This window comes from Candidatus Binataceae bacterium (assembly GCA_035508495.1).
Taxonomy (GTDB): Bacteria; Desulfobacterota; Binatia; order Binatales; family Binataceae; genus JASHPB01.
Window position 1 is genome coordinate 114,004 of the sequence record DATJMX010000040.1, and the last position, 57,671, is coordinate 171,674.

Annotated in this window: 52 protein-coding genes (2 of these 52 only partly in view); 40 read left to right on the forward strand and 12 right to left on the reverse strand. The window is 60.3% G+C overall.

Annotated features, from left to right (window positions below; genetic code table 11):
- A protein-coding gene (locus VMA09_13645) for a DUF374 domain-containing protein (GenBank protein HUA34645.1) crosses the window boundary here: on the reverse strand, positions 1-524 show its 5' portion. It extends 115 nt beyond the left edge of the window; 524 of the gene's 639 nt are visible here — the first part of the coding sequence; the start codon lies at positions 522-524; its stop codon lies beyond the left edge, outside the window.
- A 140-nt stretch (positions 525-664) separates the two neighbouring features.
- On the opposite strand from VMA09_13645, the gene lptF reads away from it, so the two are divergent.
- From lptF to VMA09_13665, 4 genes are read left to right on the forward strand one after another with little or no spacing between them, the layout of a single operon-like run.
- A complete protein-coding gene (lptF, locus tag VMA09_13650; GenBank protein ID HUA34646.1) occupies positions 665-1,849 on the forward strand; it encodes an LPS export ABC transporter permease LptF in 1,185 nt (394 codons plus the stop codon).
- Positions 1,849-2,940 (forward strand): LptF/LptG family permease, encoded by a 1,092-nt coding sequence (locus VMA09_13655; protein ID HUA34647.1) that lies wholly within the window; start codon positions 1,849-1,851, stop codon positions 2,938-2,940. The genes lptF and VMA09_13655 overlap by 1 nt, the downstream gene beginning before the upstream one ends.
- A gap of 7 nt (positions 2,941-2,947) precedes the next feature.
- Positions 2,948-3,865: a Kdo hydroxylase family protein gene (locus VMA09_13660; GenBank protein HUA34648.1), complete on the forward strand. Its 918-nt coding sequence runs from the start codon at positions 2,948-2,950 to the stop codon at positions 3,863-3,865.
- Between the two features lie 33 nt (positions 3,866-3,898).
- Positions 3,899-6,169 carry an ABC transporter transmembrane domain-containing protein gene (locus tag VMA09_13665; GenBank protein ID HUA34649.1) on the forward strand — a complete coding sequence of 757 codons (2,271 nt, stop codon included), beginning with the start codon at positions 3,899-3,901 and terminating at the stop codon, positions 6,167-6,169.
- 4 nt (positions 6,170-6,173) lie between these two features.
- On the opposite strand, the gene VMA09_13670 is transcribed toward VMA09_13665, so the two are convergent.
- A complete protein-coding gene (locus VMA09_13670) occupies positions 6,174-7,289 on the reverse strand; it encodes a glycosyltransferase family 4 protein (protein ID HUA34650.1) in 1,116 nt (371 codons plus the stop codon).
- Between the two features lie 437 nt (positions 7,290-7,726).
- Here VMA09_13670 and VMA09_13675 point away from each other — a divergent pair, with 437 nt between their 5' ends.
- The 3 genes from VMA09_13675 to rfbB are packed head-to-tail and all read left to right on the forward strand — an operon-like array spanning position 7,727 to position 11,105.
- Positions 7,727-9,487 (forward strand): DUF2079 domain-containing protein, encoded by a 1,761-nt coding sequence (locus VMA09_13675; protein HUA34651.1) that lies wholly within the window; start codon positions 7,727-7,729, stop codon positions 9,485-9,487.
- Positions 9,488-9,516: 29 nt separating this feature from the next.
- The gene (locus tag VMA09_13680) at positions 9,517-10,047 is read left to right on the forward strand and encodes a methyltransferase domain-containing protein (protein ID HUA34652.1); all 531 of its coding nucleotides are present in this window, start codon (positions 9,517-9,519) and stop codon (positions 10,045-10,047) included.
- Between the two features lie 8 nt (positions 10,048-10,055).
- A complete protein-coding gene (gene rfbB, locus VMA09_13685; GenBank protein HUA34653.1) occupies positions 10,056-11,105 on the forward strand; it encodes a dTDP-glucose 4,6-dehydratase in 1,050 nt (349 codons plus the stop codon).
- A gap of 5 nt (positions 11,106-11,110) precedes the next feature.
- On the opposite strand, the gene VMA09_13690 is transcribed toward rfbB, so the two are convergent.
- Together VMA09_13690 and VMA09_13695 are read right to left on the reverse strand one after the other, a co-directional pair.
- Positions 11,111-12,619 carry an NAD(P)/FAD-dependent oxidoreductase gene (locus tag VMA09_13690; protein HUA34654.1) on the reverse strand — a complete coding sequence of 503 codons (1,509 nt, stop codon included), beginning with the start codon at positions 12,617-12,619 and terminating at the stop codon, positions 11,111-11,113.
- 51 nt (positions 12,620-12,670) lie between these two features.
- A complete protein-coding gene (locus VMA09_13695; GenBank protein HUA34655.1) occupies positions 12,671-13,918 on the reverse strand; it encodes an MFS transporter in 1,248 nt (415 codons plus the stop codon).
- A 113-nt stretch (positions 13,919-14,031) separates the two neighbouring features.
- Between VMA09_13695 and VMA09_13700 the strand changes: the two genes are divergently transcribed.
- Genes VMA09_13700 through VMA09_13715 form a run of 4 tightly spaced genes read left to right on the forward strand, consistent with a single transcriptional unit; the run spans position 14,032 to position 18,801 of the window.
- Positions 14,032-15,030, forward strand: a complete 999-nt coding sequence (locus VMA09_13700) for a glycosyltransferase family 2 protein (GenBank protein ID HUA34656.1) — start codon at positions 14,032-14,034, stop codon at positions 15,028-15,030.
- A gap of 12 nt (positions 15,031-15,042) precedes the next feature.
- The gene (locus VMA09_13705) at positions 15,043-16,269 is read left to right on the forward strand and encodes a glycosyltransferase family 1 protein (GenBank protein HUA34657.1); all 1,227 of its coding nucleotides are present in this window, start codon (positions 15,043-15,045) and stop codon (positions 16,267-16,269) included.
- Complete coding sequence (locus VMA09_13710; GenBank protein ID HUA34658.1) at positions 16,266-17,528, forward strand: glycosyltransferase family 4 protein; 1,263 nt, start codon at positions 16,266-16,268, stop codon at positions 17,526-17,528. The genes VMA09_13705 and VMA09_13710 overlap by 4 nt, the downstream gene beginning before the upstream one ends.
- 28 nt (positions 17,529-17,556) lie before the next feature.
- Positions 17,557-18,801, forward strand: a complete 1,245-nt coding sequence (locus VMA09_13715; protein HUA34659.1) for a glycosyltransferase family 87 protein — start codon at positions 17,557-17,559, stop codon at positions 18,799-18,801.
- Here the strand turns inward: VMA09_13715 and VMA09_13720 are convergent.
- A complete protein-coding gene (locus VMA09_13720) occupies positions 18,734-19,627 on the reverse strand; it encodes a hypothetical protein (protein HUA34660.1) in 894 nt (297 codons plus the stop codon). The genes VMA09_13715 and VMA09_13720 overlap by 68 nt on opposite strands.
- A gap of 56 nt (positions 19,628-19,683) precedes the next feature.
- On the opposite strand from VMA09_13720, the gene VMA09_13725 reads away from it, so the two are divergent.
- The 10 genes from VMA09_13725 to pbpC all read left to right on the forward strand — a co-directional run bounded on the left by VMA09_13725 (position 19,684) and on the right by pbpC (position 35,242).
- Complete coding sequence (locus tag VMA09_13725) at positions 19,684-20,274, forward strand: hypothetical protein (protein HUA34661.1); 591 nt, start codon at positions 19,684-19,686, stop codon at positions 20,272-20,274.
- On the forward strand, positions 20,271-20,696 hold the full coding sequence (locus VMA09_13730; GenBank protein ID HUA34662.1) for a hypothetical protein: 426 nt from the start codon (positions 20,271-20,273) through the stop codon (positions 20,694-20,696). Before VMA09_13725 ends, VMA09_13730 begins: the two co-directional genes overlap by 4 nt.
- 244 nt (positions 20,697-20,940) lie before the next feature.
- The gene (locus VMA09_13735) at positions 20,941-22,344 is read left to right on the forward strand and encodes a globin-coupled sensor protein (protein HUA34663.1); all 1,404 of its coding nucleotides are present in this window, start codon (positions 20,941-20,943) and stop codon (positions 22,342-22,344) included.
- A 101-nt stretch (positions 22,345-22,445) separates the two neighbouring features.
- Positions 22,446-23,477: an LLM class flavin-dependent oxidoreductase gene (locus VMA09_13740; GenBank protein ID HUA34664.1), complete on the forward strand. Its 1,032-nt coding sequence runs from the start codon at positions 22,446-22,448 to the stop codon at positions 23,475-23,477.
- Between the two features lie 148 nt (positions 23,478-23,625).
- The gene (locus tag VMA09_13745) at positions 23,626-24,777 is read left to right on the forward strand and encodes an ABC transporter permease (GenBank protein HUA34665.1); all 1,152 of its coding nucleotides are present in this window, start codon (positions 23,626-23,628) and stop codon (positions 24,775-24,777) included.
- A 6-nt stretch (positions 24,778-24,783) separates the two neighbouring features.
- Positions 24,784-25,614, forward strand: coding sequence for an ATP-binding cassette domain-containing protein (locus tag VMA09_13750; protein ID HUA34666.1), 831 nt, complete (start codon positions 24,784-24,786; stop codon positions 25,612-25,614).
- Complete coding sequence (locus VMA09_13755) at positions 25,607-26,590, forward strand: MlaD family protein (protein HUA34667.1); 984 nt, start codon at positions 25,607-25,609, stop codon at positions 26,588-26,590. Before VMA09_13750 ends, VMA09_13755 begins: the two co-directional genes overlap by 8 nt.
- Positions 26,587-27,225, forward strand: a complete 639-nt coding sequence (locus tag VMA09_13760; GenBank protein ID HUA34668.1) for a PqiC family protein — start codon at positions 26,587-26,589, stop codon at positions 27,223-27,225. The genes VMA09_13755 and VMA09_13760 overlap by 4 nt, the downstream gene beginning before the upstream one ends.
- A 238-nt stretch (positions 27,226-27,463) precedes the next feature.
- Positions 27,464-33,085, forward strand: a complete 5,622-nt coding sequence (locus VMA09_13765) for an MG2 domain-containing protein (protein ID HUA34669.1) — start codon at positions 27,464-27,466, stop codon at positions 33,083-33,085.
- Positions 33,086-35,242 (forward strand): penicillin-binding protein 1C, encoded by a 2,157-nt coding sequence (gene pbpC, locus VMA09_13770; protein ID HUA34670.1) that lies wholly within the window; start codon positions 33,086-33,088, stop codon positions 35,240-35,242.
- 7 nt (positions 35,243-35,249) lie between these two features.
- On the opposite strand, the gene VMA09_13775 is transcribed toward pbpC, so the two are convergent.
- Positions 35,250-35,894 carry a TetR/AcrR family transcriptional regulator gene (locus VMA09_13775; protein HUA34671.1) on the reverse strand — a complete coding sequence of 215 codons (645 nt, stop codon included), beginning with the start codon at positions 35,892-35,894 and terminating at the stop codon, positions 35,250-35,252.
- 133 nt (positions 35,895-36,027) lie between these two features.
- Here VMA09_13775 and VMA09_13780 point away from each other — a divergent pair, with 133 nt between their 5' ends.
- Positions 36,028-36,798, forward strand: coding sequence for a glucose 1-dehydrogenase (locus VMA09_13780; protein HUA34672.1), 771 nt, complete (start codon positions 36,028-36,030; stop codon positions 36,796-36,798).
- The gene (locus VMA09_13785; GenBank protein HUA34673.1) at positions 36,798-37,133 is read left to right on the forward strand and encodes an L-rhamnose mutarotase; all 336 of its coding nucleotides are present in this window, start codon (positions 36,798-36,800) and stop codon (positions 37,131-37,133) included. Before VMA09_13780 ends, VMA09_13785 begins: the two co-directional genes overlap by 1 nt.
- On the opposite strand, the gene VMA09_13790 is transcribed toward VMA09_13785, so the two are convergent.
- Positions 37,134-38,435: an L-fuconate dehydratase gene (locus tag VMA09_13790; GenBank protein ID HUA34674.1), complete on the reverse strand. Its 1,302-nt coding sequence runs from the start codon at positions 38,433-38,435 to the stop codon at positions 37,134-37,136.
- Positions 38,436-38,476: 41 nt separating this feature from the next.
- Between VMA09_13790 and VMA09_13795 the strand changes: the two genes are divergently transcribed.
- From VMA09_13795 to VMA09_13835, 9 genes are all read left to right on the forward strand, one after another.
- A complete protein-coding gene (locus VMA09_13795; protein ID HUA34675.1) occupies positions 38,477-39,559 on the forward strand; it encodes a Gfo/Idh/MocA family oxidoreductase in 1,083 nt (360 codons plus the stop codon).
- Positions 39,560-39,618: 59 nt separating this feature from the next.
- On the forward strand, positions 39,619-40,299 hold the full coding sequence (locus VMA09_13800; protein HUA34676.1) for an HAD family hydrolase: 681 nt from the start codon (positions 39,619-39,621) through the stop codon (positions 40,297-40,299).
- Positions 40,300-40,423: 124 nt separating this feature from the next.
- Positions 40,424-41,740, forward strand: coding sequence for an aromatic ring-hydroxylating dioxygenase subunit alpha (locus tag VMA09_13805; GenBank protein ID HUA34677.1), 1,317 nt, complete (start codon positions 40,424-40,426; stop codon positions 41,738-41,740).
- Positions 41,740-42,297: a 3-phenylpropionate/cinnamic acid dioxygenase subunit beta gene (locus VMA09_13810; GenBank protein ID HUA34678.1), complete on the forward strand. Its 558-nt coding sequence runs from the start codon at positions 41,740-41,742 to the stop codon at positions 42,295-42,297. The genes VMA09_13805 and VMA09_13810 overlap by 1 nt, the downstream gene beginning before the upstream one ends.
- Positions 42,298-42,307: 10 nt before the next feature.
- Positions 42,308-42,616, forward strand: coding sequence for a bifunctional 3-phenylpropionate/cinnamic acid dioxygenase ferredoxin subunit (locus VMA09_13815; protein HUA34679.1), 309 nt, complete (start codon positions 42,308-42,310; stop codon positions 42,614-42,616).
- 2 nt (positions 42,617-42,618) lie between these two features.
- Positions 42,619-43,431 carry a 3-(cis-5,6-dihydroxycyclohexa-1,3-dien-1-yl)propanoate dehydrogenase gene (gene hcaB, locus VMA09_13820; GenBank protein ID HUA34680.1) on the forward strand — a complete coding sequence of 271 codons (813 nt, stop codon included), beginning with the start codon at positions 42,619-42,621 and terminating at the stop codon, positions 43,429-43,431.
- Positions 43,432-43,468: 37 nt separating this feature from the next.
- Positions 43,469-44,356, forward strand: coding sequence for a biphenyl-2,3-diol 1,2-dioxygenase (bphC, locus tag VMA09_13825; protein ID HUA34681.1), 888 nt, complete (start codon positions 43,469-43,471; stop codon positions 44,354-44,356).
- A 27-nt stretch (positions 44,357-44,383) separates the two neighbouring features.
- A complete protein-coding gene (locus VMA09_13830) occupies positions 44,384-45,220 on the forward strand; it encodes an alpha/beta fold hydrolase (GenBank protein ID HUA34682.1) in 837 nt (278 codons plus the stop codon).
- A complete protein-coding gene (locus VMA09_13835; GenBank protein ID HUA34683.1) occupies positions 45,213-46,004 on the forward strand; it encodes a 2-keto-4-pentenoate hydratase in 792 nt (263 codons plus the stop codon). Before VMA09_13830 ends, VMA09_13835 begins: the two co-directional genes overlap by 8 nt.
- Positions 46,005-46,154: 150 nt before the next feature.
- On the opposite strand, the gene VMA09_13840 is transcribed toward VMA09_13835, so the two are convergent.
- The 5 genes from VMA09_13840 to VMA09_13860 all read right to left on the reverse strand — a co-directional run bounded on the left by VMA09_13840 (position 46,155) and on the right by VMA09_13860 (position 50,813).
- Positions 46,155-47,807, reverse strand: a complete 1,653-nt coding sequence (locus tag VMA09_13840) for an MFS transporter (protein HUA34684.1) — start codon at positions 47,805-47,807, stop codon at positions 46,155-46,157.
- Positions 47,807-48,340, reverse strand: coding sequence for a hypothetical protein (locus VMA09_13845; protein ID HUA34685.1), 534 nt, complete (start codon positions 48,338-48,340; stop codon positions 47,807-47,809). The genes VMA09_13840 and VMA09_13845 overlap by 1 nt, the downstream gene beginning before the upstream one ends.
- A 56-nt stretch (positions 48,341-48,396) precedes the next feature.
- Positions 48,397-49,095, reverse strand: a complete 699-nt coding sequence (locus VMA09_13850) for a pirin family protein (GenBank protein HUA34686.1) — start codon at positions 49,093-49,095, stop codon at positions 48,397-48,399.
- Between the two features lie 193 nt (positions 49,096-49,288).
- Entirely contained in the window at positions 49,289-50,545 is a 1,257-nt protein-coding gene (locus tag VMA09_13855) for a cytochrome P450 (GenBank protein HUA34687.1), read from the reverse strand.
- 76 nt (positions 50,546-50,621) lie between these two features.
- Positions 50,622-50,813 carry a ferredoxin gene (locus tag VMA09_13860; protein ID HUA34688.1) on the reverse strand — a complete coding sequence of 64 codons (192 nt, stop codon included), beginning with the start codon at positions 50,811-50,813 and terminating at the stop codon, positions 50,622-50,624.
- A 168-nt stretch (positions 50,814-50,981) separates the two neighbouring features.
- Between VMA09_13860 and VMA09_13865 the strand changes: the two genes are divergently transcribed.
- From VMA09_13865 to VMA09_13900, 8 genes are all read left to right on the forward strand, one after another.
- Positions 50,982-51,824 carry an LLM class F420-dependent oxidoreductase gene (locus tag VMA09_13865; GenBank protein ID HUA34689.1) on the forward strand — a complete coding sequence of 281 codons (843 nt, stop codon included), beginning with the start codon at positions 50,982-50,984 and terminating at the stop codon, positions 51,822-51,824.
- Positions 51,825-51,901: 77 nt separating this feature from the next.
- Positions 51,902-52,360, forward strand: coding sequence for an Rrf2 family transcriptional regulator (locus VMA09_13870; GenBank protein HUA34690.1), 459 nt, complete (start codon positions 51,902-51,904; stop codon positions 52,358-52,360).
- A 55-nt stretch (positions 52,361-52,415) separates the two neighbouring features.
- Positions 52,416-52,607 (forward strand): DUF2292 domain-containing protein, encoded by a 192-nt coding sequence (locus tag VMA09_13875; protein ID HUA34691.1) that lies wholly within the window; start codon positions 52,416-52,418, stop codon positions 52,605-52,607.
- Between the two features lie 120 nt (positions 52,608-52,727).
- Positions 52,728-54,446 carry a hypothetical protein gene (locus VMA09_13880; GenBank protein HUA34692.1) on the forward strand — a complete coding sequence of 573 codons (1,719 nt, stop codon included), beginning with the start codon at positions 52,728-52,730 and terminating at the stop codon, positions 54,444-54,446.
- 29 nt (positions 54,447-54,475) lie between these two features.
- Positions 54,476-55,498 (forward strand): sulfate ABC transporter substrate-binding protein, encoded by a 1,023-nt coding sequence (locus VMA09_13885; protein ID HUA34693.1) that lies wholly within the window; start codon positions 54,476-54,478, stop codon positions 55,496-55,498.
- Positions 55,499-55,822: 324 nt separating this feature from the next.
- Entirely contained in the window at positions 55,823-56,650 is an 828-nt protein-coding gene (gene cysT / locus VMA09_13890) for a sulfate ABC transporter permease subunit CysT (protein HUA34694.1), read from the forward strand.
- Positions 56,650-57,579, forward strand: a complete 930-nt coding sequence (gene cysW, locus VMA09_13895) for a sulfate ABC transporter permease subunit CysW (GenBank protein HUA34695.1) — start codon at positions 56,650-56,652, stop codon at positions 57,577-57,579. The genes cysT and cysW overlap by 1 nt, the downstream gene beginning before the upstream one ends.
- Positions 57,576-57,671, forward strand: partial view of a sulfate/molybdate ABC transporter ATP-binding protein gene (locus tag VMA09_13900; GenBank protein ID HUA34696.1) — the 5' end (the start) only. 975 nt of this gene lie beyond the right edge of the window; only the first 96 of its 1,071 coding nucleotides appear in the window; it begins with the start codon at positions 57,576-57,578; the stop codon falls past the right edge of the window. Before cysW ends, VMA09_13900 begins: the two co-directional genes overlap by 4 nt.

Genomic DNA, 57,671 nt, shown 5'->3' on the forward strand with positions numbered 1-57,671 from the left:
AGCGCCGTCCTGGCGAACGGCAGCGGCAAGTAGGAGCAATCCCAGGAACCGAATCGAATTCCGCGCCCTGCCGAAGTAATCGTCAGGTAGATCTGCGCGTCCGCCGTGCGGGCGAGCTCGAGCGCGCGCGGCTGCGCAACACACGCGGGGCCGCGCGGTCCGTCAACCGCTATCAGACCCAGATCGCCGGCCTCGATACGCCGCGTGAATTCCAGCGCGCCGCGCACATCGCGATCACCCGGCGAGGCCATGACCGAATCGATATCGAAGTGACTCAGCATCGCCGCGAGCAGGCGTCCGTCGAGGCTCGGCGTCAGCATCACCACCAGGCGGCGGCCGGCGTTGTTGACCAGATGCGCGTAGGCGAGAAGCTGCAGAAACATCCCGTGATAGGTGAAAAGCACGACGCGCGGACAGTTGATCACCTCGGCCTGGCTCTCCGTGCTCGGCGGATCGAGCCTCCACGTTCGTACGATCAGGCGCAGCGGCACGATCGCGATCGGCAGCAGAATTTTTTCCAGCACGAAAAAGCGCAATCGCCGTCCTCGATTTGATCGATTCGCCATTGAATTGAAATGAAAGCCCAGCGCTCAGCATTCTGGACCCGATGCCGAGGTTCAAGTAGCCGCGCCCGCCGCATCGACGATCGGCCGCTACAGTTTTCGTGATAGTTCGCTCGAAAATCCTCGATCGCTATGTCGCGCGCGAAGTTGCCGTGCCGATCGCGATAAGCCTCGGCGTCATAACGCTGGTGCTGGTGGTCGCGCGATTGCTCAAGCTGATCGACCTGATCGTCAACCAGGGCGTGGCCGCGACCGAGGTGCTCGCGCTGCTCGGATACCTGATGCCCAGCCTGATCGCGCTGAGCCTGCCGATGGCGGTGCTGCTCGGCACGATGCTCGGTATCGGGCGGCTCTCGGGCGACCAGGAAATCATCGCGGCGCGCGCGTGCGGCGTCAGCTTCGGGCGCATCGCGCTGCCGGTAATCGTGGTCGCCGCGGCGATCTATCCAATCGAGATGCTGACGGCGATGAAGATCGCGCCGGCCGCGAACGTGAAGCTGCGCGGCGAGCTCGTCGACCTGATGCATACGCGGGCGACGGCCGGGCTGCCGGAGAAGGTGTTCAATCGCAACTTCGACGGCATGGTGGTGTACTTCGATCGCGCCGAACCGCCCGGCACCAAGCTGGTCAATGTACTGATCTCCGACAATCGCAATCCTTCCGCGCGCTCGATCATATTCGCCCGCAGCGGTCTGCTTGTGCCGCATCCGGGCGACCTCGCGGTTACGATGCGTTTGCGCGACGGATGGATCTACGGCGGCGACAAGTCGCGCGACGCGCGCCACGTCGTGCAGTTCGATACTTACGATATTGCGATGACGCCCAAGGAAGGCCTCAGGTACGCGCAGCCGCTGCCGCTGGAACTGACGACCGTGGCGTTGTGGCATCAAATCAAGCGCGCGCGCCACGCCGGCCATCCGGACATTCCCGCAGAGATCGAGATGGCGCATCGATGGACGATTCCGATCGCGATCTTTCCGTTTGCGCTTCTCGGCATGACACTCGGACTCACTCCCGTTCGCGGCGGCCGTTCGGAAAGATTCGCTTTCGCCCTGATGCTGTTCTTCGTGTACTACGTGCTGATGCGCGCGGGTGAGGCGTTTGCGCAGGCGCATGTGATCGAGACTTACGTGGGAGCCAGCGTGCCTGACCTGCTCTTCATCGCGATCGCGATTGCTCCATTTCGCCGCACCGTTCTCGATCGCGGTGAGCATGGCGAATCGATCTCCTACCGGCTGCGGCGCTGGATGGATGGGCTGCTGCCGGGCGCCGGAGCCGCGAGTTGATGAGGCGAATCGCACCGCCAACCGCCTTCGGGCTCGTGTTCCGCGGATTGCTCGAGCCGTTTATGCTCGTGGTGGCGGCCTTCACCCTCGTGCATCTGCTCGCCGACGCGGCCGATCAGTTCAATAACATCACCGCGAACTCCGCCGCGCTGGCCGGAATTGAGTATCTCGGCCTGCGCATCCCTTTCATCGTGACCAAGCTCATGCCGGTGTCATTGCTGGCCGGGGTGATGTTCGGCTTTGCGATGATGAATCGGACCGGCGAAGTAATCGCGATGCAGGCCCTCGGCATCAGCCGGCTCCAGATCGCGATCCCGCTCGTACTCATCGCGATCGGCGCGACCATATTCGACTTTGCGGTTTCGGAAACGATCGTGCCGGCGACCAATCGCTGCGCCGAACAGGTCTTGACCAGGAGGATTCGTGCTCACGACCGGCGTCACGTCGGCGGCGAAAGCTGGTTCCGCACCCGCAATGCATTTATCGTGGCCGAGGACTACAATTCGGCGCGCAAGGAACTCAGCGATCTGACTATATTTCGATTTGACGGTTCGTCGGAACTGCGCGCCGTGACCCTCGTTGATAGTGCTACCTGGACCGGCCGGAAATGGCGCTTCGAGAACGTTCACTCCATCGCCATCGGTGATCTCGGTAACCCCGGTTGGCATCGCACCGATCAGGACATGAATTTCGACCTCCTGCCGTCTGACCTTGAAAATCCCCAGAAGGTGAGTCCCGACGACTTCAGTCTCGCGGAGCTGAGTCAATTCATTCGCGGTTTGCGGCGCGTCGGGCTGAACGCGCAGCGCTATGTTGCGGACCGCGACCTGAAATATGCGATGCCGGTATCGTGCCTGATACTGGCGGCCATCGGTTTCGCGCTCAGTCTTGATCCGTTGCCGCGCCAGGCGGGCCTCGCGCGCAATATCGGGTACGCCCTCGCCGCCGGGTTTGGCTATTGGCTGGTGCTCGGGTTCACGATGTCGTTTGGCAAGTCCGGTATCCTGCCGCCCTGGCCCGCGGCATGGTTGCCGAATATCCTGTTCGGCTCGATTGCTATTTCGATATTCCTGATGGGCGAAGAAAAGTAACCTGCCGTTGATCGACGTAACTGACTATTCGGCAGCGGGCTGGGTTCGGACCACGCCGGCGGCAATTCGCTCGCGATGGTATTGCGAGCAGCTCGAGCATGGCGAGATTCTGCTCTTCAGGGATTCGCAGGCGCTCGTCGCCGATTCTGCGCGCGCCTCGCTGTTGGCTGTGCGGGCCGGCGAGGTCGCGCACAAGAACGTTTCTTATTCGCCGGCGTCGCAAAAGCTCCAGGGCTTGCGCGGCGGCTCGGCCGGGGCGATTCGATCGGCGCTCAAAGGATACAGCGCGGCAGCGATTGGCTTCTGCGCCGGCTTGCTCGCGCCCTATGCCGAGAGCTGGCGAATCGAGCTGTGCAGCTTTCGCCCGATCGAGGAGCGTAATCGCGATCTCTCGCCGAACTCGCGCAACGATCTGTTGCACCTCGATGCGTTTCCCGGCAGGCCCGGCAATGGCGCGCGAATTCTCAGGATGTTCACCAACATCCATCCGCAGCGGCCGCGAATCTGGATGACATCCGACCCGATGCCGGTGCTGGAACGCGACCATGAGTTCGCCGCGATGGTTCGCGGCGCGATCGGCCACGCCGAGTCGAGGCCGGCCCGCGCGGCCGCGCGCCTCGTCCATCTTGCGAAACTGGCTGGATTCAAAATTCCTGACCGCTCGCCTTACGATCGCGTGATGCTCGATTTGCATGCCCGTATGAAAAGCAGCGGCTCATTCCAGGCGCGATGCAGAAAGTACCGGCACGAGTTCGAACCCGGCGCGAGCTGGCTGGTTTTTACCGATGCAGTGCCCCACGCGGTTCTGGAAGGTCAGTACGCGCTTGAGCAATCATTTTTCGTGCCTCGCACCGCATTGGTGGCTGCTCAATCGGCGCCGGTATCGATAGTCGAATCGTTCAGCGGTCATCCGATGACGCTTTGAACGCAATAGATAATTCGACTGACTATTCGTAAAGTGTCGAGCACCTTGCAACCATCGACTAATCGCGCCGCGCCGGCCGGCTCCGGGCCGGATTGCTTCGACTCGTCGCTCGCGGAATTCGAGACCAGGGTCTTTCCGATTGATTCGATAATCGATTTGCTGAGCTCGACTCATGCTCCCGAGAAAATCGCCGAGTATCGCGCGGCGATGGACAACGGCGCGAAATTTCCGCCGCTGTCGATCGTCCGCATTGCCGGGCGTTATTTTCTCGCCGACGGCCACAAGCGCCTGGGTGCGTGCAAAGAGCGTGGCATGACGCAGGTCACCGTCGAGCTCTGGCCGCTGCGGCGAATTGTCGCCGACCTGTATCGCCAGACCGGCCGCAGCCTGCGGCGGGTTGCGTCGCTTATCGCCCAAACTCCGCGCGACCCCCAGGCGCGAAAACGCTGGCGGCGCTTTTACTGGGACACGGTACTGCACTGGAAACGTTTTTTTGTGACGCTGCCCTCCTTGATCGGCGGCCGCGATCGCGAAGATTCGCCGCCGTCCTCGTCCGTCTTCTTGCGACTGGTCAGGGAATGCCTGCGCTTTCGCGGCCATATCATTCTGATCGCCCTGACCTTGGGCGCGCTCGGCGGCGCCCAGCTCTATCTGACCTGGATCGCGAAGCTGTGGACCGATGGTCCGTTGAAGACCGGCGATCGCGCGGCGATGGCGCATCTCGTGCGCCAGGCGAGCTTCGCGGCCACGGTGCTGGTAGGTGCGCTCTTCAGCTCGCGCTACGTTCTCCAGAGCCTCGACCAGCACCTGGTGCAGGACTTGCGCGATCGCGCGCAGCGGCGGCTGCTCGAAGTTGAACTTTCGTCGGTGCGCCGCTTTCAAATCGGCGAGCTGATGTCGCGCATGTTCAACGACGCGCTTTCGATGAGCCAGTTCGTGCGCGAGATCCTCCGCCGCTGGATCGGCGAAAGCGTGGTGCTGGTCGGCGCGCTGGTGATGTTGTTCCGACTCGACTGGCAGTTAGCAATGATGATCGCGGTCGCGGGACCGATCGTCGGCGGCGTGCTGAGCTACTTCGGCGGGTTCATCAGGCGCCGCAGCGCCGCCGCGCAGCGCGAAATCGGAGAGCTGAGCGCGACACTCACCGAGCAGCTCGCCGGCTTGAGCACGATCAAAGGTTTTCAAACCGAGTCCGCCGAACGCGAACGATTCGTATCCATCGATACCAGCTATCGGCATCACGTGATGCGCAGTCAGCTCTGGCTGGCCTCGATGACCACGGGCGTGTGGGCGATCACCGCGGCGGCGCTCCTCATTGCGACCTGGTACGGAACCAGCAAGATCGCAAGCGGCCGCTCGACGCCGGGCGCGCTGCTCGCCTTCTGCCTCTACGCGGTGCAAACTGTCGAACCGCTGCGCCGCCTGAGTGAAGTTCACGGCCTCTTGCAGCGCGCGCTGGCATCCGCGGTGCGGGTGTTCGACGTGATCGATATCTCCGCGCCTGAGACGGAAGGCTCGCTCGCGCTGCCCGAGCCGATGCGCGGCGAGCTGGAATTCAGCGACGTAAGTTTCAGCTATGTCGCCGGGCATCCGATATTGCGCGAGTTCCAACTGAGCATCGGCTCGCGCGAGACCGTCGCGATCGTTGGCGCGAGCGGCGGCGGCAAAAGCACGCTTGCCAGTCTCCTGGTGCGCTTCGCAGACCCGCTCGAGGGACGAATCCTGCTTGACGGCACGGACACGCGATCCCTGCGATTGTCGCAACTGCGTCGCGCGATCTGCGTGATCGAGCAGAAACCCTTCATTTTCAGCGGCTCGGTGCTCGAAAATATTCGCTATGGTTCGCCGGGTGCGAGCCTCGAGGCGGTGCGCGTTGCAGTCACGCTCGCAAGCCTCGACCAATTCGTCGCCACGCTGCCCGCCGGCCTGGATACCTATCTCACGGAAAGTGGCCGCAATCTGTCCGGCGGCCAGCAACAACGCATCGCACTCGCCCGCGCGATCGTCCGCAATCCCGCCGTGCTGGTACTAGATGAATCGACCAGCGCAATCGACACCGAAACCGAAAACGCAATTTTTTCGCGGATGGAATCTTGGCTGGCGGACCGCACCGCAATCCTGATGACGCATCGTTTGGCGACGGTGATTCGTTTCCCACGGGTGGTCGTGCTTGCGGATGGCCGCGTAGTCGGAGATGGTCCTGCGGCGCAGTTGCTCGAAAGCTGTCCGGCGTTTGCGCGGCTATTTTCCGAGCAGGTGTCGCTGCTCGATACTCCGCCAAAGATCGCTTCGTCCGTGCTGTGACGGTTTAGTGGCTGGCCGATTCAACAGCCGCAGCCAGGATGCGTTCGTACTCAAGTGCCGCGCGCATCGGATCGAAGTTGTCACGCGCGCGGATCAATCCCGCCGCGCCGATCTCGGATGCTTGGCGTGCGTCCGATAGCAACGCCGCGATCGCTCGGGCAAGGTCGGCCGAATCGTCGGGTTTGGCAACAATGCCGACATCGCCGAGCGCCTCGACCAGCCCGGGCGTTGCATACCCGATTACCGGCGTGCCGCAGGCCAGCGCCTCGAGCGCAGTGAGCGGCAGTCCCTCGCCGAGGCTGCTGCGCGTCGCGACGATCACAGCCTCAACGGAACGCATTGCCGCTGCCACGTCGGGAACGTTCGGATGATAGTGCGCAAGTTCCGAGAGGCCGAACTCCAATAGCCAGTCGGGTACGGTTTTGCTTTTACGCAAGTCGATTCGCCCGCAAATGAGAAGTCTCAAATCGGTGCCGGTGCTCCGCACGCGCCGTGCTGCATCGAGCAGATCTCCGATTCCCTTCTGCGGATCGTTGCCACCGAAGAATCCGATCCATCTTCCATCTCGCCCAAGGCCAAGTGCCTCCCGATTTACGATCCGTTCCTCAGCATCGGGAACTTTGTCGCATACTCGCAGCCGCACTGGATTGTGGACGACATGAATCAGTTGAGCGCGGACTCCCGCCCGCCCGAGCAGAGCCATCCGGATAGCCTCGCTACCCGCGATAACCGCAGTTGCGCGCTGATCGGCAAGCCATCGCACGCCGGCCGACAGACGCAGTGTCATCTGGCGCGTGAAGACTAGGGGCACCTTGATAATCCCGCGGGGAACCAGGGCCGCCCAAACCCATTCGTCCGGCGTGGTCACCAATATCACGTCGGGGCGGAACGCGCGGACACTGCGAGTGATCGCTACAAAGGAACCGATATCCAGCGAACCCTTGAGCGACGCATGGTAAATCGGATGCGCAAAATTTTGGATTTCCTCTACGACCGGGCTTTCGCGGCGCAATAAAGCTGCTATCGAATGCGAGCTCTTGCTCAACAACTCGAGAATCTGGATGCAGACGCGCTCGGCACCGCCAACGATCGACGAGCCGCATATCCAGAGAATCTTCATCGCCGCGGCGAGGTCTATCAGTTTACGCCGCGGATCGAAATTGTTTCGAATAGTGGCGAATGTCCGAATCGGCGCTAAAAGCTGGTGGCGCGGAAGGCGCCGAATTTGCCGCAGCCTGCCTGCTCGCGATCGTCGGGTTGTTTCTCATTTTTGCACCAATCACCCCGCGGCTCGGCGCGGCGATCGGGCTGCCGTACGTCGATCCGCCCCTGCCGATTCTGCTTTGTCTCTTCCTCGGATATCAGCTCGCGCTGCCGTATCTGGCGGCAAAAGGGTATTCGTGGCCGAAGTCTGTCGCCGAAAAAGGACCACTCGCGCTCATCTTGCTCGATGGTGCGATGCTGAGTTGGCTGTCGATTCACAAGCACGACTCGATCAACTCGCATACCGATCTCGCGATCTTCGACAACGTGATGTGGAATACTATCCACGGTCGAATGCTGTACAGTTCGCTGCTTCAGCGAAATTTCCTGGGCGAGCATGTCTCGCCGATTCTCCTTCTGCTGACACCGGTTTACGGGCTCTTTCCAAGTGCAAAAGCCCTGCTCATCGCGCAATCGTTCGCGCTGGCGGCGTCGGCAATCCCAATATACTGGCTCGCGAAGGAGAAGCTCGAATCCCGTGCCGCGCTTGTTTTGCTGGTCGTTTACTTCTTCAACCAGGCGATTCTCGGGGCGGCATTCTTTGATTTTCATGAAATAGCATTTGCGGTTCCGCTGCTGGCATTTGGGCTTTACTATTGTGAGCATGAGCGCGATGTGCCTTTCGTGTTGACGCTGCTCGGGGCGATGCTCTGCAAAGAAGAAGTCGCACTTATTGTCGCCGCATTCGGTGTTTACATCTGGATCCGCCGCGGCAAGTCGTCTCTTGCTGTATCGTTGATTGCGATCGGCCTGCTGGTATTTCTCATTGACTACAACGTTGTCCTGCCCTACTTCAGAGGGCGGCCGGGACCCTATGCCGATCGCTACAGCTACCTGGGCGTGTCGATTCCGGGAATGCTCTGGAATCTGATCCGGCATCCAATCTATGTCGTCGCTCATATATTTACGCTGGCGAAGCTCGGCTACCTGTGCGTTCTGTTTGGCTCGGTGGCTTTCCTGCCGCTGCTCACACCCGTACATCTCATCCCGATATTACCGACCTTTCTGCGGATCCTTCTGAGCGGTCTCGCTCCCGAATTTTCGCTCGAATTCCATTATTCAGCCCTGATGACGCCGTTTCTCTTCGGCGCGTCGATCTACTCCATCGAGAGTCTAACCAAAAATCTTTCGGTCTCAGTCAGTTACGATCAAGTAAACCAGAAACTCTCATACTGGTCGAAAAGGTTTACGCTTCTGCATCGACAGATCCCTTATGTGAGTCTTCAGGATTTACTTGTGACGGTGGTTCTCGTCGCAGGTGGTGCGTTCGGAATGAACCCGCTCCGGTACCTGAAATCTCCAAAGCCGGGAACCGATATCGCATCGTTCGCGGAAATTCGAAACCGGTTGCCCGCCGACGCATCGCTAGCGGGCGATGACACGCTGGTGGCCCATCTGGCGCATCGCCGAAATCTCAGTTTTCTGCCGATCGTCAACAATGCTGATTTCGTCATGATGGACCTGGCTGACGACCGGTACGAATATCCGCTGAATCGCGAGGAACATCGGCGCATGGCTTTGCGACTGGGCCTCGAGCAGGGATACGCCGCCAAATCGAATGAGCATGGCGTGCTGCTGATGCAACGCGGAGGGTCTCAGTCGGCCGCCGAGTTTGCCGCTATCGTAGCGCCGATCTTTTTTCACTACTCGGGAATGGCCGTACAATCGCGACGTTGCCATCGATGCGCTGCCGGCTACGGAAGGATTTTCTTCACCCGGGCGCGTCCGTATCCTCCTGGCAGATACAATGTTGCGATAACCGTTGAAGGTGAATCGGGAAGCAACCCATCGATGTTTGACGTGCACGCGATTGACCATGCCAAGGAGCACGAAGATAGATTCAATGAATCAAAGTCGTTACTTGGAGAGAAACTTACTCTCGCTGCGCGCGATTCAAACGAGTCGACATTCGAATTTAGTTTTGAAAATCCGACATGGAATGAGATCAAGTTCCGGCTCCTGACTCCTGATGGGAGCGATCTCAAGTTAAAAGCAGTCGACGTGCAGCCGGAGCAGCCGACGCTGCGGGTACTGCGAGAGCTCAAAGACTATTAAGCCTGATTCGGACCAAGGACAGAAAAGGAATGCATGAAGAGGTCCTGGATTTTCTAGGGCGCGTAAAAAAGGCGATGCCCGAGCACTTCAAGCGGCGCCGCGTCCTGGAGATCGGCAGCTATATCATCAATGGTTCACCGCGCGCGTTCTTTGAGGGCTGCGAATACGTGGGCTGCGACTGGCGGCCGGGTCCCGGTGTCGACGTGGTGGGATTTGCCCACGAGTTGAACTTCGCCGATTCGTCGTTCGATGTGGTGGTGTCGACTGAATGCCTAGAGCATGATGTCCACTGGTCGCTGACTCTCGATACGATGTACCGCGTTCTCAAACCTGGTGGCCTCCTGATGCTGACGACCGCCGCGTTCGACCGCAAGCCGCATGAACTGGACTGTGCGGTCGATAGTTATTATCGAAACTTGCAGCCGGACGAGCTTTTGCCGCGCCTGACAGGCGTCGCGCTATACGAGGAGAATCGTCTCTTTCAAGGAATACACGTAGCCTGCGTGAAACCTGCCGCGCGGGGTTTCTCGGCAATGCTTGGACGGATCGGCAAGCGTTGAGCCGTCTTATGGACTCGATGCTCATATGCGGTGGCGCCGGGTTTATCGGCTCCAACTTCGCGCGCCTGGCACTTGCGCGCACGAACGCGGAAGTTATTGTTCTCGATAAACTCACATACGCCGGTTCGCTGCTTAACCTTGCCGACTGCGAGCGCAATTCACGATATCAGTTCGTGGCGGGAGACATTGGCGATCGCAGTATCGTCGATAACCTGCTGCACGAACGAAGCCCGCGGTGGATAATCAATTTTGCGGCTGAGACGCATGTCGATCGATCGATCGACGGGCCGCGCTACTTTATCGAGAATAACGCGCTCGCGACTTGTTCGCTGCTCGAATCGATACGGTCATATTTGAGCGGGTCCGGACGGCGCGATTTTCGCCTGCTGCATATTTCGACGGATGAAACCTATGGTTCGCTTGGACCATCGGGCCGCTTCGACGAATCGGCGCCGTATGCGCCCAATTCGCCGTATGCTGCTTCGAAGGCCGCGGCTGATCATTTTGTTCGGGCGTACAATCACACCTACGGTGTGCCGGCGATGATTGCGCATTGTTCGAACAATTACGGCTGCTATCAATATCCAGAAAAGCTGATTCCGAAGACGGTGCTTCATGCGATCGAAGGCCGCCAGATACCAGTATACGGAGACGGCGAAAACGTCCGCGACTGGTTATTCGTGAGCGATAATTGCGAGGCACTGCTCGCGATTCTGACCAAGGGCAAGATCGGTGAGGCCTACAATGTCGGAGGAGGCAACGAGCGCCGAAATATCGACGTAGTGATGATGATTTGCCGAATACTCGAAGAGTGCCTGCCCGCGGGTCTGAACGAGTCTTTGGCCGCGGCGGGAAAGCGCAGTTATCAAGATCTCTGCGCCTTCGTAGAGGATCGGCCGGGGCATGATCGTCGATACGCATTGGATTGCGCCAAGATCGAACGGGAATTGGGTTGGCGCGCATCCACCCCCCTCGAAGACGGCCTCAGAAGAACGATCCGCTGGTATCTCGAAAATCGAGCCTGGTGCGACTCGGTCAGGGCGCGCGCGGCGCAATAGGGCGCTCAGGAGTCTCCGGGCGGTGGAATTTCGTCTGCCGCGACGCTCATGGGGATTAGCCTGGAGCCATCGCCAGGTTCATTATCATCTTCGAGATAGAGCGCGTCGGCATTCACGCGCCATTGATCGTAGTTCGCACCCATGAGATTACGCGCCGCCATGATCCCGGTCATCATCGCGTGGTCCTGGTTATTGTACTTGTGCATTCCATTGCGGCCCGCAAGTTGAAGATTCGGAGCTTCAAGTTCGAGGAACCTTCGAATCGATGCTACATGCCCGCGATAGTCGTGATCATAAATAGGATACGCGGCGACTTCGCGTACGACCGCGGCGTCCACGACTGATGATTCATCCGCGAGCCCGGTTAAGGCCAACTCACGCTTTGCCATTGCGATCAGCTCGGCGTCCGGCGCTCGCCACATCTGATCGGAATCGAAGCAGAAGTATTCGAGTCCCAGCACGGAATAGCGGGAATCGCTGACCATCGCCGGGCTCCAATTCTTGAAGTTCTGAATTCTACCGACCTTTACCTGGGGATCGTGGATATAGATCCATTGATCGGGAAATAGTTCGGGGCGATTCAGAACAAGTGCGACGGTGATAAAATCGCGGTAGCTCAATCCGCGCGCGGCCTGCAATATCTCATGCGGCACCGCGGGTTGGAACGCTTCGATCAGGGCGCGGATCGGCATCGTCGAGATGAAGTGATCGCCGGAGTAGCTATAGCGATTGCCCTGCGGATCTTCGGTCACGATTCGAATAACCCGCCGGTTGTCGCGTTCAATCACGGTTGCGCGCTCCCCCATTTTGATCTTCGCGCCCATGGCGGTTATCCGTGACGCCATTGTTTCCCACATCTCGCCGGGTCCGCGTGCGGGATACCGAAAACGATCGATTAGAGTTTTGATTATGGGTGCGTCTTTGCTGCCCGGCCATCGTATTGCGGCTTTAAACAAGGCCGGAATCGACAGACCGCGAATCCGCTGGGCCGCCCAGTCCGCGCTGATCGACGAGCATGGGATGCCCCAAACTTTCTCAGTATAGGTTTTGAAGAAGATTTCATATAATCGCCTGCCGAATGCGCGAGTTACCCAATCTTCGAAGGTTCTGACATCTTTCGCGGAAGAAAAGTGCGACCGGACGTAGCTGAGAACACAGGCGGCTGATTCGAGCGGGCCCAATTTGCGCAACACGTCCAGCACTTCGAGTGGATATTTGAAAAGCACCCCGCGATAGTAGATTCGCGACAAGCGGTCGCGCTCGAGCATTCGTTCTCCAAGGATATCGGTCCAGATTTCCTCGACCAGCGAGTTCTTGGAGAAAAAGCGATGGCCGCCGATATCGAAACGGAAACCCTTGTATTCGACGGTACGTGACAGTCCGCCAACTTTTTCCGGGTCCGCTTCCAGCACCGTAACGGCAGCGCGCGCTTTGCACAGCTCGTAGGCGGCGGTGAGGCCGCTGGGACCGGCGCCGACAATGACGGTTTCACCCGAAGGCACACTAAGTGGCATGGCTGGGATTGAACTCTCGCTCACGCGCTGGAACTCGTCACGAAGGCATGACTAGATAGCAGCGGTTGCGCTTTCGAGTGCGAGGCCGCGCGACTCGTCGACAAATGCGATGAATAAGATAGAGGTGCCGATCGCGGATAGACCCAGGAGTCCGACGACGAATGACACCCCGCCTATCCGTGCGGCCAGAAGAGCAACCAGCGATTGGCCTGCGACGCGGCCGACAGTGCCGGCGATCGCGATCGCGCCCGCAGCGGTTGCGCGCATTCCAGTGGGAAACAGTTCCGTCGCGGCCGTAGTGCCGCCGACGGTCGTGGCATTCATCGCCAGACCAAACACTGAGAATCCGGCCAATAGCCAGAGAAATGAATGAATATAGTTGCGCGGCGGTCCCCAAAACGAGAAGGCCAGGCTGAGAGCGACGAGAGTTGCGAATATCGCCACGGTTCCGACGCGTCCGATCCGCTCGCAAAGCGAAGCGCCAATCGGGAATCCTGCCAGTGCAATTCCACCCGATAAAATGAGTATCGCGCTGGAGACCCCGGGTGTCAGGCCGACATTCGATACGCAGTGAAAATAACTCCAGCTTTTCGCGGTCGCGATCGCAACTGAGCTGAAGATGTTCGAAATCATGAAGGTCAAAGCGCGCTGCCGATGTGGCGGGCGAATCAGGCTCGCCGCCGATTCACGCGGCATCACGGATCCGTGCTCGATTGGCAGCCAGAACTGGGACTGCCAACTCTCAGTCAGCATCCAGGGGACTGCCACGATCGGTAACGCGGCGAGCCAGAGCAGAAAACGCCATGACAGACCCAGGCGCAGCAGGATCGGCATCGCGAACATGCATGCCCCCGCGCCCGCTCCCAGAGCGATTCCGCCCCACGCTTGCCCGGCCGCGCGCTCGGGTGCCGCAAGGACTTCGGCGATGACGACGGGAGCGCCTGCGACAATCGCACCCGTCGCCGCCAACAGAGCGATCTCGAAAAGTGCGAAGGGCAGGACAGTCCGCGACAGCGCCGCACCGATCGCGCCTGCCGCCGAGACGAATAAACTCCACGACAGCACCCGGCCGCGGCCAACCACGTCGAAGAGCCTGGTGAGGAGCAGTGCCCCGACGCCCGATATTGCGATACAGGCAAAGACGCGCGCGAGTTGCGATGCAGAGAGGTTGAAATCCTTGAGCATCCAGGGCGCGGCGATACCGTTGAGCGTGATTATGAAACCCTGCGGAACCAGCAGCGCCAGAATCTGCAGCAGTCTCAGATTTTTGAGAATGCGAATCTGCGGCGACATCGCCATTGGCAAAGCAGTATGCGCGAAGCGTGGCGATGCTGCCAGAAGGCTCGCGCGCCTTGACGCGGTGCGCGGCGGCTCGCGGCCAACGATCTGAGATGGAGGAGGCGACCCCCAGGTTGAGCGTAGTAATCGCCGCGCGCGACGCGGCGGCCACGCTCAACGCGTGTCTCGATGGCGCTTCGGCGCAGGCCGGTGCGGATTGCGAGATAATCGTGGTCGACGACTGCTCGCGCGATGGAACTGCGGCAATCGCGGAACGAAGCGAAGTGAAGTTGATTCGCCTGCGGGAGCATCGCGGTGTCGCCGCGGCGCGCAACGCGGGCGCCCGGGCCGCGCGCGCACCAGTCCTGCTGTTTCTCGATGCCGACGTTGTTCCTGCTCGCGATTTGTTCAAAGCCGGCCTGGCGACAATGGCAGAGCGCGATGCCGACGCGGTGATCGGGTCGTATGACGACGAACCGGCGGTTGACTCAGTCGTGAGCCGGTTCAAGAATCTTGCGCATCACTACTTTCACCAGAACTCGGATGGAATAACGACGACGTTCTGGGGTGCGTGCGGATTTATTCGCCGCGACGTCTTTCTCGATGCCGGCGGTTTCGACGAGACTCGCTTCGTTCTTCCGTCGATCGAGGACGTGGAGCTCGGAGCGCGCGTCGCGGAGCGGGGGGCAAAAATATTCATTCACCCAGCGCTCCACGTCACGCATCTGAAGCGATGGACGCTCGCCAATCTGCTCGTAGTTGATATTACGCGGCGCGCCATACCCTGGGCGATACTGGGGCTCGAGCACGGCAAGCTTCCCGGCAATTTGAATTTTTCGTGGGAGCAGCGTCTCGCGGGGATGGTCGCGGTCGCAGCGTTTGCGGCATTACTTTGGCTGTTATTCAATCTGGGCTCGGCGCTTTGCTGGATAGCTATGGCTATACTGGTGCTGGTTGCGATTGCGCTGAATCGGGGATTGTATAGTTTATTTCTTGAAAAAGGCGGATTGAAATTAGCGGTCTGCGGTTTTCTGCTGCAACAACTTTATTACCTTTACTCATTGAGCGGGCTCGTTGCCGGTGTGATAATTTACATGGTTCGCCGCAAGCCTACACCTGCCCCTTCGCGCTAATCGTACAATCGAATGTCTCGGGCTGTTGTCGAGCAATATCGCGACGAGTTGGAAGTACGCGCGAATCGATCGAATCGTCCGCTCCGAATAGGAGTTGACGTAACCTGCTGGAATCTACGCCGCGGCTTCGGACGGCATACTCGGGGTCTTATCTCGGCGCTGACTGAACTCGACAATCGCAACCGATATATCTTCTTCGTTGATCGCGATTCAGCACCGGACTTGGCGTCGCAGCATGAGACTCGGATCGTTTCGAGTTCTCGTTCGGTTCGCAACGGTGCACGAAAAATAGCCGACCTCGTTCGCGCATCGTGGACTATTTCGCGCGAGCCGCTCGACGTGATGCTCTTTCCGGCGATCTACAGCTTCGTTCCAGTATTCTCACGCGCCAAAGTGATGATCGTCCTGCATGACGCTACGGCGGAGATGCTGCCTAATCTTGCGCTGCACGATCGCGTGGCGCGCGTGTTGTGGAATACCAAGGTCGCGATCGGTAAGTGGACGGCCGACTCTCTGATCGCCGTATCAGAATATGCTCGCAAGCAGCTGACCGAGTATCTGAATGTTCCACCCGAGCGCATCGCGATAGTCGGCGAAGCACCGGCATCGGTGTTTCGTCATATCCAAGGCTTGCAGGTGAACTATGAAAGGCTCGCCGCGTTGGGAGTCATGCCCGAACGGAAAGTGATAGTACATCTCGGAGGATTCAGTCCGCATAAAAATCTTCTCTATCTGGTCCACGAGTTTGATGGGCTGATTGGAGATTCGGCTTACGCCGATATCGATCTGCTACTGGTCGGAGATACTCACCCGGATGCATTTCACGTCAGCTATGAAGAGCTGGTCGAGGAAGTAAGAAAACGCGCCCTGACCAATCGTGTGCGGTTTACCGGTTTTGTTCCTGATGAAGTGCTGGTCGACTTGCTGAACATCGCCGCAGTGACCGTGATGCCGTCGCTGAATGAAGGCTTTGGCCTGCCGGCGGTCGAAGCCGCGGCCTGCGGATGCCCGGTTATTGCGACACTGGCGAGTCCCTTGCCCGCGATCCTTGGCGCCGGCGCATTGTATATCGATCCTCGACAGGATGGCGCGCTTCGTGAGGCTTTGGCTCGAATGCTCAGTTCGCCCGAGTTGAGAGGCAAAACGGGTGAAGCGGGGCGGGCGGCCGCCACAAAACTCAGTTGGAAAACCGAAGCAAGCAAGCTGATCAACGCCATCGAAGCGCTCGCGAATCAGTGAGACAGTCACCCCTCCGCTTTCTGCATATTACTACATTCTATCCTCCTTACAGCTTCGGAGGCGACGCGATATACGTATCGCGGCTGGCGAATGCACTCGCCCGGGATGGACATCTCGTGGATGTAATCCACTGTATCGATTCATACGAGATGCTGTCCGGCAATCGCGAGGTGAAGCCCGAGCCGTCAGTGCATCCCAATTTGAATGTTTTTGGGCTGCGGAGCGGATTTGGTGCACTGTCGCCGTTGTTGACGCAACAGACTGGCGCACCGTTTTTGAAGCGAGCGCAGATCGACAAGATCGTCCAGGGCAAAAGCTACGACGTAGTCCAGTTCCACAATATTTCCTTGATCGGTCCGGAGATTCTGAATCTCGCGCCGAACGCGGACATGATAAAACTCTACATGGCGCTCGAGTACTGGCTGGTATGTCCGACGCATATGCTCTGGAAGTTCAACGAGCGCCTGTGCGAATCGCCGGAATGTATCACTTGCGTGTTGAAGGCGCGCCGTCCACCGCAGATCTGGCGCTACTTCGGGACGCTGCAGCGGGCTGCGGCCCAGGTCGATCAATTCATCGCGCCGAGCGAGTGTGCGGCGCGGCTGCACGCGGAGCGTGGTTTCTCCGCACCGTTTGAGTATCTGCCACTGTTTACTGAAATCGATGAGGGGCAGGATCCGCGTCAGCTTTCGCGCCCGCATGTGGAACCATACTTCCTGTTTGCAGGGCGGCTCGAGAAGTTGAAAGGAATCGATACGCTGATTTCGGCATGGGAGCGTAATCAGGGCGCGGACCTTTTGATCGCAGGCGACGGAACCGAAGCAACAAGCTTGCGCGCGAGAGCCGCGGGGAATCCGCGAATAGTATTTCTCGGCAGCGTGCCGCAGGCGCGAATGAAAGCGCTCTATGCGCATGCGCTGGCTTGTATAGTGCCGTCGCTTTTCTGGGAACCCTTTGGTCTGGTTGCGATTGAAGCCCTGGCTAATCGAACGCCGGTTATTGCGCATCGGATCGGTGGGCCAGCCGAAATCGTCGAGCAGAGCGGCGGGGGACTGTTGTATGACAGCGGGCAGGAGCTCGTCGATGCGCTGGAAAAAATCGCCAGTGATTCGAGTCTGCGCGAGAACCTTGCGGAGCGCGGCTATGCCGCCTGCCGGGAGCTATGGTCGCGGGAAGCGCATCTGAAAATGTACTATGAGCTGATCGAACGGACTGCGGCGCGAAAATTTTCTGCCCTTGGCGCGGCACAATCAATATAGACTGATATTTGTCGCCGGCTGTGCGGTTGTGATCGTAATTCAAGCGATCGTGATCTGCCATCGCCGCGCGCTTCATCCTGGCGATCTTGATGTCGCGCGCGAGTTTGGCCGCCGGTTCATCGCGCGCGACGATCTATATCGTAATGGGCTGCAGTACCCATACATGCCCATGGCGGCGATGTTCTTTGCGCCGCTGGCGATGGTCCCCGCGTCGGTTGCGTTCGTGGTTCGATACGCGATCGCGATCGCAAGTCTCGTCACCACCTTGATTCTGATTCGTAGAATGGCGGCGCCTGAATTCGCCGAACATGGATTCGCCGCGAGCGCTCTCACGATTGTATTTGCCGGCCACTACATAATCCGAGATCTCGACGATGCGGGATTGCATCTTCTGATACTCGCGCTGATTGTATTCGGGATATACGCGGCGTGGCGCAATCGCACGGTGGTGAGTGGATTCGCCTTCGCGCTCGCGCTCGCGATCAAGGTGACCCCGGGATTGTTCATTCCGTTCATGATGTGGAAGCGCAAGTGGAAGCTGGCGTGCATTTGTATCGCCGCCACGATCTTCTGGGCCGCGCTGCCGATGCTGTGGCTGGGCCCGTCCTTGTGGATGCATTTTCAGCTGCAATGGACGCGAGTTGCGCTGGGGCAGGTGTTTGGAGGCGTCGCGGCGGTCGCGGCCGGCACCGAGCAGGAATACCAGAATCAATCGCTGCGCGCGGCGGTGATCTTTTATCTCACCGGTGGATCGATTCGCTATGCGGCGTCGGCGTTGCAGGAGGCAAATAGATATCGATACGCAGAACCGATTGCGACGCTGATATCACTTGCGTTGTTACTATATTGCGGCTGGCGCGGGCGAGCCCCATATCGCGGCCTGGACGATCGCCAGTGGCTAATCGACAGTAGTGCCGTGCTGGTCTTGATCCTGCTGCTGTCCCCCGTGACGTGGACTCAGCACATGGTATTTCTGATTCCGGCGATTTATCTCATCGTCGCGGAAGCCTTGGGACGCATCAGCGAGCGGACCTCGATCGCCGTTGCGATGTCGATATATGTGATTTTCTCGCTGATACTGACGCGCGAGATCCTCGGGCGCGCGCGGTACATGATCCTGCTCGAATATCATTCGCAGACGCTGTGCATGCTGATCGTTCTTGCGCTGATCGTTCTCGGCTGTCCTACCGCTCGCGAGGCCGCGTTCAACCCGCGGCGGGCGCGGGAAATGGCGGCGCATTCAGGCGGAAGATTAGAATCGGAACTTCCATGACCTTCTCGTGATAGAAGGCATGACCGAAGAGTCCGTTTTCACCGAAACATTCCCCGTGATCGGAACAAACGACGACCGTCGTGGGGCGGCCGCGCGCCCGGAAAAAGTCGATGAGCTCTCCGGTGCGCGCATCCAGGAACTCCGCGCACGCGACCTGCCGCAGGAAGGCGGGCTCGTCGAATTTCCAGTCCGTCTCCAAAACGCCGCGCTGGTTGAAGATTCGGGCCAGGCTGTAACGCGAATCGACCTCCCCGTCGGGCATCGCCATCCCGCGATGGCGAAACGGACTGTGAGTTTCGCCGTAATTAATAAAGGCGAAGCACGCGCGCGACGGAGCGCCGCGCTCGATGCTGCCAAGGAGGCGACGATTCTGCTCTTCGGCGTCGATACCGGTGACCTCGAAATGCTGAAAACCTTCGCGCAAAGCGGCAGTATCGCGAAACCAATCCATCGCGGCGATACCCACGGTGTAATAGCCGCGCCGGCTGAAGCCCGTGACGATGTTGCTGCCCGGCTCGAAGGTGACGAGCGGCTGGTTGTGCACATTGCGATGGCTGATGCGCCACAGCTGCTGGAGATGCCGATTGTAGAACGGAAGCGGCTCGAACACATGAGGCAGGAATCCGTAGAACATCGCGATATGGGCGGGCAGGGTGTACGTGCCCATCGCCCAGCCTCGTTGCGCCGCGCAATGCTGATCGAGGATCGGCGTCTGTGCGCGCAGATAGGCATCTAAGCGACATGAATCCCAGGTCACGAGCAGGAAGTCCTCGTTGTCGTCAAGCACCTGATGCTTGCGGCGCGAGCGGAACGGCAGCCACTTCATGGTGGTATGATCATGGAGTTGAGGCAGCGGCGTTCAAGAGGTTACGGCTGTCGATCATGAAGCAATCGCTGCTCGCAATTCTACTGATTTCTTTACTCGCTGGATGCAGTGCTCAAAAAGTCGATCCGGTTACGCCGCTGCCAAACCCAGCCGTCGCTGCGACCGCCGAAACCCAGCTTGCCGCCGCGCCGGCATCCCCAGTTGCGCCGCTGCCGTTTCGAGTTCAACTCGCCCAGGGCGATCCGAGCGAGCTGCCGCCGGTCGTCGCGGCCTCGCTATCGAACAGGTCACCGATCACTTTTACCTACCGCGAAGAGCTGACTCACGACGACTACCATGTTCCGCGGATGCTGAGCGCGCTCGATCCCGCGACGTATGTTGGCGCGCCACTGGGCGATTATGGCGTGACGGCATTCGCCGCGCTGACAATTTATGACGGCGAGCGAGTGATCGGCGACTACACCGCCAAGCAGCGCGTGTCGAAGTCGTACAATCTCTACAAAGAGCCCACCCACGCCGAGGTCGAACGCGCGGCGCGCGACGCCGTGCGCCAGAAAATCGACGACCAGCTCGAGAAGGACACTACGCGGCTGGCGCAAGCCGCAACCGGCGAGCCGATCACGCAGGCCGGCGCGCTGGATCGATGAAGCGGCTAGGTCTGCTGGGATTCGGTCTGTGCTTTCTCGGATGCGCGGTGCAGGGCGCGCCTTTCCAGCCCGCCGAGGTCCCGCCCAAAAACTCTGTGGTCTATGTCTATCGACCCTATGCCTACGGATCGTCTGCCCTGCGTCCTGCCGTGACCTGCGGTGATGACAGCGCGCGTATCGGACCGGGCGGCTATCACGCGTTCGTCCTCCCATACGGCAAGGTCACATGCACGGTGGAGTCGACCGAGAACCACGACCGGGTCGAGTTGGACCCCGATCCCCGCGTGCATTACGTGAAGGAAGACTTCGAATGGGGATGGCTAACGGGACATCCTCATCTGGATCCTGTCGACAATGACACGGCGCAAGGCGAGATTCAGAAGTGCGTTCTTGAAGGTTCCAAGCAGGAACAGCATTATTAGATTGCGATTTGGCACGGTGTCTAATCGCGACTTGGATTGTTGATTTTTGATGCCCTCAGCCGGAATTTTGCCGTCGAACCGGAAAACTGGCGCTTTGATTTCCTGCGGCTCAGTTCCTGCCCGCTCTGAGTCAACGCAATCCGCAATAGACTAATCGTTTCGTGAGATTGGACGGCGAGCGCGCCTGCGCGCGCGTGGCCTTGACCTTGCACCTGCGGCCCTTACCCCCTGCAGGAGTGCGATGGTGAAGTCTACCAATGATGTGTCACGGAGCAAGCCGATCGGCGGCAATCACGGCGCGAAGTTCGAAAAAGTTCAATTCAACGGTCACGAATTGGCGCAGCGCTTCGGCATCGACGAAGCCAGCGTCGCGCGCCGGCGTGAGTTCATCCGATTGGGATCTGAAGAACGTGACCTGCTGACTCGCATGATTCCCTGGGCGCGCAAGAACGCGCCGCTGATCGCCAAAGAGTTCTACGATTGGCAATTCAATTTTGGACCCACGCTTGCGTTTTTCCAGAAACACTCTCAAAGACGCGGCGTCACGCCCGATGCCTTGCGCCGTGTCCTCGAACAATCGCAGAGCGGATACATCATCAGCGCATTCGAGGGCGCCAAGGCGAACTGGGATGTCGGATATTTGACGCAGCGTCTGCACGTCGGCTTCGTTCACGACCGAATTGACCTGCCGTTCAAGTGGTATATCGGTGCCTACGCCGAAATGGAGCGGCTCATTCGTATCTACCTGCGCAAGACATTGAAGCTGGATGAAGCCCTTGCCGTTGAAGACGCGATCTTCAAGGTCTTCAACCTCGACATGCAGACGGTAGGCGATTCATTCATGCTCACCACGCTCGAAGCGATGGGACTCAATATCGAAGCGGCCGAGGCGGCGCCCGGCACCGATCGCACCGAAGCTATCGACCAGCTCAAACATACGATGGAGGTGCTGCTCGAGCAGGCAAGCGCGCTCGCCGAGTTGCGGCTTTCCGATCAGATCCTCGACGCGGATCTGCCCTGCGCCGGATGGATGGCGAACGCATTCTCAGGATTCCGCAACAAACTGCAGGAATTCGTCGACAACACTTCGCGTCTGACCGAACAACTGAAAACGGCGACCGAGCAGATGACGATCAGTATCCGTGAGATCGCCGAGAGCTCCACCAAGGCCGCCGGCGTCGTAAGCACGGCGGTCAAGATCACCGAAACCGCCAACAAGCAGATTTCCCGGCTCGGCGAATCGAGCGTCGAAATCAGCAAGGTCATCAAGGTCATCACCTCGATCGCCAAGCAGACCAACCTGCTCGCGCTCAACGCCACGATCGAAGCGGCGCGTGCCGGAGAAGCGGGCAAGGGCTTCTCAGTCGTCGCCAACGAGGTCAAGGAGCTGGCCAAGGAAACCGCCAACGCGACCGAAGAAATCGGCCATCGAATCGAAACCACCAACGAGGACGTCAAGAACGCGATCGGCGCGATCGAGCAGCTCACGGCGGTAATCAACCAGGTAAGCGAGTTGTCCAACTCGATTGCGAGCGCAGTCGAGGAGCAGACCGCTGCTACCAACGAGATGACGCGCAATCTCACCGAGGTCGCCTCGTCGGCGGCGCGCGTGATGAACTCCTCCGGAGCGCACGCCTCATCGATGTGATCGGCCCGGCGGCTCTTTAGTCGCGCGCGCGGCTGCGCATAGTATGTGCGGACTACGGCTCGCCTCGAACGAGGGGCGGGCCCGATCGTCCGGACTATGCGGTGAAGCTGTCGGTAGTTGATCAATCTCCCGTGCCCGCCGGATTTACGCCGGCTGACGCGCTGCACAATACGATCGATCTGGCGCGACTTGCAGATCGCCTCGGGTTCGAGCGCTACTGGATCGCCGAGCATCACGCGACCAGCGCCTTTGCGAGTCCCGCGCCGGAGATCATCCTGCCTCTCGTTGGCGCTGCGACCTCGACAATTCGTATCGGCACCGGTGGCATCCTGCTGCCGCACTACAGCCCGATGAAAGTGGCTGAAGTGTTTCGCGTGCTGCACGCGCTCTATCCGGGCCGAATCGACCTCGGTCTGGGGCGCGCGCCCGGTGGCAGTCCGCTTGATTCGTTTGCGCTCCGACGTGACCGCAAGCAGTCCACCTCGATCGATGATTTTCCCCAGCAGCTCATGGAGCTGCTGGCTTTTCTGAGCCGCAGTTTTCGCGAGGACCATCCATTCAGCCGAATCGAGCTTTCGCCTGCCATGCCAGGTGGTCCCGAGGTCTGGCTCCTGGGCTCGTCGCCATGGAGCGCGGCGGCGGCGGCGCAAGTCGGTCTCCCGTACGCTTTTGCGCATTTCATCGATCCGACGCATACGCGGATGGCGATTGAGTACTACCAGAAGAATTTCACTCGCTCCGAGGCGATGCCCGCGCCGCGCACGATTCTCTCGGTCGGCGCGATTTGTGCCGAAACTGAAGAGGAAGCCGATCACCTCGCGATGAGCGGGCGGTTGCTCGTTCGCCGCTTCCGCCAAGGCGGCGCGCGTGGTCCCGTGCCGACGCCCGAGCAGGCAAGCGCCGAGCTGGGGTCCGATCGTTCCGACCCGTGGTTTGGTCAGCACAGCGAGTTTCCGCGCAGCTTCGTCGGCGAACCCGAGCAAGTCTCGACGCGAATTATCGATATGGCGAGCCAGCTCAACGTTGATGAAGTCATGATCGTTACCGTCGTCCACGACCATCAGGCGCGCCGCCGCTCTCACGAGTTGCTTGCCAAAGCCTTCAACCTGACTCCGCGCGCCGCAGCCTCCTGAAGCGGATCCGATCTCCGCTTCGTCCTTTGATCGAGGCGGAACGAGCCCGCGCAAATATAATGGAACTGACTGTTTCGCTCGCTTACGCAGGCTTAATCTTAGGCAGGATCCGTATGATATGCTTGCGACGACGTTAGCGGGCTAAGAGATGGCAACTTCGATCGAAAATCCCCCGACCCCTTCGGCGTCGCTGAGCCGCTCAGATGGCGACCTCGTGGTTCATCTCGCCGGCGATTGGCGCCTTCGCCACAGCTCGCTCAGGACCGAGAACCTCCTCGACGGCATTGCGAGGCCGCCGAAGCCACAGCGCATCGTCTTCGATATCACCGGTCTCGGCTTCTGGGATTCGAGCCTGCTGACGTTTCTGGAACATCTCGGCGAAGTCGCGCGCAAGGCCGGAATCGAGCAGGATCGCAGCGGCCTGCCCGCCGGTGTTCAGCGCTTGCTCAACCTCGCTGAGGCCGTGCCCGAGAAGGAAGGCGCGCGCAGCAGCGAGGCCGCGCGCGTCGGTATTCTCGCGCGCATCGGCACGGCCACAGTCGACATCGCGTCCGCCGCGGGTGAATTTCTCGACTTTTTCGGCCGCGTGACGATTGCCTTCCTGCAATTGCTTCGCGGAAAGGCGCGCTTCCGCACTTCCGATCTGATGCTGGCGATTCAGGAATGCGGCGCGAGTGCGCTCGGGATCGTGAGCCTCATCAGCTACCTGGTCGGCGTCATCCTCGCGTTCATGGGCGCCGTGCAGTTGCAGCAATTCGGCGCGCAGATCTACGTCGCCGATCTGGTCGCGATCGGCGTGACGCGTGACATGGGCGCGATGATGACGGCGATCATCATGGCCGGCCGCACTGGGGCCGCATTTGCCGCCGCGCTCGGCACGATGAAAGTCACGCAGGAGATCGATGCGCTCACGACGATGGGAATCTCGCCGCTCGAGTTCCTGGTGATGCCGCGCGTGATCGCGCTCGTCGTGATGATGCCGATCCTCTGCCTCTACTCAGACTTCGTTGCGATCCTGGGCGGCACAACCATCGGTGTCGGGATGCTCGGAATTGGCTTCGGCGCGTTCATCCGCGAAGCCGCCCGCGCCGTGACGATGACTGACGTGGTCGGTGGCCTCGTTAAAGGCACCGTCTACGGCGCACTGATCGCGATCTCGGGATGCCTGCGCGGTTTCCAATGCGGCAACAGCTCATCGGCGGTCGGCGACGCGGCGACGCAGGCCGTGGTCATGTCGATCGTCTTGATCGTCATCTCATGTGGAACGTTTGCGGTGATCTTCAACATCCTTGGAATTTGATCAGCGGTGAGCAAAGCACACGAGTCGATGCCCGCGCCGCCTGACCCGCACACTTTGCGCGGCAAGCCGCATATCGAGGTGCGCAACCTGACGATGGCGTTTGGCAGCTTCGTGCTGATGCGCGACCTCAACTTCACCGTGCGCCACGGCGACATCTTCATCATCATGGGCGGCAGCGGATGCGGCAAATCCACGCTCCTGCGTCACATGATCGGTCTGCTCGAGCCCGCTCGCGGCGAAATCGCTTATGATGGCAAGACCTTCACCGGCGCCACGCCCGAGCAGCGGGAGATCATGCTGCGCCGCTTCGGAGTGCTGTATCAGAGCGGCGCGTTGTGGAGTTCGATGACACTCGCGGAGAACGTGGGACTGCCGCTCGGCGAGTTCAGCGATCTGAGTCCGCGCGAAATCCGCGAAGTCGCTTCGCTCAAGCTCGCGCTCGTCGGGCTCAAGGGTTTCGAAGACTATTATCCGAACCAGATCAGCGGCGGCATGCAGAAACGCGCCGGGCTGGCGCGCGCGATGGCGCTCGATCCCGAGGTGCTGTTCTTCGACGAGCCGTCGGCGGGTCTCGACCCGATAAGCTCGCGCCTGCTCGACGACCTGATTCTCGAACTGCGTGACAGCCTCGGCGCAACGATCGTCGTCGTTACCCACGAGCTCGCGAGTATCTTTACGATCGGCAACAACAGCGTCTTCCTCGACGCCGGAAGCCGTACCATGATCGCGCACGGGGACCCGCACGATCTGCTCGAGCATTGCGACAATCCCATCGTGCATCGCTTCCTGACTCGCGGCGCCGACGACGGCGAGAAGTCATCGAGGGAACATGGGTAAGAGAGTAAATCCTACTGCGATCGGTGCGTTCGTGATCGGCGCGCTGGTGCTCACGATCATCGCGATCGTGATGATCGGTTCGGGCCGCTTCTTCCAGCGCACCCAAGATTACGTGCTGTTCTTCAAAGGCAGCGTCAATGGACTAGGGGAGGGCGCCGCGGTGAAGTTTCGCGGCGTCCAGATAGGGGTCGTCAAGGAAATCAGGCTGAGCCTCGATATCCCGGAAATCCCCGTTGCCCAGGAAGTCCCGACCGATATCCAGATTCCGGTTGTGATCGAGCTTAACTCCACCATGCTATCCAAGAATGGCGTCCGGAACCTCAACCTCGCCGATCCCGCCGGAATCCGCGCCGCGGTGAAAAACGGATTGCGCGGTCAGCTCGAGATGGAAAGCTTCGTGACCGGGGTCCTCTATGTCGACCTGGATATGCAGCCCGGCAGTCCTGCTAACTTCGTGTTACCGCCCAACACCGGCTGGGTCGAAATCCCGACCTCGCCGACGACTCTCGAACAGGCGCAATCTGTCGCAACGGAACTGCTCGACAAGCTCCGTAAAATCGATTTCGACAAGTTCCTGAACGACTTTAATCGCTCCGTCGATGCGATAACCGCCGTTGTCACCTCGCCCAAATTGCAGGAGACGATGGCCAACCTCGCCAAGGCCTCCGCCGAACTCAGCACGACAGCAGTAAGCTTCCGACAGCTTGCGGATAACCTGAACTCGCGCACCGGGCCGCTCGCCAGGAGCCTGAACGAGACTTCACAAAACGCCAACGTGACGATGGTCAAGGCGCAGGAGGCGCTCGAAAGCGTGCAGGAGACCTTCGATCCTGCATCGCCGTTGACCTACCAGCTTAACCAGACCCTGGTTCAGATTGGTGAAGCCGCGCGCTCGATGCGCGAACTGGCCGACTATCTGCAACGCAACCCAAGCTCCGTTATCAGAGGGAGATCCTACGTCCAGGATTCGCAATGAACCTACGCCTCAACATACTCGCTATCATTGCGGTCGCGCTGAGCAGTGCGGTTATCGGATGCGGCCCGGTGCTTGCGCCGCAACCTGACAGATCGAAGTTCTACACATTGACGCCGGTCGATGCGGCCACGTCGCAGCCGCCGCTGCCGATCGTGCTCGGCCTCGGACCGGTCAACATGCCGTCGTACCTGGACCGGAACGCGGTCGTGATTCGCACCAGCCCCACTGAAATGGACGTATCGGCGGTCGACCGATGGGCCGAGCCGCTTTCCGCGAACTTCACCCGCACGCTTACTGAAGATCTCTCGCGCACGCTGAGCCCCAAACAGATCGTGCAGTTTCCGTGGTTTACAGCCACGCTGCCCGACTACCAGGTTGAGATCTACGTCTATCGCTTCGAGGCCAACTCGGCCGGCACGGCAGTTCTCTCGGGCCGTTGGGCGATCAGGAATCCCGTCACGCACAAGACGCTCTACAGCAGCGACATGAATATAAGCCAGCCCGTAGCAAAAGGTGACGGGGCCGGCGCGGCCGCGCTCAGCAAGGCCGTCGGCCAGCTAAGCACCGAGATCGCGGCTGCCGTTCGCGAGCTCCCACCGCCCCAACAACCCGCCAAAACGAACCAGCAATCCTGACTTGATGCGACAGTGCGCCGCCCATCGCATGACCGAGCGTCGCACGCTGTTCCCACGACAATGGCCTGATTTCGCGGCATCCTCGCCGCGCGGAATTTTCGCGTTTCGATCACGGGGGAGATCTCTCATGGGTATGCGCCTGACCTCACGAACTGTTCGTATACCTTGCGCTTTTATCCTCGCATCGCTGCTGATCTTAATCGCACCGCTGCGCGCGCATGCGGAGGCCGCCTCAGTCGTGCGCTTTTCGCCAACCGGCACGATCAAGGAAGTCCGCCAGGTGACGGCGCGCTTTTCGCAGCCGATGGTTCCGCTGGGCGACCCGCGCGTCAGCGTTTCACCGTTCGCCATCGATTGTCCGCAGAAGGGCGCGGCGCGCTGGATCGACAGTTTCAACTGGTCGTTTGATTTCAAGCAGGATTTGCCGGCCGGCGTGCAATGCACTTTCACGCTGCGGAGCGGGCTTAAGACTCTCGCGGGGCAACCGGTCGCGAGCGCGCCGCCGTTTCAATTCGACACCGGCGGCCCGTCGGTCATCGAGACTCGCCCGTGGATGGACAGCAACGCGATCGACGAGCAGCAGGCGTTCGTGCTGATGCTCGACACCACCGTCGATCAATCGACGATCCCCAGTCATGCCAGCTTCAGCGTATCGGGAATCGCCGAGAACATTGGCGTCACGGTCATGAGCGGAGCGAATTACAACCTCCTCGCCAAGCGCTTCCAGAATGCGATCGCGAAGCGGCCGTTCGTTATCCTCCAGGCGCGCCAGACCTTTCCCGCCGAGGCCACCGTCAAACTGGTGTGGGGTAAAGGGATCAAATCGACCAGCGGAATCGCGACCAGCGACGATCAGGAGCTCAACTACACCGTGCGCAAGGCGTTCAACGCCAAGGTCAGGTGCGAGCGTGAGAACGCCAAGGCCGGATGCATTCCGCTGACGCCGATCACGGTGCACTTCACCGATAACATCACGACGGATCTTGCGCGCAAGATCGCACTCGTTGCGCCCGACGGCGCGCGAATCGCGCCCAAGATCAGCGACGACAACACCAACGAAACCAGCGACGTCGATTTCGAGCCGCCGTTCAAGGAATCGACTGCCTACAAGGTCGTGCTGCCGCCGAATCTCACCGACGAATCGGGCCGTAAGCTGATCGACGCATCGAAGTTTCCCTACGAGGTCACCACCGATCAGTTTCCGCCGCTCGCGAAATTTTCGTCGCGCTTCGGAATTATCGAATCGGTGGATCCCGCCCTGCCAATCACGGTGCGCAATCTCGAAGCGCAGATTCACGGCAGCCAGCTCAAAGTCGCCGATCCGGAAAACAGCACCGGCACGCTCGGCAACTTGATTACGCGCGTCGAGGCGACGATCTGGCGCGTCCCCGGTCCCGATCCCAGGGAGATTCTCGATTGGCTCGGCCGGGTCGCGGCGGCCAAACGCTCGAAGTCGGTTTTCGAAGACGAGAACGCGGGCGAGACTTCGTTCGACATCCCCAAGCCTAACGGCCCCAAGGCTTTCGAAGTCATGGGCATCCCGCTCAAGCGTCGCGGGCTCTACGTGGTCGAGCTGAAAAGCGAGCATCTGGGCGCAGCGCTGCTCGATCCGCCGCGCGCGATGTACGTTCCTGCGGCGGCGCTCGTCACCAACCTCGCGGTTCATTTCAAACAGGGCAAGGCCAATTCGCTGGTTTGGGTGACCGAGCTCGAAAACGCCAAGCCGGTCGAAGGCGCCAGGGTGAAGATCGCCGACTGCCACGGCGCTGAAATCTGGAGCGGACGCACCGACTATCGCGGCCTCGCGCTCGTGCCGCAGCTCGACGCGCTCGACAATCCGCCCACTTGCGATCAATCCAACTCGGACAACGGCTCCGAATTCTACAGCGATCAGAACCTCGCCCTGCAGAATCTCACCAGCGGCGTGCTGGTCGTCGCGCAATATGGCGCGGATTACAGCTTCGTCCATTCGAGCTGGAAGAACGGCATCGAATCGTGGCGCTTCCATCTGCCGAGCTTCTACCAATCGTCGCCATTCAACGCGCACACGGTTTTCGACCGCACGCTGCTGCGCGCCGGCGAGACCGTGCACATGAAGCATTTCATCCGCGCCCAGACGCTCGACGGTTTTGCCCTGCCGCCGCCGGACAAGATGCCCGACACCGTTTCGATCCGTTTCGCGGGCGGCGATCAGCATTACGACCTCGATCTTACGTGGAGCGAAGACGGCACCGCCGCGACCGATTGGGCAATTCCGAAAGATGCCAAGCTCGGCGAGTACCAGGTGGTGCTCGCTCGCACAAAATCGGCGAGTCCGACCGCATCGCCAAATCCGAACGCTGATACTTCGAGCACCGAACTTCAATCGGGATCGTTCCAGGTCCAGGAGTTTCGTATCCCACTCATGAAGGCGGCGATCAAAGTCCCCGCGACACCTGAGGTCAGCGTGACGCAGGTGCCGATCGACGTGAGCGCTAACTATCTGTCAGGCGGTGCGGCCAGGGGGCTGCCGGTGATCTTGCGCAGCCAGGTTTCGAACACCAACCTCGCGAGCTTTGCGGATTTCCAGGACTTCACGTTTGCGAACGGCGCCGTCAAGGAAGGGATCAAGAAAACCGATACCTCGATGGAAGGGCCGCCGGAGGCTCAGCCGGGTGTCCATCAGCGCAAAGACCTGACGCTCGACGCGGCGGGCGGTGCGCGCACGGTGATCACCGATATTCCGCCCGCCAGCGTGCCGCAGGACGTGCGCGCGGAGCTCGAGTTCCGCGATCCCAACGGCGAGACCCAGACGGTCTCTAACACCGTGACGATCTGGCCCGCGAAGCTGCTGGCCGGCGTGCGCGTCGAAGACTGGGCCTCGGAGCCTGGCGTGGTCAGCGCCAAGCTCGCCGCCGTCAATGACAACGGCAAGCCGGCGTCCGGGGTCGCGATCAGCGCCATCGTGCTGACCCGAAAATATTATACTTACCGCAAGCGTCTGATTGGCGGATTTTACGCCTATGAGAATACCGAGGAGGTGAAGCGCGTCGGCCCGTTATGCTCGGGCACGACCGACATCCGCGGGCTTTACACTTGTCAGGCCAAGCCTGGCCTCACCGGCGAGGCGATCGTGCAGGTCTCCGTTACCGACGATAGCGGCCACACCAGCGTCGCCAACACCAGCGCGTATATCGAAGGCTCCCGGATGTGGTTCTCCGGTCAGGAAGACGATCGCATGGACGTGCTCGCCGAGAAGCCCGAGTACCAGCCCGGCGACACGGCGCGCTTCCAGGTGCGGATGCCGTTCAGCGAGGCGACCGCGCTCGTTACCGTCGAGCGTGAAGGAATCCTCGCCGCAACCGTCTTGCGCCTCTCGACCAGCAAACCCGTCGTGACGCTGCCGGTGCGCGATTACGCGCCCAACGTCTTTGTGTCGGTGCTCGCGGTGCGTGGACGAATCGCGGGAATTCAGCCGACCGCAATGGTCGATCTCGGCAAGCCCGCGTTCAAGCTCGGTATCTCGAGTATTCGCGTCGGCTGGCGCGACCATCAACTGAAAGTCAACGTCACGCCGGAGAAGCTCGTCTATCACGTGCGCGACAAGGCTCATGTGAAAGTGGCCGTGCGAAATTTCGACGGCAGCGCTCCGCCGGCGGGCAGCACTATCGCGATCGCGGCCGTGGACGAAGGCCTGCTCGAGTTGATGCCGAATACGAGCTGGAAATTGCTCGAAGCGATGATGGATCAGCGGCCGTACCAGGTCGACACCTCGACCGCGGAGATGCAGGTGGTCGGACGCCGTCACTACGGCCTGAAGGCAATTCCGCCCGGCGGTGGAGGCGGCCGCGCGATCACGCGCGAGCTCTTCGACACGCTGCTGCTGTGGAAAGCAACCGTCGCGCTCGATGCGAATGGCGACGCCGACGTCGAGGTGCCGCTCAACGATTCGTTGACCAGCTTCAAGATCGTCGCGATTGCCGCGGGCGGCACGGGCCAGTTCGGCACGGGCGAATCGTCGATTCGCTCGACCCAGGATCTTCAGCTTTTCTCGGGCGTCTCGCCGATCGCGCGCAACGGCGATTCGTTTGCGGCAGAGTTCACGGTGCGCAATGCCTCGGATGGTCCGCTCGATGTGAATGTTGCCGCGGCTGTCGAAGGCCTCGCCGCGAAGCCGGCGCCGCAGAAGATCACGCTCGGTCCCGGCGACGGCAAGACGATCGACTGGCACGTCGCGGTGCCGTTCGGACCCTCGACGCTGAAGTACAAAGTCGATGCGCTCGCGGCGTCGGGCCCGCAGGACCATTTGCTGATCTCGCAACAGATCATTCCCGCGGTGCCGGTCCGTACCTGGCAGGCCACGCTGACACAACTCGACAAGCCGATTTCACAACCAGTCGCAGTGCCTAGCGATGCGGTGCCGAACCAGGGCGGCGTCGATGTCCGGCTGAGCCCGACGCTCACCGCCGGCCTCGGTTCGATCGAAGCTTGGATGCGCGCCTATCCGTACATCTGCCTCGAGCAGCGCGTCTCGCGAGCGATCGCACTGCATGACGCCGAGATGTGGAAGAACATCATCGCCGACCTGCCGTCGTACACCGACGGCGATGGGTTACTGAAATACTTCCCGACGATGCAGGAAGGCAGCGACGTTCTGACCTCTTATGTGCTCGCGATCGCAAGTGAAGCCGGCCTGATGATTCCTGGTGACGTGTTGTCATCATCGCAATCGGGACTCTCGAATTTCGTCGCAGGAAAACTTGCGCGGCAGGAACCGTTTGCTGTTGTCGATCTGCCGCTGAGAAAGCTCGCTGCGATCGAAGCGCTCTCGCGCTATGGAAAGGCTGACAGCTCGCTCCTCAGCAGCGTCCATATCGAGCCGAACCTGTGGCCCGACTCTGCGGTGATCGACTGGTGGAGCATCCTCGAGCGCACGCAAGGGATTCCCAAACGCGCCGAGCGGCTCGACGAAGCCGAACGCATCATGCGCGCGCGCCTCAACGAGCAGGGCACGGCGATGCATCTGTCGAGCGACCCGCGCAACGACCTGTGGTGGCTGATGGTCTCGCCCGCCGACAACATGGTGCGGATGATGCTCGTCGCCCTCGATGCGAAAACGTGGTCCGACGATCTGCCGAAGATCATGCGAGGTGCACTCGCGATGCAGGACAAGGGCTCGTGGCAGGGAACGGTCACCAACGCCTGGGGCACGCTCGCAATCAACAAGTTCGCACAAGTTTTCGAGTCGACACCGGTCGCGGGCATGACCACGGCGTCGCTCGGAACGGTTTCAAACAAGCTCGACTGGGCTCACGATCCGAAGGGCGGCACGCTCGATTTTCCGTGGCCGCCCGCGCTGGCGAATCTCGATATCACTCACGCTGGCTCTGGGAGCCCATGGGTCGAGATCAGGACCAGCGCCGCGATTCCGCTCAAAGCGCCGTTCACCAGCGGTTTCACGATCACGAAAACGATCAAACCAGTGGACAGCACGCACGCGGGCGGATGGAAGCAGGGCGACCTTGCGCGTGTGCATCTCAAGATTGACGCGCAAACCGACATGACCTGGGTGGTGATCGACGACCCGATTCCAGCGGGCGCGTCGCATCTCGGAATCGGGCTCGCGCGCGAATCGCAAATCGCGACCGCAACCGAAAACCTCAACAACGAAAATTACCTGTGGCCCGACTACACCGAGCGCGCGTTCAGCGGTTTTCGCGCGTATTACTCGTATGTGCCGAAGGGCACGTTCGAGATCGAGTACACGATCCGGCTCAACCAGATCGGCACGTTTCAGCTCCCGCCCACGCATGTCGGGGCGCTGTATGAACCGGAGATGCTCGGTGAGTTGCCCAATAATCCATTCACGGTGGGTCAGTAGATGCGCGCGCGAATAGTAATCGTCGCGATCCTCGCCGCCCTCATCGGATGTGCCTGGTTTGCGAGCGCGCCGGATGCACCGCCCCCGTTCGACGAGGTTCGCGCGCGATGGCGTCCGTCCGACGCGCAGCTTCTCGATCGCAAGGGCGATCCGCTCTACGAGCGCCGGGTTGATTCGCACGGCCGCCGTCTCGCGTGGACGCCGATCGATGAAATATCGCCGGCGCTGTTGCGCGCCGTGATCGCTTCAGAGGATCGCCGCTTCTACGATCATGATGGCGTTGACGCGAGAGCGATTGGCAACGCCGGGATGCACGCTTTACTCGGCGCCCGAACGCGGGGCGCCAGCACGATCACGATGCAAGTCGCGTCAATGATCGATCCGAGCCTCGGTCGCGGCGGCCGTCGCTCGGCGATGCAGAAACTCCAGCAAATCCGCAGCGCGCTCGCACTCGAGCGCACCTGGAGCAAGGCGCAGATCCTCGAGGCCTATCTGAACCTCGTTACCTGGCGCGGCGAGCTCGAAGGTATCAACGCTGCCTCGCGCGTGATGCTGGGCAAAGCTCCACACGGAGTGAACGCGGGAGAGGGAATCGTGATGGCGGCCCTGGTGCGCGCGCCTAACGCCGGGCGCGCAGCAGTTGCGCGCCGCTCGCTCAAGCTGCTAGCCGCGCTGGGCGCCGATGCGCCGTCGCAAGCTGAAGTTGACGCGGCACTCGATCGCGTTTACTCGCATTCGACGCGTGAGTTCGCGCGCGTCACGCTGGCGCCGCACGTCGCGGAGCGGATGCTGACGGCCGGTCAACTCTCGGCGCGATGCACTCTCGACTCCGAGCTACAACGCTTCGCCGCCGAAACTCTGAAGCGGCATGTGTCCGAAGTTCGCGATCGCGGCGTCGATGACGGCGCGGCGCTTGTCGTTGACAACGCCAGCGGCGAAGTCTGGGCCTACGTCGGCAGCGCCGGCGACACTTCCGGCGCGCCGTGGGTCGATGGGGTGCGAGCGTCGCGCCAGCCGGGCTCGGCACTCAAGCCGTTTCTCTACGCGCTCGCTATCGACCGCCATTTTCTGACCGCCGCTTCGCTGGTCGAGGATACTCCGCTCGAATTGCCCGAGGAGCGCGGTCTCTACCGCCCCGCTGACTATGACCATCAGTTTCGCGGACTTGTCTCAATGAGAACAGCGCTGGCCTCTTCGCTCAATCTGCCCGCGGTTCGCACCGCGTCGCTGGTCGGCGTCGACGCGTTCGCCGCGAATCTTAACGATCTTGGAATGGACAGCGTGGTCGAGCCGGGCGATTTCTACGGCGCCTCGCTCGCTCTGGGTTCCGCAGATGTAACGCTATGGGAGCTGGTCGGCGCGTATCGAACGCTCGCTGACGGCGGAACGTGGTCGCCGCTCCGCTTGACCGCCGCTGCGCCGGCGCCGCAGTCGCGGAGGATCTATTCACCCGCGGCAGCTTTCGTCGTCTCAGATGTCCTCGCCGATCGCGCCAGCCGCAGCGTGACATTCGGTCTCGAAAACAGCCTCGCGACTCGCTATTGGAGCGCGGTCAAAACCGGCACCAGCAAGGACATGCGTGACAACTGGTGCGCCGGCTACTCCGATCGGTTCACGGTCGGAGTATGGGTCGGCAATGTCACCGGCGCGCCGATGCGCGACGTGACCGGAATCACCGGTGCCGCGCCGGTCTGGCTCGACGTGATGAACTACCTGCACGACCGCTACGGCAGTGGCGCAATCCACGCGCCCGCCGGCGTCGTCGCGCGGCGAGTTGAATTTGCCGATGCGGTCGAGGCACCCCGCGAGGAATGGTTTCTCGCCGGCACCGAGCCCGTCGCGTCGCGCGCGAAGCTGGATCGCGATCTGCCTCGAATCGAGTCCCCCGCAGATGGATCGATCATCGCGTTCGACCCTGATATTCCACACGATCAACAACGAGTGAGCTTCGAAGCAGGACGCGGTTCCGAGCATGCGCGATGGAAGCTCGATGGCCGGATCGTTTGCGCTACAGCATCTTCATGTATGTGGGAGCCGCGGGCGGGAGCACACAAGCTCGTGCTCGAGAGTGATTCAGGTCACGCACTCGATAAGGTGGAGTTCACGGTCCGCGGAACTGCTTCGCCCGGCGACGAAGAAGTCAGTTCGGAGCGATAGCGGCGGGTTACTTCTTACGCGCGTGATTCGATTGCGCAGCCGGCGTGCCGAGCGAGCCGCGCGCGGCGCCGAGCAGAAAGTCGCTGCACACGCGCTCGATCTCGCGGCGCTTCAGCCGATGTGCCGCCCATCCGCGCGCGAACGTGTCCGAAGCGCTCAGCGTCGCTGCGGCAATCGATTCCGCCACCGGACGTGGCGCGCCGAACTCCTGCTGGATCTGATCCGCCCAGAATCCAATGAAACGGTGCAGCCGCTCGCGGCGGGTGCGGCGTCCCTTGCGGCCGCTGAGCCGCGTCTGGAGGACGGCCAGCAGCACGCCCCGCGTCGCAACGAGATCGAAGTACGTGCGCACCGCCTGTCGCACGCGCTGTTCGTACGAATCGTGGCGCATCGATTCGCGCTCGATGCGTTCATAAACCTCGGAGACTTCGCGATCGTAAAGCGCGAGCGCGAGATCGTCGGCATTCTCGAAGTACGCGTAACCGAGTCCTTTGCTGACCCCCGCGCGCTCCGATACCCCTTCCATCGTAAGCGCCTCGAAGCCCTCATTGAGAATAATCGAAGCTGCCATGTCGAGCAGATGCTCACGGCGGCGCTCGGCGCTCATGCGACGCGGTTGCGGTTGTCCGCTTTGCGATTCGACGATTTCCATTGGCCTTGTCCCCAGTTCGGCCAAAAAAATCTAGTTGACGCTAGTCTCAATTACAATCGCAAAATGAATCGGACCAGTAAGCGTTGTCAGGCTGGCGATCTCTGTCCTAGTGTTTCGCCCGGGAGAACTGATCGTGTTTCGACTCGAAGGTAAGACGGCTGTTGTGACCGGTGCGGGCTCCGGAATCGGCCAGGCGATCGCGAAGACGTTTGCCGCAGCCGGCGCTCACGTCTTCATCTTTGAGCACGACCTGAAGGGCGCCGAGGAGACCGCGAATGCGATCAAGGCCGCGGATGGCGCCGCGACCGTTGTCCAGTGCGATGTCACCAGCGCGGATTCGGTCGCATCGGCATTCGAGCAGGTTGGCCGCGCCGCCTCGCGACTCGACATTCTCGTTAACAACGCCGGTATTGCGCACGTCGGTAACGTTGAGAAAACGACCGAGGCCGACCTCGATCGAGTCTATGCGGTCAACGTCAAAGGCGTCTTCCTCTGCTCGCAGGCTGGCGTGAAGATGATGTCGAAAGCGGGAGCAGGTGTTATTCTCAACCTCGCGTCGATCGCTTCGCTCATCGGTCTGGCTGACCGTTTCGCGTATTCGATGAGTAAAGGCGCAGTGCTCACGATGACGCGCTCGGTGGCGGTCGATTACATCAAGCAGGGCATCCGCTGTAATTGTATTTGCCCGGCTCGGGTACATACTCCGTTCGTCGATGGTTACTTGCGAAGTAGCTATCCAGGCCGCGAGCAGGAAATGTTCAAGACGCTGTCGGAGTATCAGCCGATCGGCAGAATGGGCACGCCTGAGGAAGTGGCGGCACTTGCGCTTTATCTCTGTTCCGACGAAGCCTCATTCATCACCGGACAGGCATATCCAATCGACGGCGGGGTGCTGGTCTTCTGATGAAGCGCTACGGGCAGACGATCAGGCTCAAGGACGATCCGGCGGTGATTGCGCGGTACGTTGAGTATCATGCCGCTGTCTGGCCGGAAGTCGAACACGGGCTGAAATCGATCGGCATCCAGCGAATGCTGATCTTCCTGCTCGGACGCCAGCTCTTCATGTATATGGAAACGAAAGACGAGTTCGAGCCTGAACGCGATTTCCCCCGCTACGAGGCCTCGATCGCGCGCATCAAGGAATGGCAGGACCTGATGGCCTCGATGCAGGAGCCGGTGCCTGACGCACAACCAGGAGAATGGTGGGCGCGAATGAAGTTAGTATTCGCGCTCGAATAGCTATTCCTTCCATTCTTTGCCTGTTGGGTACTCAAACAGGTCGAGCGACTCTGGTTTCATCTCGATGCTGAACCCGGGCTTGTTCGGTGGAAAATACTTTCCGTCCCGCATCGTGACGGGATCGATAAAATGCTCGTGCAAGTGATCGGCGAACTCGATCGCGCGATTATCCAGTCGAGCGCTCACGCAGATATAGTCAATCAACGAAACGTGTTGCGCGTATTCGCACAATCCGATGCCGCCGGCGTGCGGACAAACGGGCACGCCGAACTTCGCTGCCATCAGGAGAACCGCCAGCGCTTCGCTTAGTCCGCCGAGGCGGCAATTGTCGAACTGGCAGAAGTCGATGGCGCCCGCCTGCATCAGTTGTTTGAAGATGACGCGGTTGGCCGCATGCTCTCCGGTCGCGACCCCCACCGGCTTGATCGCGCGGCGAATCGTTGCATGGCCGAGGATATCATCGGGGCTCGTCGGTTCTTCGATCCACAGCGGCCGGTAGCGCTTGAGCGGCTCCATGTATGCGATCGCTTCGCCCACGTCCCACGCCTGGTTGGCGTCCATCATAAGCCACGCGTCGTCGCCGATCTCCGCGCGCACGATCGCGGTGCGACGCACATTCTCTTCGGAATTTCGTCCCACCTTGATCTTGAACCGCGTCCATCCCGCCGCAATCGACTCGCGGCATAGCGCGCGCACCTTGTCATCCGGATAGCCGAGCCATCCCGCCGAAGTGATGTAGGCCGGGTAGCCGTTCTTGCGCATCTCGGCTTCGCGCGCTGAGCGCGTCGGAACGTTGCGGCGCAAAAGTTCGATTGCTTCGCCGGGAGTGATCGCATCGGTGATGTAGCGGAAATCGATGCACCCGACGAATTGCTCGGGCGTGAGATCGGCGACGAGCTTCCACACCGGTTTGCCCTCGGCCTTCGCCCACAGGTCCCAGACTGCGTTGACGATCGCGGCGGTCGCAAGATGAACGGCGCCTTTTTCGGGACCGATCCATCGAAGCTGGCTCTCGAAGGTCAGCCGTTTCCAGAAGGCACCCATTGCTGCGGTTATCGATTCCAGTGTCGCGCCGATGACAAGATGCTGCAGCGCGCGCACCGCCGCCGCGACGACTTCGTTGCCGCGACCCAGAGTGAACGTGATGCCGTGGCCTTCGAGTCCATCGCCCGCATCAGTTTTAAGCACGACGTAGGCCGCCGAGTAGTCGGGATCGACATGCACCGCATCGGAGCCGGCCAGCGTGCGCGAGGTCGGAGTCCTGATGTCGCGGACGGTGAGATTCGTGATGGTGCGCGCCATGATCGCTTCCTCCGCGGCGCATGGTAGCATCGCCGCCATCAATGACGAACGCATCTGAAATCGAGCTGGGCGCGCTGCGCCAGGCTTGGTCGCGGGCATCGGTGCCGCGGGCGATCGTCGTGATCGGCGCGGGCAGTATCGTGCGCGATGCGCATCTGCCGGTTTATGCGCGGCTCGGATTCGATGTCGCCGGTATCTTCGATCTCAATCACGATGCGGCCCGCGAGCGTGCCGCGACGTTCAAGATTCCGCGGGTTTTTGAATCGCTGGCGGAGGCCGCGTCAGCTCGCGATATGATCTTCGACGTCGCCGTTCCGCCGGCTGCGATCGCGTCTGTTCTCGAGCAGATTCCGGCTGGTGCGCCGGTGCTGATCCAGAAGCCGATGGGACGCGACCTCGACGATGCGCGCCGGATTCTTGCGCTCTGCCGCGAGCGCAAGCTGCGCGCCGCGATTAACTTCCAGCTTCGATTCGCGCCCAACATGCTCGCGCTCAAGGACTTGCTGGATCGTGGAGCGCTCGGCGAGCTGCTCGATATCGAGGTGCGCCTCAATCTCTTCACGCCGTGGAACTACTGGGCGTTTCTGAAGGGCGTACCGCGGCTCGAGGTCCTGATGCACTCGATTCACTACCTCGATCTGATTCGGCATCTCGCCGGCGAGCCGCGCGGCGTGTATTGCAAGGGCGTGCGGCATCCTGAGATGCCCGACTACGCCGACACGCGCACGACGATCATTCTGGACTACGGCGACACGGTGCGCGCGAGCCTCGCGACGAATCATGCGCATCGGTTTGGTGCGCGCCATGCAATGTGCGAGCTGAAGCTCGAAGGTACACGCGGTGTCGCGATCGCTAGGATGGGTGTGAACCTGAACTATCCGAAGGGCGAGCCCGACACGCTCGAGGTTGCGTTCACTGGCGGCGAATGGATGAACGTCCCGCTTCGCGGATCGTGGTTTCTCGAAGCGTTCGAAGGGCCGATCTCTAACATGCAGCGCTTCGTGGCGGAAGAAGATCGCGCGCTCGTGTCGAGCGTCGAAGACGCGATTCGCACCATGGCACTGGTCGAGGCGTGTTATGAATCGAGCGCGCATGGCGCCACGCCGATTCCGCGCGTCGCCTGAATCGCGCGGGGCTTGGCACAGCCGCGCCGCACCGGAAAGATCGCATTGGAGGATTCGCCATGGCGTCGGACGTGGTCGTCTATCTCTTTGACGTTGACAACACGCTGCTCGACAACGATCGCGTCGCCGCCGATCTGATGAAGCATCTCGAGCTTTCCATCGGCGCCGAGCGCAAGCAGGAATACTGGAAGTACTTCGAGGGTCTGCGTTCCGAACTGGGATACGCCGATTACCTGGGCGCGCTGCAGCGCTATCGAATTCAGTATCCGCGTGATTTTCATATCGTCGCCGTTTCGTATTTTCTGGTGAACTATCATTTTGCCAACCGTCTCATGCCCGGCTCGCTCGACGTGCTCGAGAAGTTCCGGCGCACTGCCTTAGTGGCGATCCTCAGCGACGGCGACGTGGTTTTTCAACCGCACAAGGTCGAGCGCTCGGGTCTGCGCGAGGCGGTCGATGGCAACGTGTTGATCTATATTCACAAGGAGAAGGAATTCGACGACGTCGAGAATCGCTATCCGGCCGATCACTACATTCTCGTCGATGACAAGATTCGTATTCTCGACGCGGCGAAGAAGTTCTGGGGCAAACGCGTCACCACGGTGTTTCCGCGGCAGGGCCATTACGCGCTCGATCCCGACGAGGTCGGCAAATATCCGACGCCCGACGTCACTATCGACCGGATCGATCAGATGCTCGGGCTCGAGCAGAACGAACTGGTTGCCGCCGCGCGAGACTGAAACATCTAGTCCGTTTGGGCTTTGACAGTCCGGACCTGCTGCGCTACGGGGGTTCTGGCGAATTGGACTTTCCTCAATGAAAGTCGGCGCCAGCGCGAGCCGGTGCTCGCGGCGTGGAGGTCCGATGAAGAACGGCGCGGCTGCGAATGGTCACGGCGCGATGTCGCCGGAGTTCCTGCGTGGATTGGTCGATGATCGCGGCGGCCGTTTCGATCCGCGTATCTATTGCGATCGCGACATTTACGAACTCGAGCTCGAACGCGTCTTCGCGCGCTCGTGGCTTTTCCTCTGTCACGAAAGTCAGCTCAAGAAGCCGGGCGATTTCTTTTCGACCTACATGGCCGAGGATCCCGTGCTCGTGGTGCGGCAGAAGGACGGCTCGATTCGCGCCTTCCTCAACCAATGCCGCCATCGCGGGATGCGCATCTGCCGCGCGGACTGCGGCAACGCGCGCGCGTTTACCTGCTCGTATCACGGCTGGGGCTACGACATCGGCGGCAATCTCGTTTCCGTGCCGCACGAGGAAGACGGCTATCGCAACGAAATCGACAAGAGCCAATGGGGTCCGCTCCAGGTCCCGCGCCTCGAGAGCTACAAGGGCCTCGTGTTCGGAACGTGGAATGAAGAAGCGCCGAGCTTCGTCGATTACCTCGGCGACATGCGCTGGTACTTCGACGGCTACATGGATCGCAGCGCGGGCGGCACTGAGGTAATCGGCGGGATGCATCGCTGGGTGCTGCAGTGCAACTGGAAATTCGCCGCCGAGCAGTTCTGCTCCGACATGTATCATGCGGACTATAGTCATCTGTCGGCGATCATCGCGCAGCTACCGGAAGGAACGGATCCGGCGCTCGGCCATTTGCCGACCATCGGCAGTCAATTCAGCTCGATCAATGGACACGGCACGGGATTTTTTACCGAGAATTCCGACACGGTCGGCGATATCAACGGTCCTGTCGCTGGACGATGGTACGGCGGTCCCGCTCGCGCCGAAGCGACTGAGCGGCTCGGCGAAGTTCGCGGCAAGAAAATCTATGGCGGGCACATGACGGTGTTCCCGACGTTCTCGTTCCTGCCGCAGATCCAGACAATGCGCGTGTGGCATCCGCGCGGTCCGAGCGAAATTGAAGTGTGGGCGTGGGCGCTCGTCGAGCGCGACGCTCCGCCCGAGGTCAAGGATGCCATCCGCACTGGCGTGCTTCGCACCTTCAGCGCGGGCGGAATCTTCGAGCAGGACGACGGCGAGAACTGGCTCGAAATCCAGAAGGTGCTGCGCGGTCACATCGCGCGCCGCCAGAAGCTCAACCTCGGCATGGGCCTCGGCCACGCGCGCACTGACGATCCGATGTTTCCCGGAAAGATCAACAACGTCTATGGCGAAGAAGCGGCGCGCGGGTTCTATCGCAAGTGGGCCGAGCTGATCTCAACGGAGGTCGGTTGATGAGCGCCGCAGTGACGACCGAGGCAAAGCTGGCGCCCGCTGAGCGCGTCACGCCCGAGCTGCAACAGGAAATCGAGCAGTTTCTATATCTCGAGGCGCGCATCCTTGACGATCGTCGTTACGAACAATGGTACGAGCTGCTGGCGGACGATCTGCACTACTACATGCCGACTCGCTACAACCGGCTGAAGCGCGAGGCCGACAAGGAATTTTCCGCGCCCGACGAGGCAGCGTATTTCGACGAAGACAAACGTGCGATCGCCGTGCGTATTCGGCGTCTCAACACCGGGATGGCGTGGGCGGAAGATCCGCCGTCGCGCACGCGGCACATGGTCAGCAATGTAGTAATCCGACCGCGGGGCAGCGGCGAATACGAGGTTGATTCTTACTATATGCTCTATCGTTCGCGGCTCGAGCGCGAGCTCGAGATGTTCGTGGGGATGCGGCAGGACGTGCTGCGCCGCGCGCATTCGGCGGCAGGATTCCAGGTCGCGAAGCGCACGATCATTCTCGATCAGGCCATCTTGATGGCGCGAAATCTCAGTTTCTTCTTTTAGTGAGTAATCGATGGCGTGGATGAAAGTGTGTCAGAAGAACCAGGTCGCCGACCAGTCGGGAATCAAGATCAAGCGCGCCAACCCGATCGCGATCTTTCGCGTCGGCGATAAGTTCTTCGCGACCGACGATACTTGTACGCATGCAAAGTTTTCTCTTTCCGAGGGTTACGTGGAAGAGGAGGAAGTCGTGTGCGCGCTTCACGAAGCGCGCTTCTGCCTGCGTACCGGGCGGGTCTTGTCGCCGCCCGCGACGGTTGCGCTTCGAACTTATCCGGTAAAGGTTGAGGGCGACGACGTGCTCGTCGAACTGGATAACTGACTATGGGATGGCTCGAAAGCAAAATAGTAATTGTCACCGGCGGCGCTTCGGGGCTAGGCCGCGCGATTGTCGAGCGCTTCGTAAATGAGGGCGCGCGTGTCGCCGTCTTCGATAAATCGCGTGAGCGCGGCGAGGAAGTGGCGTCAAAATTGGGCGAGCGCGCCATAGCAATCGTGGGCGACGTGACTTCGCTGCCGGATAATCAACGCGCCGTGGCCGAAACGATCGCGCGATTCGGTCTTCTTGATTGCTTCGTCGGCAACGCCGGGATCTGGGACTTCAATGCATCGATAGTCGATTTGCCTGACGATCGGATCGGCGCGGCTTTCGACGAGCTTTTCAGCGTCAATGTGAAAGGCTACCTGCTCGGCGCGAAGGCTGCGTATCGGGAGCTGGCCAAGACGCGTGGCAATATTATCTTCACTGTCTCCAACGCCGGGTTCTATCCATGCGGCGGCGGGCCGCTTTATACGGCCTCGAAGCATGCGGTCGTCGGGCTCATCAGGCAGCTTGCATACGAGCTGGCACCCAAGATTCGCGTCAACGGCGTCGCACCGGGCGCGATTCCCACCGATCTGCGTGGGCCGCGCTCGCTCGATATGACCGAAAGATCGATCGCGCAGATTCCGCTCAAGGAAGTCGTCGAACGCGGACTGCCGCTCGGCAAGCTGCCGTCGCCGAGTGACTATACGGGATCGTATGTATTGCTGGCGTCGAATGAAAATTCATCGACGGCCACCGGCGGGGTGATTATCTGCGAAGGCGGAATAGGTATTCGCGGTTTTACGGACGCCGCTGGCGGCCGCGACCTCTAATCAGTCTGCAACGTCGTTCTCGAGGGAGGAACGAACGATGAACGCGATCAAGAGCCTCGGTTATGTCGGAATTGGCGTGAAGGATCTCAAAAGCTGGGAGACTTTCGCGACCGAGATCCTCGGTCTGCAGAAGAGCGCTGCCAGCGACGAGAATCGTTTGCTGCTCCGAATGGACGAATACTCATATCGCTTCGCGCTCCATCGCGACGATACTGACGATCTCGCCTACGCGGGATGGGAAGTTGCCGATGCGGCCGGGCTGCGCGAGGTCGCCGAGCGGCTGCGTTCGATCGGCGTCGAATCGCAGACGGCGCCGGAAGACGAAGCTGCGGCACGCCGCGTCACCGAGATGATCCGTTTTACCGATCCCAACGGCATCACCGGTGAAGCTTTCTATGGACCCTCGGTCGAGTTCGAGCATCCCTTCCAGTCGCCGCGGCCGATTGGCGGCTTCGTGACCGGCGAGCAGGGCGTCGGACATATCGTCATCGCCTCGCAAGACGTCGAGAAGAGCCGCCGATTTTATTGCGAAGGGCTGGGCTTCCGAATCAGCGATACGATCGAAATGAAGTTCGGCGACATGAAGTTCTCGATGGTCTTCATGCACTGCAATCCGCGTCATCACACGCTCGCACTGATTCCATTGCCGATGCCGCGGAAGCTGCTGCATTTCATGTTGCAGCTGCGCTCGATCGACGATGTTGGTTCGACAATGTACCTGGTGCAGGATCGCAAGATCGAAATTGCCGCCTCGCTCGGACGTCATACGAATGACCACATGCTGTCATTCTATATGCGTACGCCGTCAGGCTTCGAAGTTGAGTACGGATGGGGCGGGCGCGAAATCAACGACGCGACTTGGCACGTCCAGAAGCATCACGCGCCCAGCATCTGGGGCCATCGCCGCGCCGGGATGCCCGGCTGAACGAAACTATACTCCAGAGGAATTACTATGGTGCTCACTGAAGAAGGTACCAGCAAATTCGTTCAGGCCGGCCCGCTCAAGCTGCATTACCATGAAGCGGGGAAAGGCCCGGTTCTCATAATGATACATGGCGGCGGTCCGGGCGCCGGAGGATGGAGTAACTATCGCCGTAATATCGACTTCTTCGCCGAGCACTTTCGCGTCATTGCGCCGGATCTACCGGGTTTTGCGAAAAGCGACAAGCCGAAAATGGAAGGCGGGATGTTCGCTTTCTTTTCCAAGTCGATTCGCGACCTGATGGACGCGCTGGATATTCCGCGCGCCAGCTTTATCGGCAATTCACTGGGCGGCGGGACGACGGTAAAGCTCGCGCTTGATTCTCCCGATCGCGCCGACAAGCTGGTCATGATGGGCGCGGGCGGCAGCCTGCCGATATTCACTCCCGTGCCAAGCGAGGGCATCAAGCATCTGATTAGCTACTACATGCCGCCGGGGCCATCGATTGAGAAACTCAAGGCCTTTCTCAACGTGATGGTCTATGATTCGTCGCAGTTGACTGACGAGTTGATTAAGGAACGATTCGCGGCAAGCACACAACCTGAAATTCTGGCCAATCCGATCTTCTCGCCGAGCCGGCCCGTCCTGCCCGAGCCCTTGTGGCAGAGTCTCAACAACCTGCGGCAGAAGACGCTGCTGATCTGGGGCCGCGACGATCGAACGATCACGCTCGACAATGCGTTTATCATGCTGAACCAGATTCCCGATGTGCGTTTGCACGTGTTCGGGCGCTGCGGCCATTGGGCGCAGTGGGAGAAGGCGGCGGAGTTCAATCGCCTGGTGCTGGATTTTCTGACTAATGAGTAATGCTGTGGAAGATTCCCGCCTCAAAGAGATCGCCGATCGGCTGGAGCGCGCCGAGTGCGAGCATATCGCCACGGATGCGCCGACGGCGGGGACAAAGCTGTCGCCCGCCGACGCCTATCGCATCCAGATGATCAACGTGGAGAAGGCGGTCGCGCACGGCCGCCGGATCGTCGGGCGCAAGGTGGGTCTGACGAGTATCGCGATGCAGAAGATGTTCGGCGTCAATGAGCCCGATTTCGGACATTTATTCGAGGATATGATGCTTCGCGATGGCGCCGAATGTAGCGTCGCCAGGTTGATGCTGCCGCGGGTCGAGCCGGAAATCGCGTTCGTATTGTCGCGCGAGCTGCGCGGGCCGGGAATTACGCGCGAGGACGTCATTAGTGCGACTGAGTATGTAACGCCGGCGCTCGAAATTATCGACACCCGGCTGCACGATTGGAAAATCACGCTTGCGGATACAATCGCGGACAACGCATCGTCGGCGCGTGTGGTATTGAGTAGTCAGAGGACATCGCCGCGGGCGCATGATCTCGCGGTGATCGCGATGACGCTCGCGAAGAACGGCGCGAAGGTCGAAGAAGGCGTGGGCGCCGCAGTGCTGGGCCATCCGGCGGAGCCAGTCGCCTGGCTTGCGAACAAACTATCCGAGTTCGGCCAGACGCTGGATGCTGGCAGCGTGATCATCCCGGGCGCGCTCTGCCGCGCCGTCGAGGTAGCAGCGGGCGATTCGATAATCGCCCGCTTCGGTGCACTCGGCTCAGTAAGTATTACCTTCGTATAGAATAGTCGGTTCAAGTATCCTCCTTGATTTCTTCACTCTTTCCTTGTTTGTCGGTCCCCTCTCCTAAGATAAGGAGAGGGGACCAGAGGGATAAGGAATGTGCAATCTGCAATTTGGAATTTGCAGAGTATCTTTGCGACTGACTATTCGCTAGCGCATCGGCGGCGCCAGCATGTGAGTTACTACTGGGGGTTCGGTGCCTGTATGGAAGGAGCGGACGTAGAGTTCCGTTTCGCTATCGCTGACGGTCAGGCGATAGTGCTGGCGCATGTGCTCGCCCCAGCTTTCGACGACGAATGTCTCGAGATAGCGGCCGGGGTCGGCGATATCTACAAAAATACTCCAGGCCATCGCGCCGTCGCGGCGGCGGATCGTCGCGAGCGCCTGCATTGCGCGCTCGAACTCGGCGGCTCGGCGCGGATCGATCCGGAACTCGGTCGTGATCGCGACCGGGCCGCGTTGCGGATCGATCTCCTCATGCGTCACCGGCATCTGCCAGTGCACCCATGGTTTCGGATCGAAATGCTCCGCATCGCTGATCGAGAAGCGCCACACGAACGTGAGACAGCAGGCGAGGAAGAGAGCAGAGTAATCGAGTGCGCCGCGAATGCCGATTTGCGATGCCAGAAAGCCCCATCCTACGCTGCCCAGCGCGAGACCGCCCTGGATTACGAGCAGGTACATCGAGAGCGCCCGCGCCCGCACCCATGACGGTAGCGCCATCTGCGCTGCGCTGTTGAATGTTGTCGTGGTGGCGACCCATGCCAAGCCGGCGCCCATCGTCGCGAGCCACACGACGTGAACATCATGGGTCGATGCGATAGTTGCGTTGACGGCGGCGAACAGCACGCCGCCGCTCATCGCGACCAAATCGATTGAGAGTGCGCGCCGAATCATCGGCAGCACGAATCCGCCGATTCCCGCGCCGACGCCGAAAAACGCGACCAGGATTCCGTATCCTGTGGCACTGAGATGGAGCTCGACACGCGCGACGAGCGGCAGCACCGCCCACATCGCGCTGGTGCCGATTGCGAATAGAAACGAGCGCAGCAGGACCGCTCTGAGCGCGGGCGTGAAGCGAACGTAGCGCAGCCCGGCGCGCACCGCGCCTGCGACGCGCTCTGCGGGCAGCATGCTTTTTTTCGGCGTGCGCCGCCACGACATCAGCACGCCAATCACGCCGATGAACGAGGCAGCATTGGCGAGAAACGCGACGCCGGAGCCCCACGCCGAAACGATCAGGCCGCCGATCGCAGGGCCGATACCGCGTGCGACATTGAACTGCATGCTGTTGAGCACGACCGCTTCGCGAATCTCGTCGCGCTCGACCAGCTCGGGCACGATCGCCTGCCATCCGGGACCGTTGAGTGCCGCGCCGAGTCCAAGCGAGAAGCTCAGTCCGAGCAGCATCCACGGCGTGGTCAGATGAAACACCGACAGGACGCCGAGCGTGCCCGCCGACGCGAGCATCCAGAATTGCGCGACGATGAGAAGGCGGCGGCGGTCGGCAATATCGGCGAGCGCGCCCGCCACAAGCGCCAGCAGGAAGTAGGGGAGGTTCACCGCGGTCTGGATCAACGAAACCATCACGGGCGACGGCGCGAGCGAGGTCATCAGCCATGACGCGCCAACGTCCTGGATCCAGGTGCCGACGTTGGACGCGAATGCAGTGGCGAGCAGCGCAAGAAAGATCGTGTGATGCAACGGAGCGAGCGTTCCGCCCGCTCCATGCGAAGGCGATGGCTGTTCCGAAGGTTTGGAGTGAACTTCGGGCGCTATCTGCGGCGACGCGGCAGGCGACACTAGTTAGCGCGACGAGTCCGCGGTTTGCGATTCCTCACACGCGGCGCGCTCACGCGATGCGTGACGACTACCGGTGAACGCCGCACCAGCGGCCGCCGCACCGTGCCGGCAATGCGCCGCGATTTCCAGTCCATCAACGCACGGCGCAGATACGCAGGGTCGATGCCGAGCGTCTCGCACACGGCGACGTATGAGAATGGACCATCGGCGGAATCGTTTTGAATCCACTGGTCGGTTTCGTAAAAGAGCCGGCGCCGCGTAGCGTTGGGTGCGCCGACATTGGCCTGGAAGCATCGCACCGCGTCTTCGAGCACGGCCATCAGCAGCCGCTTATATGGGATGATGCGATCATCCTGCTTCTTCAGCGCGCCGAAGAACTGCACCGGCAATATCGCGCCGGAGTCGAACGGAGAGCTGTCGTAATCGCGATACGAGCTCGGTGTTGAACTCGGCGCGCCGGAGTTATTCGAGCGTGATGCTTCCGCTGGTGATTCAACGGATGCGACTGTGGTTGAAGTTTCGTTGTCGTTCATCGCTATCCTCAGCGGCGGCGGCGCGGCGAAGCACCGCCGTCAAGTTGATGTTCAATTCAACGTAAGTCGAAGAACAGAAGTTCCGCCGGTTCGAGAGCTTTGAGCTCGAGTCCTGATTCATCGCTGATGGCGGCGCCGTCGCCTTCGCCGAGCCTCGAATCGCCGAGCCTGACCGCGCCGCGCGCTACCTGTAGCCATCCGAAGCGTCCCGGCTTGATCTGCTTCGCGACCGATTCTCCAGCGGCGAGCGTCGCAACCGAAATCTCCACATCCTGATGCACCGTGAGCTCGTTGCCGTGAGCATCCCGCGATGCGAGCTCGATAAACTTGCCGCGTGACGAATCGTGATCGAACGAACGCTGCTCGTAGCCCGGCTTGAGCCCTGCTTTTTCCGGCAAGATCCAGATTTGCAGGAAGTGCACCGGCTTATCGCGCGACGGATTGAATTCGCTGTGCATGATTCCCGTGCCCGCCGACATCCTCTGCACTTCGCCCGGACGAATCACCGAGCCGTTACCGAGGCTGTCGCGATGCTGGAGCTCGCCGTCGAGGACGTAGGTAACGATTTCCATGTCGCGGTGGCCGTGGGTTGCGAAACCGCCGGCCGGCGCGACGCGATCGTCGTTAATCACGCGCAGATCGCGGAAGCCCATCTGTTGCGGGTCGTGGTAGTCGCCGAATGAAAACGAGTGGCGGCTGTCGAGCCAATCGAGGTGGGTCCTTCCCCGTTCCGGAGCTTTGCGAATAGCAATCATCGGATTCCGTTCTTTCCGCCGGCGAAATCGTTCTAATTTTTCCGCCGTCGATTCGATGTTGAGAAACCGCGCCAGGTTACGCGGAAGAGACGCTTCGAACAGAAGTTCGTTGCGCAAGCCCGGCGCAAGCGCCAAAAGAAAAGGCCGGAGAGCATCGCGCCCTCCGGCCTTTCAATCTAATCACTCTGTCGAGCTATTGCACGGCGGGCTTCAGCTTGAACTTTATCGGCATATGCTTGATGCCGCCGACGAAGCTCGAGCGTAGCCGCTCGATGGGGCCGTTCAGCTCCGCGTATTCGAGGCGCTCCATGAGCTGGCGATAGATCACCTCGAGCTCGAGGCGCGCGAGGTTGGCGCCGAGGCAGAAGTGCTCGCCGATGCCGAACGCGACATGCGGATTGGGCGTGCGGCCGACGTCGAACTTGAATGAATCTTCGAATACTTCCTCGTCGCGATTCGCTGACGGATAGAAGAGGCAGAGTGATTCGCCGGCACGGATTTTCTGGCCGCGGATCTCGGTGTCTTCGGTGGCAGTGCGGGTGAACTGGATGACCGGCGAAGTCCATCGCACGATCTCTTCGACCGCGGTTTTGATCAGCGACGGATCCTTCTGGAGGCGGCGGAACTGCTCGGGATTTTCGATCAGCGCCTGCAGGCCTCCGGTCGTCGCGTTGCGCGTCGTTTCGTTGCCGGCGACGACGAGCAGCAGGTAGTACGAGAGCATCTCGAATTGCGGCATCGGACCGCCGTTCACCGTGGAGTTGGCGACGATGCTGGTGATGTCGTTGGTCGGATTCTTGATGCGCTTGTTCACCATCTCGGTGAAATAGTTGAAAAGCTCCATCCGCGCCTGGTCGAAGGTCTCGTCCTGCGAGCCGCCCTCCTGGAACTCAGGGTCGCCGCCGCCGATAACCTGGTTGGTCCAGCGGAACAGCCGGTCCCAATCCTGATGCGGAACGCCGAGCAGCTCGGCGATAACTGCCAGTGGAATCTTCGACGAAATATCGATGACGAAATCGCATTCGGTGCGCCCCACCAGCTTGTCGAGGACCTCGCGCGTGACGCGCTCGATCTCGGGCTGAAGCTCGCGCACCGCGCGCGGTGTGAAGCGGCGGCTGACGATCGTGCGATAGTCGCCATGCTCAGGCGGATCCATGTTCAGCAGATGACGAAAGGGCGGCACCGGCTCTTCGTCGGAGGGCTGATCGGGAACGAAGACCAGCAGCCGCTTCGAGTTGATGAAGAGCTTCGGCTGCTTGGAGATCTGCACGATATCGGCGTGCTTGGTGATCGCCCAGAACGGATCGGTGTGCGGCCATTCGCACCAGAAGACCGGCTTGTGCCTGCGGAGATACGCCCACTCCGCGTGCGGGTACCCGTTCTTCGCGTAATGGTCGGGTCCGATGATGTTGATGTTGCTCGGTGAGAACTGATGCTCTTGGGTTTGCATTTACGGCTCGCTCCGGAAACCCGGATTGTCTGCCTGATTGTGCCTTGTCGTTGATCGCGAGGCGACGGCCTGTTGGCTAATTCTCAACGGTGATCGCCTGGCGCGGGCAGAGCCGCGCCGCGAGCTTGACCCGCTCCTGGTTGGCGCCGGACGGGTTCTGGATCAGCACTCGAGCCTTGTCGTCGTCACCAACCTCGAAAACTTCGGGCGCAGATTCCTGGCATCGCATGTTCCCTTCGCAAAGTTTCAAATCCACGATGACTTTCATCGAATGTCTCCTTGCCTCGGTCTCGATCGCGTTGCGATCACATCTGAATCGTCGGCACCTGAATCTTAGTTGACGCATTGCCGACTGCCTAGCGACGGTTCCACCCAGCCCGCGATTGCGCGCGATGAATCGAAAGCGCTAAACGATGACTCGCAGGAGGATCGACCCATGGCCAAGTTTGGAATCTCGATGTTTCCCACCGACTACGCGATCCAGCCCATCGAGCTCGCCGTCGCGGCCGAAGAGCGCGGCTTCGAGTCGATGTTCTTTCCCGAGCACACGCATATTCCGGCGTCGCGCAAGACGCCGTTCCCCGGCGGCACCGAGCTGCCGAAGGAATACTGGCATACGCATGATCCATTCGTGGCGCTGGGCGCCGCCGCAGCGGTGACGAAAAAGCTCCGGCTCGGCACGGGCGTATGCCTCGTTATCGAGCGCGATCCGATCACGCTCGCCAAGGAAGTCGCGTCGCTCGACCTGATCTCGGGCGGGCGCGTCGAGCTCGGAATTGGCGCCGGATGGAACGTCGAGGAGATGGAAAACCACGGCGCGCAGTTCAAGCGCCGTTGGAAAATCGTCAAGGAAAAAGTCCTCGCGATGCGCCAGATCTGGAGCAACGAAGCAGCCGAGTTCCACGGCGAGTTCGTCAACTTCGATCCCATCTGGTCGTATCCCAAGCCAGTGCAGGCAGGCGGGCCGCCGGTCCTGCTCGGCTCGCAATCGCCGAAATCCTTCGAGCGCGTAGCCGAGTATTGCGATGGATGGATGCCGATCAACTTCCCGCGCGCTGATTTCTCCGCGAGTATCGCCAAGCTGCGCGAGGCCGAAAAGAAGGCCGGCACGAAGCACAAGTCGGTGTCGATGTTCGGCGTCGGTCCCAGCGAGGAGAGCCTCAAGAAGTTCCTCGACCTCGGGATGGAGCGGCTCATCTTCGCGCTGCCGCCTGCGCCGCGCGATACCGTGCTGCCGATGCTCGACAATTACGCGAAACTGATGGCCAAGTATCACTAAGCGGCGGAATCGGTAGAAAAGTTGCGCCGGAGCCTTGACTGCGAAGGAGGAGCCTTTTAGTCTAGCCAGCCGATAGGATGCTTTCGAAGAAGACCAAGTATGCGCTCAAGGCTATGATGGTACTGGCGAAGGAGTATGGGCAGGGGCCGGTGCTGATCTCGGACATCGCGCAGCGCGAGGGGATTCCGCGGAAATTCCTCGAACTCATCCTGCTCGAGCTCCGCAACCAGGGGGTTCTGCAGAGCAAGAAGGGCAAAGGGGGTGGATATTTCCTGGGCCGCCCGCCTCGGCAGATCAGCGTCGGGCAGATCGTACGGATTCTCGATGGTCCGCTTGCCCCGCTGCCCTGCGTGAGCAAGACCGCTTACATGCGGTGCCGCGAGTGCCGCGACGAGCGCACTTGCGGCATCAGGATGGTGATGAAAGAGGTGCGCGACGCGACCGCGAAAATTCTCGATTCGACAACGCTCGACGACATGCTGCATCGAGTCGAGATGGCGGTGACCGGCAAGGAATCGTTCGCCTATTCGATCTGAAAATTTTTTTGGAGCATTAGTCTACTAACTAAATAGACTCAATGGGGATGATGGAATGAAGCCAGAGCTGCGCATAGACCGAAGACCTGAATTCGATGCTCCCGGCGCGGACGAGATCCTGAGTCGCATCGCCAGCGCGATTCGCGGCGTGCGCTTTGGAGCCGTCGAGATCGTAATCCAGGATTCCCGGGTAGTTCAGATCGAACGCAAGGAAAAGTTTCGCTTCGATAAGCCGTCGCGCTTTTAGCGCGAGGTTTTTTGGCAGGAGCGCTGAACCGGGGAAGGATTCGGCGCCTGAGAGCCGTGATGCACAAACCGCGAGCTGGCCGGACATCCGGAGGTTCCAGAAGTATGAGGAGTCTCTTCGATGGCAAATCATTCGTTGCCACACCCGGCCGCTGCGACTGCGCGGCCCTTTCGCCAGATCATAACCGCTCTACTGCTGGCGATGATTTGCATGCTCTCGACGCGGGCCTGGGGGCAGTCCGCGGCGCCTGCGATCAACCTCTTCGTGAATCCGAAAACCAAGGTCGTCTATACCGAGGCAGGACCGGGACGCGTGCCGCTCGGTACCTTCGGCCAGATCAAGTCCGCGACCCAGATGGAGCGCGATATCGAGGCGAAGACGCAGGCTCAACTCGCTCAGCAGCAGCGCGCGCTCGCCCTGCAGTTCGAAGCGCAGCAGGAACAACAGCGCCAGTGGAACGCCGAAATCTCGAAAGAAGTTTCCGACATGTACCCGGCATGGCGCGATTTCGGCGACCGTTGGTACAAGAAAATTTCCGTCGGCACCCTGGTTTACGGCGACTGGTCGATGTACACGCATACCGGCTGGGGCCCGCAGTTCCTCGAGAACATCTACACGCCTGGTCCCGGCAACAACGAATGGAATTCGTTCGATATCACGCGTGCCTACCTCGATACGCGATTCGCGCCGAGCGAGGATCTGAGCCTGCGGCTTACGCCCGAGCTTTATAAGCAATTTGGCACTGCGCAGCCTGACAAGATCGGCCGTCTGAGCGCCGTTAACTCAAACCTCGACGGTTCCGAGGGCGTTCGAATCAAGTATGCATATCTCGATTACAAGACCTTTTTCAGAAAGGTTCTGAGATTCGAACCGGCCAAGGAAGATGTACTCACTTTCGGCATCCAGCAGAACCCATTTATCACCTGGGAAGAAAATCTCTGGGGCTACCGCTACGTCACACTTTCGCCATGGAACTATGCGGGCCTAAGCTCGGCGGCGATTGGACTGCGCCTCGGCGGACCGATCAAGTTCCACGAGAAGCAGTATATCGATTACGAAGTCGGCGCTTTCGACAACGGCACCTACAAGCAGTATGACGCCAGCAGCACGAAGCAGGTAATGGGCCGCGTTTCCGTGTATCCCTTCGGTGCAAAATCGCAGTTCCAGGGGCTGGGGCTCACCGGGTTCTATCAATACGCGTACCCCAATACCTATGCGCCCGATCGCACACTGGCGGCGACTTCGTCTGCGCCGCTGGCTTTCAATGCCGGCGCGAACGGACACATCGTCCGATCCGCGCTGACCGTTTCCTATCAGGGCGATAGCTGGCAGCTTGCCGCCCAGTACGACTGGGGTCATAACGCATTCAACGCGAGTAGCTATTTCAACGGCGCCGCTCCGGTTGACGCGTTCAGCTCGAGCTTCGTATCGCCGGCGCCCACATCTATATACGGGCCGTGGGCGAAGATGGTTGGGATCTTCCAGAATCCCAGCAACACCGTTCAGCAGGGCGTCGACCTGTTCGGTCACTGGGACATTCCGGAGACTCCGTTCGATCTGTTCGGTCTCTACAGCTGGTTTCAGCCCAACACCAAGGTCACCAAGAACCCGCTTGATTTCGAGCGATGGGTGGGTGGGATCGAATGGAAGGTTAACAAGAATCTGCGGATCGCACTGGATAGTCAGAATCTTCTCTACTATCACGGCCAGTTCACTGTGCCGGCCTCGGAACTCGCCAACTTCACTACCTTCACCAAGGCGAGTCCGCCGTTCAGTGTGAGTAATGCCGTTCCAACCGACGTTCACGCCTTCTACCTCAACCTCGAGTTCCGCTACTAACTCGGAACTATCAGGAACCGGAATCATCAATGCTTAAATCGAATCTGAAAAAGATACTCGCCGCCGCCCTTGCGGCGGCGGGTATTGTCATCGCAGGCCGCGCGTATGCGGCCTCGCAAACGCTGCTCAACGTTTCGTACGATCCGACTCGCGAGTTGTACCAGGAATACAGCGCCGCGTTTGCAAAATACTGGAAGACAAAAACCGGCAACGACGTATCCGTAAATCAATCGAACGGCGGTTCGGGCAAACAGGCGCGTGCCGTGATCGATGGCCTCGAGGCTGACGTTGTCACGCTCGGCCTCGCGTACGATATAGATGCGATCGCCGACAAGGCCCAACTGCTGCCGGCCGACTGGCAGAAGCGGCTGCCGAACGATAGTTGCCCGTACACCTCCACGATCGTGCTGCTGGTGCGCGTGGGCAACCCCAAGGGTATTCATGACTGGGACGACCTGACGAAGCCGGGCGTCTCGGTAATCACTCCGAATCCCAAAACCTCCGGTGGCGCGCGATGGAATTTCCTCGCCGCGTGGGGCTACGAGTTCAAGAAGAGCGGCGGTGACGATGCGAAGGCGCGCGCGTTCGTGACCGCGCTCTACAAAAACGTTCCCGTACTCGATTCCGGCGCGCGCGGTTCCACGACCACCTTCGTTGAGCGCGGCATCGGCGACGTGCTGATCGCATGGGAAAACGAAGCGTTGATGGCGGTGAAGGAGGTCGGCAAGGGCAGGTTCCAAATCGTGGTGCCATCGATAAGCGTGCTGGCCGAGCCTCCCGTTGCGTGGGTAGACAAAAACACCGATCGCCACGGCACCACTGAACTGGCAAAGGCGTACCTGCAATACCTATACACGCCCGAAGGCCAGGAAATAATCGCACACAATTTCTATCGCCCGCGCAACAAGGAAATCGCGGCGAAATACGCGAGCCAATTTCCGAATCTGCCGCTATTCAACATCGATGAGCAATTCGGCGGATGGACCACCACGCAGAACAAGTTCTTCGCCGACGGCGGAATCTTCGACCAGATCTATCAAGCAAATAAATAGCGACTCGATGAATACTGATCGTCAGCCCCGTCTTTTTATCCTCTCTGAACCCTCTCCTTATCCTAGGAGAGGGCAAAGGAGAGGTTACACGCTGGCGCCAAGCAAGCCTCGCGCGTTTCTCGTCAGCGTTAGTCCAGAAACCTCACGGCCCGGAGGAAACATAGGTGTTCTCGATGCGTTGCGCTCAACCTCTCCCTCACCCCCTCCTGGGATAAGGAGAGGCGACAGCAGCGCCGGGTTCGTGAGCGCCGTCCTCTCTCCGCTTTGGGAGAAGGGTTTTCATAGCTTCGAGTCTGCGTTCGACAAACCGGCCGGTCGATTGCGATGAAACGGCGCGACAGAGTATTGCCGGGGTTCGGGCTTACGCTCGGTTACACGATGCTCTATCTGAGTATCGTCGTACTCATCCCGATCTCGACAATCTTCTTCAAAGCCGCGTCGCTTAGCTGGATACAGTTCTGGACTGTCGTCCTCGCGCCCCGCGCGATAGCGGCTTATAAGCTCAGTTTCGGCGCCGCGCTCGCAGGCGGCCTAATCGATTCTGTCTTCGGATTCGTAGTGGCCTGGACGCTGGTGCGCTACGAATTTCCACTGAAGCGTTTGATCGACGTGATGGTCGATTTACCATTTGCGCTGCCGACCTCAGTCGCCGGCATCACATTGACCTCGCTCTATGCGAGTAACGGCTGGATCGGAGCCTGGCTCGAACCGCTCGGCGTCAAAGTCGCGTACACGCCATTGGGTATCGTCGTCGCTCTGACGTTCGTTGGTTTGCCATTCACTGTGCGCACGCTACAGCCGGTTCTGGAAGACCTCGATAAAGAATACGAAGAGGCAGCTGCAACGCTGGGCGCCAATCGCCTTCAGACTTTTCTCAAGGTGATTCTTCCGGCCCTCGTTCCCGCGCAACTGACGGGATTCGCGCTCGCATTCGCGCGCGAGCTCGGCGAATACGGTTCGGTCGTTTTCATCTCGGGCAACATGCCGTTCCGTACTGAGGTTGTGCCGCTTCTGATCATGAGCAAGCTCGAGCAATTCGACTATGCGGGTGCGACCGCGATCGCGGTCGTGATGCTGATAATTGCTTTCTCGATTCTGCTGCTGGTCAACGGCCTGCAGAAAATTGCCGGCCGGCGCCTGATGGTGACGTGATGGGGGACGAAAGCGAACTCTACGCCTTCAACTACTCCGGCTTTCCCGGGGCAGAGTCTGCGCCGACTCGACGCAGTGCGACTTCCGATCCGCTGGCGGTGCGCATTGCGCTGATCACGGTCGCCTTCCTGTTTCTTGGCCTCTTCCTGTTCCTCCCCGTGATCGCCGTATTCATCGAAGCGCTGCGCAAGGGAACAGGCGAATACTTCGCAGCAATCTCAAATGCCGAAACGCTGTCTGCAATCCGGCTGACGCTGATGACAGCGGCGATAGCGGTGCCGCTCAACGTGAGTTTCGGTCTTGCCGCGGCGTGGGCGATCACGCGATTCGAGTTTCGCGGCAAGCAGCTATTAGTCACTCTGATTGATATTCCATTTTCTGTTTCACCGGTTATTGCCGGAATGCTATTTGTGCTGCTGCTCGGAGTTCGCACCCCGATCGGAGCGTGGCTTTACGATCACGGTATCAAGACCATTTTCGCCGAGCCCGGGATTGTATTGGCAACTATATTTGTCACGTTTCCGCTCGCCGCGCGTCAACTGATTCCGATCATGCAGGCCGTCGGCAGCGAGGAGGAGCAGGCTGCGATCGTGCTCGGTGCCGGCGGATGGCAAAGCTTCTTACGCATCACGATTCCCAACGTCAAATGGGGCTTGCTCTATGGCCTCGTGCTTTGCAACGCGCGCGCGATGGGCGAGTTCGGCGCGGTCTCGGTCGTGTCTGGTCACGTGCGCGGTTACACCAACACGATGCCCTTATATGTCGAGATTCTCTACAACGACTATCAATTTGCCGCGGCGTTTGCGGTTTCTTCTCTATTGACCTTGCTCGCGATAGCAACCCTGGTCGCAAAGCGATGTCTGGAAGGCCGTGTCGCGCCGGTCAAGAAATTCGAACAGGACGTCCCGGAGAATAAAGCAGCCGCATGAGTATCGAACTGACTAATATCCGCAAAACCTTCGGCGACTACGTTGCGCTCGACAATATCAACTTAAACATCGAGAACGGAGAGCTGGTCGCG

What these genes read in the sequence shown, in the direction of transcription:
- VMA09_13730 (HUA34662.1), top strand. Translation starts at nt 20,271, where the DNA reads ATGAAGCGGCTAGGTCTGCTGGGATTCGGTCTGTGCTTTCTCGGATGC.
- VMA09_13745 (HUA34665.1), top strand. Translation starts at nt 23,626, where the DNA reads ATGGCAACTTCGATCGAAAATCCCCCGACCCCTTCGGCGTCGCTGAGC.
- VMA09_13800 (HUA34676.1), top strand. Translation starts at nt 39,619, where the DNA reads ATGGCGTCGGACGTGGTCGTCTATCTCTTTGACGTTGACAACACGCTG.
- rfbB (HUA34653.1), top strand. Translation starts at nt 10,056, where the DNA reads ATGGACTCGATGCTCATATGCGGTGGCGCCGGGTTTATCGGCTCCAAC.
- pbpC (HUA34670.1), top strand. Translation starts at nt 33,086, where the DNA reads ATGCGCGCGCGAATAGTAATCGTCGCGATCCTCGCCGCCCTCATCGGA.
- VMA09_13870 (HUA34690.1), top strand. Translation starts at nt 51,902, where the DNA reads ATGCTTTCGAAGAAGACCAAGTATGCGCTCAAGGCTATGATGGTACTG.
- VMA09_13855 (HUA34687.1), bottom strand. Translation starts at nt 50,545, where the DNA reads ATGCAAACCCAAGAGCATCAGTTCTCACCGAGCAACATCAACATCATC.
- VMA09_13785 (HUA34673.1), top strand. Translation starts at nt 36,798, where the DNA reads ATGAAGCGCTACGGGCAGACGATCAGGCTCAAGGACGATCCGGCGGTG.
- VMA09_13875 (HUA34691.1), top strand. Translation starts at nt 52,416, where the DNA reads ATGAAGCCAGAGCTGCGCATAGACCGAAGACCTGAATTCGATGCTCCC.
- VMA09_13815 (HUA34679.1), top strand. Translation starts at nt 42,308, where the DNA reads ATGGCGTGGATGAAAGTGTGTCAGAAGAACCAGGTCGCCGACCAGTCG.
- VMA09_13705 (HUA34657.1), top strand. Translation starts at nt 15,043, where the DNA reads ATGTCTCGGGCTGTTGTCGAGCAATATCGCGACGAGTTGGAAGTACGC.
- VMA09_13775 (HUA34671.1), bottom strand. Translation starts at nt 35,894, where the DNA reads ATGGAAATCGTCGAATCGCAAAGCGGACAACCGCAACCGCGTCGCATG.
- VMA09_13720 (HUA34660.1), bottom strand. Translation starts at nt 19,627, where the DNA reads ATGAAGTGGCTGCCGTTCCGCTCGCGCCGCAAGCATCAGGTGCTTGAC.
- VMA09_13670 (HUA34650.1), bottom strand. Translation starts at nt 7,289, where the DNA reads ATGAAGATTCTCTGGATATGCGGCTCGTCGATCGTTGGCGGTGCCGAG.
- VMA09_13725 (HUA34661.1), top strand. Translation starts at nt 19,684, where the DNA reads ATGAAGCAATCGCTGCTCGCAATTCTACTGATTTCTTTACTCGCTGGA.
- VMA09_13690 (HUA34654.1), bottom strand. Translation starts at nt 12,619, where the DNA reads ATGCCACTTAGTGTGCCTTCGGGTGAAACCGTCATTGTCGGCGCCGGT.
- cysW (HUA34695.1), top strand. Translation starts at nt 56,650, where the DNA reads ATGGGGGACGAAAGCGAACTCTACGCCTTCAACTACTCCGGCTTTCCC.
- VMA09_13695 (HUA34655.1), bottom strand. Translation starts at nt 13,918, where the DNA reads ATGGCGATGTCGCCGCAGATTCGCATTCTCAAAAATCTGAGACTGCTG.
- VMA09_13845 (HUA34685.1), bottom strand. Translation starts at nt 48,340, where the DNA reads ATGAACGACAACGAAACTTCAACCACAGTCGCATCCGTTGAATCACCA.
- VMA09_13830 (HUA34682.1), top strand. Translation starts at nt 44,384, where the DNA reads ATGGTGCTCACTGAAGAAGGTACCAGCAAATTCGTTCAGGCCGGCCCG.
- VMA09_13835 (HUA34683.1), top strand. Translation starts at nt 45,213, where the DNA reads ATGAGTAATGCTGTGGAAGATTCCCGCCTCAAAGAGATCGCCGATCGG.
- VMA09_13810 (HUA34678.1), top strand. Translation starts at nt 41,740, where the DNA reads ATGAGCGCCGCAGTGACGACCGAGGCAAAGCTGGCGCCCGCTGAGCGC.
- VMA09_13655 (HUA34647.1), top strand. Translation starts at nt 1,849, where the DNA reads ATGAGGCGAATCGCACCGCCAACCGCCTTCGGGCTCGTGTTCCGCGGA.
- VMA09_13795 (HUA34675.1), top strand. Translation starts at nt 38,477, where the DNA reads ATGACGAACGCATCTGAAATCGAGCTGGGCGCGCTGCGCCAGGCTTGG.
- VMA09_13805 (HUA34677.1), top strand. Translation starts at nt 40,424, where the DNA reads ATGAAGAACGGCGCGGCTGCGAATGGTCACGGCGCGATGTCGCCGGAG.
- VMA09_13850 (HUA34686.1), bottom strand. Translation starts at nt 49,095, where the DNA reads ATGATTGCTATTCGCAAAGCTCCGGAACGGGGAAGGACCCACCTCGAT.
- VMA09_13880 (HUA34692.1), top strand. Translation starts at nt 52,728, where the DNA reads ATGGCAAATCATTCGTTGCCACACCCGGCCGCTGCGACTGCGCGGCCC.
- VMA09_13680 (HUA34652.1), top strand. Translation starts at nt 9,517, where the DNA reads ATGCATGAAGAGGTCCTGGATTTTCTAGGGCGCGTAAAAAAGGCGATG.
- VMA09_13865 (HUA34689.1), top strand. Translation starts at nt 50,982, where the DNA reads ATGGCCAAGTTTGGAATCTCGATGTTTCCCACCGACTACGCGATCCAG.
- hcaB (HUA34680.1), top strand. Translation starts at nt 42,619, where the DNA reads ATGGGATGGCTCGAAAGCAAAATAGTAATTGTCACCGGCGGCGCTTCG.
- VMA09_13755 (HUA34667.1), top strand. Translation starts at nt 25,607, where the DNA reads ATGGGTAAGAGAGTAAATCCTACTGCGATCGGTGCGTTCGTGATCGGC.
- bphC (HUA34681.1), top strand. Translation starts at nt 43,469, where the DNA reads ATGAACGCGATCAAGAGCCTCGGTTATGTCGGAATTGGCGTGAAGGAT.
- VMA09_13860 (HUA34688.1), bottom strand. Translation starts at nt 50,813, where the DNA reads ATGAAAGTCATCGTGGATTTGAAACTTTGCGAAGGGAACATGCGATGC.
- VMA09_13885 (HUA34693.1), top strand. Translation starts at nt 54,476, where the DNA reads ATGCTTAAATCGAATCTGAAAAAGATACTCGCCGCCGCCCTTGCGGCG.
- VMA09_13760 (HUA34668.1), top strand. Translation starts at nt 26,587, where the DNA reads ATGAACCTACGCCTCAACATACTCGCTATCATTGCGGTCGCGCTGAGC.
- cysT (HUA34694.1), top strand. Translation starts at nt 55,823, where the DNA reads ATGAAACGGCGCGACAGAGTATTGCCGGGGTTCGGGCTTACGCTCGGT.
- VMA09_13675 (HUA34651.1), top strand. Translation starts at nt 7,727, where the DNA reads ATGCTGTACAGTTCGCTGCTTCAGCGAAATTTCCTGGGCGAGCATGTC.
- VMA09_13790 (HUA34674.1), bottom strand. Translation starts at nt 38,435, where the DNA reads ATGGCGCGCACCATCACGAATCTCACCGTCCGCGACATCAGGACTCCG.